Origin of the sequence: Rickettsiales endosymbiont of Trichoplax sp. H2, assembly GCF_009690945.1 — a bacterium.
Taxonomy (GTDB): Bacteria; Pseudomonadota; Alphaproteobacteria; order Rickettsiales; family Midichloriaceae; genus Aquirickettsia; species Aquirickettsia rohweri.
This window is the reverse complement of the sequence record NZ_NPHZ01000005.1, coordinates 1-57,671: the sequence shown is the minus strand read 5'-3', so window position 1 is coordinate 57,671 and position 57,671 is coordinate 1. Positions and strand designations below refer to the sequence as shown.

Genomic DNA, 57,671 nt, shown 5'->3' with positions numbered 1-57,671 from the left:
TGTCCTTTTTCGTCAAAGCTGTAGTTGCAGCATTAAAAGAAATTCCAGCTGTTAATGCTGAAATTGATGGAGACTATTTAGTTTATAAAAATTATTATAACATTGGTGTAGCAGTAGGAACAGAACAAGGGCTTGTAGTTCCAGTTGTAAAAAATGCTGATAAAATGAGTCATGCTGAGATTGAAAAAAATATTGTATCTTTAGGTAAGAAAGCAAGAGATGGTAAGCTTGCAATGAGTGATATGCAAGGTGGAACATTTAGTATTACAAATGGTGGAATTTATGGCTCATTGTTATCTACTCCGATAATTAATCCACCTCAATCAGGAATACTTGGAATGCATAACATTGTGGAAAGACCAATGGCAATTTCTGGTGATGTTGTAATTCGTCCAATGATGTATATTGCACTTTCTTATGATCATAGAATAATAGATGGAAGTGAGGCAGTTACATTTTTAAGAAGAGTAAAAGAAATGGTTGAGACTCCAGAGAAACTTTTATTTAATTTGTAAAATATTAATGGGTTATAGATTATGGAAAAATACGATATTTTAGTGATTGGCGGTGGTCCTGGTGGATATGTTGCAGCAATAAAAGCTGCTCAACTTGGTAAAAAAGTTGCCTGTGTAGATAATAAAGAATTTTTAGGAGGAACATGCTTAAATGTTGGTTGTATTCCATCTAAATCACTACTCAATATAACTCATAAGTATCATGATGCTAAGCATAATTTTGCATCAAGAGGAATAGAGTGCAAAGATATTAGTTTTTCTTTAGAAAAAATAATGGAAACTAAGTACTCAACTTTATCAGGATTAGGGCAGGGTATAGCTGGATTATTTAAAAAAAATAAAATTGATTACTTTAATGGAATTGGAGAATTTGAAACTAATAATAGGATTTTAATTAATTCAAATAATGGTGATAATATAACAATAGAAGCTGAAAATATTATAATTGCAACAGGTTCAGTTCCGATTACATTGCCTGATATAGAAATTGATGAAGAAAAAATAGTAACTTCTGATGGGGCTTTATCTCTTGAAAAAGTTCCAAATAAGATGATTGTGATAGGAGCTGGAGTTATTGGTCTTGAGTTGGGATCAGTATGGTCTAGGCTTGGTGCGAGTGTTGAAGTGGTAGAATTTGCTGATGATATATTGCCAGGTTTTGATCTTGATGTAAGAAAAGAAGCAAAAAAAATATTTGAAAAGCAAGGTTTAAGTTTTAAGCTTACATCTAAAGTAACATCTGCTCAAGTTATAGAGGATAAAGTTGAAGTTAATATTTCTTCAGTCTCAAGTGATGATTCAGAAAAAATGGATTGTGATGTTGTGCTGGTTGCTGTTGGTAGGAAGCCAAATACTAAATCATTAAATTTAGACAAAGTAGGTATAAAATTGGATGATAGAGGAAGGGTAATTGTTGACGGACAATTTAAAACAAATATCCCAAATATTTATGCTATTGGTGATGTTATTGCAGGGCCAATGCTTGCGCATAAAGCTTCAGATGAAGGTGTTGTTGTGGCTGAAATTATTGATGGACAGCATGGGCATATTGATTACAATACTATACCAAGTGTTGTTTATACTCATCCAGAAATCGCTTCTGTTGGCAAAACAGAAGATGAATTAAAAAAAGATCAAATAGATTATAAGGTTGGTAAATTTCCATTTCTTGCAAATAGCAGGGCAAGAACTTCTTTAGAAACAGATGGTTTTGTGAAAGTTTTAGCTTGTAAAGAGAGTGATCAAGTTTTAGGAGTGCATATTATAGGTGATGCTGCGGGAGAATTAATTGCTGAAGCAGCGGTTGCAATGGAATTTAAAGCTGCATCAGAAGATTTAGCAAGGATTTGCAATCCACATCCAACTCTAAACGAGGCAATTAAGGAAGCAGCGCTTGCTACTTATTTTAAACCAATTCATTTATAGTTTTAAAATTGAAAATTTTTTTAACCAATACTATCAACGGAGTAAAGCAAGAGTTTATTCCTATAGATAGGGGAAATATTAAAATGTATGTATGTGGTCCTACAGTATATGACAGGCCACATATTGGTAATGCAAGGTCTTCTGTGGTATTTGATGTTTTATTCAGATTATTAAAACATGTATATAATAAAGTTACATATGTAAGAAATATTACTGATGTTGATGATAAAATTATTGATTCTGCAAACAAAAATAATGAGAGCATTGAATCATTAACTACAAAGATTACAAAATATTTCCATGAAGATTTAGATAAACTTAATTGTTTATTACCAACTTACGAACCTAAAGCTACTGAAAATATATCTGAGATGATAAATATGATAGAAAGGCTTATAGAGCTTGGGCATGCATATGTTAAAGAAGATCATGTATATTTTAATGTTGATAGTTATAATAATTATGGGGAACTTTCTAAAAGAAAACTTGCTGATCAAGATATAGGTGCGAGAATAGAAGTTTCAAATTTGAAAAAAAATCCATTAGATTTTGTACTGTGGAAGCCCAAAAAAGAACACGAGAAGATGTTTTTTGCAAGTCCTTGGGGTGATGGTAGACCTGGGTGGCACATAGAATGTTCAGTAATGAGTAAGAAATATTTAGGGGATAATTTTGATATCCATGGAGGTGGTATTGATTTAGTTTTTCCTCACCATGAAAATGAAATTGCTCAAAGTGTGTGTGAATCAAAAAGCAACAAATTTGCAAATTATTGGGTGCATAATGGATTTTTAACGGTTAATAGTGAAAAGATGAGTAAAAGCCTTAAAAATTTTACCACTGTTAAAGAGCTATTGGATAAAAGGGTTGGAGGTGCTGAATTGAGATATTTTTATCTTACTGCAAATTATAGAAAGCCACTTGATTTTAATGAAAAAGCATTACTTGATTCTAAGAAAAGCATAAATAAGTTTCAAAGATGTATCCAAAAATTTAATATTAAATTTGATGAAATATCAGGTGATTTGCCTGAGGAGTTCTTGAAGTATATATCTGATGATCTAAACACCCCACTTGCGCTGTCATTTATACATCAATTAGCAAACAAGGCATTAGATGGCAATGAGAGTAGTGCTAATTATGTATATAAGTGCTGTAAATTTTTAGGTTTGGATATTAGGCAAAAAGAAGAAGAGAATCAGATTGCACAGGAAATAATAGAGCTTGCAGAAAAAAGAAAGCAGCTGAAAATTGACAAAAATTGGCAAGAGTCTGATAAAATCCGGATGGAAATAGAAAAATTAGGTTATAATATCATTGATACCAAAGATGGTTATAAAATTAAACTTGTAAATTAAGGTTTTGTTATTTATAATAACCTTAAATTTAAATAATAAAACTTGGGGTTGTTATGTCTGTGTCATTTGAAATTATTAAAAATAATGATGAATCAAAAAATTTGCTAAATCAGATTTTTAGTTCCGCAAATAGTCCTAAATCTTGTGCAATCTATGGAAATGGCAAGCATTGTGAAAAAGGTGTGGAAGGAAAATTAAAGCTTTGGGGTAATAGGGGAGATAACAGTAATGAAAGTGAATGTAAATTAGCTAGGGTTCTTACAATTGATGATGAGCCAGCAGCTTTATTTAATATTGGTATGACTGGATCACCTCCAACTGTATCTGATAGAACAGTGTATAATTATACTAATGTTTCATTTATTGATAATTTTTTAAATCAAGTAGAAAATTTATTATCTAATATTTCTTCTTATTATTTTACTAAAAACAATGTTTATGAATTTTCTGGTATATTTATTGTAGATAAATTTTTAGGTAAAACAAAGACTATCTCTGATTCTATAGGTAATATGGCTAATATTTGTAAAGCTGACGATGGTTTTACTAAAGCTTTTTTAACTATTAAAAAGGATCACCCATATCAAAAGGATATATTTGTAGGTTTTGGTGGAAAAGAATTAACTTGTGATAATTATGTTGAGCTTTTAGGAGAAAACTCATTCCATCCTGAAAGATTTAAATGTGAAGATGGGCAATTTAAAGAGTGCTTGTCTTGGGGAAGTGAAAAAGTACAGCACTATGGTTGGCATGAATCTGATAAATGTATAGATTTTATTGAAAAGACAGCATTTGTTTTTGACATGAATGAAGGACACTTTGATTTTGGAAAGGGTGAGTTATAAATATATTTATAATACCTAAATTTAATATAATTATTCTTAATAATTTACCTGAGAAATATATGGTTTGATTTATTTGATAAGCTAATAATCCATTTCTCTCAAATTCCAAATTTCCTCAAGAGAATGCTTTTTATTAAGGCCTTTTTCATTCATCCATGAAATAAGATAATTGCGATGTAGTTCTATCTTTTTTTACCTATATCTGAGGGTTTTAATTTATATGATTTAACTGTTTCTGCTTTTGGTTTTTTTAAATGTCCTGGAAATGTAATATCTAGATAATCTTTATCATTACTAATAATACAATGGGCTTCTGGAAAATATTCTATTTTCAGATATTTTAAAAGGCTTTCTATAGATTTATTTGAATATTTATCTATCTTGCAAATAAACATTTTAAGTATTATATTTTGATTGTTTTCAAGAGCTAAAGCATTTAATAAGGCATGTTTTGTTGAACAAGTCCCTCTATATTCTGAGAATATACTAGATAGTTTGCCCTATCATTATTTCGACCATATGGCATAGATTTAACCCAATCAATGGCACTATGGAAAGATTTTACTCCAAGGTTTAAAAAATTCTTAGATACTTTACCATTATTATGTATTGAAAAATTTGAAAAAATATAATTCATAATTTTGAGTAATAAAATTTATATCTATTTAACAGCGTTAATGGCAGTACGTATTTTATTAAATGTAAGTATCTCACTTAAAATTATTCCTGTTTTATTTTTTGGGCCATACATGATATACATTGGTATACCATATCTATTATGATCTTTTAAATATTGATATATATGATCATTTTTTAAAGTATAATCAGCTTTAAAAAGTTTGACTTTATTATTTTTGAATATTTTATAAATATATGTATTGTCTAAAACTAATAATTCGTTAATCTTACATGTAGCGCACCAATCTGCAGTTATTTGCACAAAAACGATATTGTTATTAGCAACCTCAGTTCTTATTAATTCATAATTAAAATCATTCCATTTATCTTTAATTAGTAGTTCATTATTTTTAATAGTTTTATCATAATTTGCTATGAAATTTATAAAAAATACAGAACTGGTAAGAGTTAAAGTTACTATGAGTAATTTACTATTAAATTTATTAATAAAATTTAATAAAGACATTGAAACTTTTTTTAGAATAATGAGAAACCCTATAAATAGAATTAATGAAGTGAAATTGATCTGGTTATTTAATACATATAAAAGCCATACTACATTTAAGATAAAAATAATGGCTAAAAATTTCTTGAATTTTGATAACCATTTCCCAGGTTTAGGGATGAATTCTAATAAATTAGGAGATATTAATATTAATATATAGGGGGTGGACATGCCAATCGCTATAAAAAAATAATTTATTAGTATATAAATATTATTTTGAGTTAGTGAGTATGTTACTGCAGTAGAAAGAAATGGAGCTGTGCATGATGTTGATAACACTGCTATAAATAATCCATTGAAATAATTAGAGAATAGTTCTTTATTAATTTTTAAATTAGAGATTTTTGTTAAAAATTTATGAGATAATTGAAATTCAAAATCACCCCATAAATTGCTAGCCATGATAAGTAAAATTAATATGAGTGACATTATAAAATAAGGATTTTGAAAATGTATTCCCCATCCTATTGTTAATCCTATATGTTTTAATATTATTGTTATAATTGCCAAAAGTATAAAAAAGCTTATTATGCCAAAAATATAATAAATAATATTAATTTTAACCTTGTGATTTGAGGTGCTTCTTAGTTTTACAAAACTTATTATTTTTAAACTCATGATTGAGATAACACAGGGCATAAAATTTAAAATCAAGCCTCCAATTAAAGAAATGACAATATAAAATAAAATTTGCTGAAAGTTTGTTGTATTATTTGAATAGCCAAAATTAGTTGAGAAATAATCTTTAAGATGAAAAATTTCTGTTTTATAAATACATGTGCTATTGCATAGAGAATATTTAATTTTGAGATACAGTTTATTTAAATCATCTGCATTATCAATATAAGTGCTTACTTTTATTAAAGTATGGTTTTTATAAAAGTTACTAATAAATTTTTTTCCATTTATTATTTTTATTTCACTTATTGAAGGTGGATATTCAATATTGCTAGTTAATTCATGTAATTTGTTTTTTAATAACTTTAAGTTTAATGGGATTCCAAAATCTGAATCTTTATTACTATAAAGATTCCACCCATTTTTTATATTTAACAATATATCAAATTTTAACTCATGACCGTTATATATAATGTTTTTTATATCTAAATTTAACTCTTTTGATTCATTTGCTATGACTTTATGTTGTAAAATTATAAAAAATATAAAAAAAATAATTTTTTTCAACATAAATTAAGATCAAAAGTAAAGAAATATATAATATTTTATAAAAAAACAAAAATTTTAAAAGACTTTTATATTATTTTTTGTTATAGTGCGCATGTAACAAAATTGTTACTGCCTTGTTTGCTTGTATGATAAGGATTGTAAAAGGATTATACACCTCTATGTTATTAGTCATTTTTATTCCCATTATTATAGTTATAATCCTTTTACATTTGAATAATAATAGTAAAAGAAATGTTTTTACAACTAATTTTTTAAAAAATCTGATTATTTAATGAGTAGCTAAATTAGCTAATATTTTTATCATAAGGCGGTAAATATAATGCTAATAAAACCAGTATAAAGTACTTCAATATATATAATCATATCTAGACTTTATACAGGTTGTGTTCCTTTTATATTAATAATTAGTGATTTACTTTATTTTTTAATAACTCACCTGGTGAGAATCTTACATATTTTTTAGCTGGTACTGTTACAATTTCTCCACTTCTTGGAGTTTTAACCTTCCTTTTAGGAAGCCTTTGAATTTTAAAAGTCCCAAAGCCAACAAATCTTAAAATATCTTCTTCTTGCAAAGCATCTCCTACACATCCAAAAACTGCGTCTACAACTTTAGAAGCATATACTTTAGAACATCCTAATTTCTTAGATAGTATATTTATAAACTCACTTTTATTCATTCTTACCTCAAAATCAAATTAGTACATATAATATTGGTAACATGTAAAACTTTTTAAGTAAACATTATATACCCGTTAAATGTTGGTTAACTATTATTTATTTCAAGGTTATATATTTATTATTTAGTTATAAGTTAAAATTCTTCTAAATTTGACGTCCATTAGCTAATGATGTTCTCATATGAGTCTTTACTTTATCTAAAAAAGCCCTAGAAGTTAATATAGTGTCGTCTATTTTTATACCACCAGTTGCATAACCCATTTTAGTGCTTGAAGAATTGTCATAAAAAAGTTGTGATAAACTTTCTGGACGAGTTCCAGAACTCCAATATCCAAGAATACTAGTTTGTTTATAATCTCCAATTAATGTATCTAAATTTTGAGGGCTTGATAATTTAGTTTTTTCGGTTTCACTTAATTCTGGAATTACTGAATCTCTAAGAGTATTAATAATTTTTTGAGTATCTTTTTTTCTTGAAGAAGACATATCTGGTCCAAATAATTTTTCTCCTAGTTTTTGGCCAACAGCATTAGATAAATCAGATATTTTTTCTAAATTGGAAATGGATTTCATTTTATTTGCATCGGATTGTACAAATTCATTTAATGAACCCGTGGTTGGTATATATATACCACTAGTGACTACTTTTCCAGCTGTTGTATATTTTGTTATATCGTAGTATTGACTTTTTAAGGATTGAATTAATAGTTTACACTCCTCACTTTGGTTTAGCTTAATGCTGTCATCAATGGTACAAATTTGTGCATATAAATTTTCTTTTTCTTCATCTGATAATCTGTCAAAAACACTTGCTATATGATCCCTTATTATCAAGAAATCTTTACCTCTATTTTGACCTTCTCCAAATAATTCTTTTCCAACTTCATCGGCTATTAAGTTTTTCATATTTTCATATTTTATAGCTTTTGCTAAATTTAAATCTGATAATTCATTATCAGTAAAAGCACTAGTATAAAGAATATTTAATATTGCTAGTGGATTTTGAGTTAAATCTGAATAATGTTTAACAGTATTTGGATTTATTGCAAATTGATCTAAATTAGCGTAATTTTCCTCAAAAAGACCGTATAAAAATTGCTTTTCACTCTCTTCTAAAGAATTTATTTCTGTTGATAATTTAGTGTTAAGTTTTTCAATAAATAAGTTAATTTGAATATAATCTTTAACAACTAATTTGCCATCATTAATTAGCTTGTTGACAATAATTTTAGATATTTTTTTAGTAATAATTGATTTTCTATTTTCTTGTTGTGCTTCTTCAATTTCATTTAATTTAGCTAATGTAAAATCTGTTTCTATACTTTCAAGTTGCATAGTTTTTTTTAATAATTCTGGATTAATGTTTGTACCTTTTAAATTAGTATTTTTAATTATTGTACCTTGTAAGCTTGCGATACCAGAGAGATCAATCCCTTCTAAATCTAGATTTGATAAATCTCTTTCACTTAAATCACCTATAATTTTAGCCCCCACTAAGTTGATTTTATCTTTAAGTTCAGGATTTTTTCTAATTGCAGCAATTAATGAATCAAACGTAGAAGGGTCAATTGTAGCTCCTTCAAAGTCTATTTTGATCTCATTTCTAACACCATACTTTTTAACAAGGTCGATATTACTAAAATTTACATTTGTTAATGTTGAATTTTTAAAACTTATTATATACTCAGGTCTGGTTGTTCCTTTAGCATTATAACGGGCAGGAAGATATAATTTTTCCAAATTATAAGTGCTGAAAGCTGAATTACTAAAGTCTACATCTTGTAAATTAGCATCTTCAAAATTTACTCCATATTTAAACATTGAGTTTGCAAAAGATGTTGATTTAATTTCTGTTCTTTGAAAATTTGCTCTAGACAACTGTGATGATGTGAAGCTAAATCCATGAATTTTTTTTGCTTTTGCAAAGTCAATTTCATCTAATTCAATTCCATCTAATTTTTTTGTGGCACCTAAATTTTGTATTGTAGTGTCATTACTGCTTGTTAATAACTCAGTTAATGAATTTTTGGTTGTATTAGAATTTATTATATTTTAATAGAATCAGATAATGTTTGATTGATAGATGCAGAGGAAAAATATTCGCTAATAGGAGCTATAGATAATAAGTTTTTCAATGTTGAAGAGCCCCTGTAAATATAGCTAAATATATCTACAGCTTTATAACCATTGCCTGAGTATCTATCTAACATAACACTTATATTATCTTTATTTCTTAAAATGCCTGATTCAATTAAATTAGTAACGAATGTATCTACAGCTACTTCTCCTAAATACTGAGTTTTCATAGCTCTAAGTGCAGGAATTTTTTCGGTTAATAATTTTGCAAATTTACCTACTTCCTCCTTATTGTTTTCTAATAAAGTAAGTAATCTATCATTTTGTAATATAAGTTTTGTTAATTTTATGTAATCATTTTTTGTTAAATCTGCAAATTTGTTTATATTATTTTCTGTCATATATTGATTTGCAATATCAAAAATTTGCTTAGTTACTTCCATAAGTTCTGTAAATTTAGCTGGATTGTCTAAAACACCAAGTCCTGAATCTAAAATTTCTCCTAATTCTGCATCAGTAATTCCATTATTAGTTTGAATATTTCTTATAAGGTCAATTTCTTTAAAGAGGGATGTTATTAAATTTTTATAAACTTCTTTATTTGTTGTTAAATAATTTCTTAATTCTTCGTTTGAGCTGGCTATTTCTATAAATTTTTGAGTTAATTCTATATATTCTCCCCTGTTTAGATGTTCTAGTAGTTTTTGTGTATCTTCAGGGGTTTTAACAAGTATTGAAATAATATCAAGTACTGGATTGGTAGCACCTAAATCCTGACATAAATTTTTTAAAAATGGTATACTATTAACTATGCCTTTAGTTAAATTGCTTGCCATCTCAGGGTTATCTATAAATTTTTGTTGAAGTTCAGGGTTTGAATTTAAAAAATTTAGTATATCTTCAGTCCATTCAAAAATAAATTTGCTTCTAATAGATTCTGTTACATTAGCTACTTTAGCTATACCATCATCCTCACTTAATACTAATGGTGCTAAATCTAATATTGCGTCTGTTATCCCAAATTCAGTTAACATATCACGTAAGCTACCTGAATCTCCTATATAATCTTTAGCAAATTCAATTACTTTACTTCCTTTTGTTTTTAAAATGGTTTTTAGATTTGGGTTTGCTGCTTCTATAACATTATTAAGATCTTGATCTGGCAGAGAATCTACCATTCTTAAAATATTTTGAGTCAATCTCAAGTAATCTGTAGCTAGTCCATAAGAATTTTGAAGAGCCTCTTCTCGAAGTTTTTCAACACTTTTAGGTGAATCCTTCTCCTGATGAAATCTTATATAATCATCAACATAAAGTTGTTGATATAGTGGTTCTTGAACATCAACTACATATGCTGCTTGTTCTTTTAAAATATCTTCAATATAACTATCAAAATTTTCAATTGCTCCATTTTCTCTAATGTGGTCCCTAATATTAGTACTCATTTGACTAATTTTTGAATCTAGTGTTAATTCATGTTGTTTTTGAAAAATTTCTTGCGCACTTTTTAAAGATAATTCAAGGTTGTCAGGTAATAATGTATTGATTTGATCCTGATTAAGCCCTAAAATCTGCAATTCTCTTGTTAATTGCGTTTTTAATGTATCTGAAATCTCTTGTTTAGTTGGAGATATACCTAGTGATTTAACTGCTTTTTTTAGCTTATAATTTGAATCTCCTAATCTAATGTCAAAATTAGCTTTAAGAAGTTTTACTAAGCTAAGTTCATCTTTAATTTTATCAGTAATTTGACTTCTTTCATATTTAATAAAATTTCTAATAAAACCTTCTCTATCAAATGAATTTAAACTGAATTTAAAATAATTATTCACTAATTCTGTTTTTAATTTCTCTCTAGAATCTTTATCAGCAAGTAAATCAAGAGTTGCATTTGCTAATTGTTTAGTGGTTTGATCTGTCAAAATTAAATCATTTAGGATACCTTTAACAGTCTCTTTATTTTGGCCAATTTTTTCTAGTAAACTTGTTTTCTCTAAAAGGAGTTTTTGCATTTCAGGAGTAGAAGCGTTTTGAGCTACTTTATAGAGGCTCCAGGTCATTGGTCTAAATGAGAAGGTTTTTATACCAAATGGTCTAGTTAAACAAGCAAGTGAGAATTTAATTGCTTCTGCAGCAACGATAGTTGTTATCCCAATTAATGCTGCTGGCAACCCAATAAAAACTCCTACTATAGTTCCTACTATAGGTTTGCTCCATGAAGGTAAATTTGAAAATGTTTTATAAGCTGATTTTGCAAATCTTGGTATTGAGAAAATTGGAAAATTATTTAAAAAACTATTAAAACTTTTTATGTAACTTTCATATTGTTTGAAATTTTTACTTCTTTGCTTCATTATTTCTGTGTTATCAATAGGCATAGTCAAGCAACCTCCTCACCTTATTATTTATATGTTAGATTTGATTATTCTTATATAGAATTAGATATAATGCAATAATATTCGAAGTAATTGTAGGAAAAAATGCAGCAAGAAACACTGAAACGCTCCCAGATGATCCTAGTGCATATATGAAGTTTGTTAAAAAATATATTATAAAGCCTACGGTTAGTCCATATAGAAAAGTTAAATTATATTTTTTTCTATTATTTACTCGATTAGAAAAGAAAAAACTTATTAATGACATGCTGACTATATAAATTGGAGACATTAACTCTTTTAAGAAAAATAATAAGTATTTATTTATTGATAATCCTGATTCCTTTGTTATTTTTATAAAATTTAATAATTCAAAAAATGATATTGTATCTATGGTAGTAAAATTTTCTAATATTTGTGATATAGAAATTTTTATGGGTAAGATTAATTCTTTTTCTTTTAATATTTTAAAATTTTTATCTATGATCGTTGCATTTTGTATGATTATACTTTGACTTTTAAAAGCAATTAACTTTGAAAAAATTTGTTTTTCTAATTCACCATCTTCATTTATAAAAAAAATTTTAACATCATTCATAGTATTTGATATTTGAGAAACCCTTAAAGCATTAATTATTAAATTTTGATTATTAAATTTATTTTTTAACCATATTCCTGATTTAGATATAGAAATTAAACTTTTTTCTTTTTTAAATTTATTTGCTTCATAATTTTGATACTTTTTTAATAACATTGTTCCAATAGGATTTATTATTGTGATATTTATGATTCCAAAAATTAATACAGCAGATATAACAGGCAAGATAATATTAAAATTTGATATACCAATGCTCTTTGCAGCTATTAATTCATTATTTTTATTTTTAGAATTATAATGCAACAATGATGATATTAATATTATCATTGGTATAGTTTGGCTTAAACTACTGTAATTCTTCATTAAAGCTAATCTTATAACTAATGTAAATTTTAGTGAATATTTTGTTGTAATTCTAGAAATCTCTAAAATATCAAAAATAAGTATAATTAAAAAAAAGCCTATAAAAGTAAAAAAAAGAATTTTTGAATAACCGAAAAATATGTTCTTATAATAGGTTTTTGACAATTGGTTATGAAATAATTAATTAAATATGTTTATAATAGAAAATTTCATAAAAATGTAAAATGTTTAATTTTTAAATTTATATTGCAACTATTGGTATTTTTGATACATAATCAATATTCAATATTTTTATATAGGAAAGTTAATTATTTTATCTTGTTTTAATATATGGTATATAAGTTACCTAGATTAATATTAATAAGTTGAATTATGGAATTTTCATTTAACAAGCTTAGGCACATAAACGATCAAATATCTGTTGTTTTTTTGTCTGATAAAAATAAATTACCAAAGTTTCTTGAGTCAAACTTTAAAAATATAACTCAAGTATTAAAAACCTTTGAAAATTTTAGTGGTAAATATAATGAAATGTTTTTTACTCCTGTTCAGATAGATGGTTCAATAAAGAAAGTTTTATTTTGTGGAATAGGTGAAGTAGAAAAGTTAGATAGTGTAAAAATTCAAAAACTTGGTGGTAATATTGCCAATAAACTGAATTCTTTAAAAGCTGAGACTGCTGAAATTTTTATAGACAATGATGAATTAAATAATCAACAAGATTTTTTTCTTTTAAATATTTGTGAAGGAATAAAACTTAAAAATTATACATTTGATAAATATTATGTTGATAAAAAAGAAAAGCATAAGATTTATTTACAAAATATTAATGTTTATGCCGATAATTTAAGTGTTAAGAAAAAGTTTAATGAAAGAGAAAAGATTATTGACTCAACTCATTTTGTAAGAGATCTAGTTTCAGAACCTGGAAATGCATTGAATCCAGAAAATTTTGTATTGGCGTGTAAAGAATTAGAAAATTTAGGAATTAAAGTTAAGATTTTAGATAAAAATCAACTAAAAAAATTAGGAATGAATGCTATTCTTGCAGTGGGGCAAGGGAGTTGCTCTGGAACATATGCAGTAGTAATGGAGTGGAATGGCTTAAATTCATCAAAAACTAAAGATAGGCCAATAGCTTTTATTGGTAAAGGTGTAACTTTTGATACAGGGGGTATTAATTTAAAACCATCGGGTCCATCAATAACATTGATGAAATATGATATGGGTGGTGCTGCCGTAGTAACGGGATTAATTAAATCTCTAGCTGAGCGAAAGGCAAAAATAAATGCTATAGGTGTTATAGGGCTTGCTGAAAATATGCCTTCAGGACATGCACAAAGACCAGGAGATGTAATTACTTCTATGTCTGGACAAACTATTGAAGTTGATAATACCGATGCAGAGGGCAGATTATTGTTAGCTGATATTATGTGGTATGCACAAGAGAAGTTTAAGCCTAAAGTTATGATTGATTTAGCTACTTTGACTGGTGCTATTGTTGTTGCTTTAGGCCATCATTGTGCAGGTCTTTTTTCTAATAATGATAAATTATCTAAACAATTGTTTGATGCTGGAGAGGAAGTGGGAGAGAAAGTTTGGAGGCTTCCATTAGATGAATTTTACGATGAATTGATTAATTCAAAAATTGCTGATATTAGAAATGTAAGTCGTGGTGGAGCAGGAAGTATAACTGCTGCTCAATTTTTAAAAAGATTCGTTAAAAATGATTGTGATTGGGCTCATATTGATATTGCGGGTGTAAATTGGCTTGATGATGGAGGAGATTTATCTCCTAAAGGAGCTACAGGTTTTGGAGTAAGATTGCTAAATGAGTTTTTAATAAAAAATTATGAAAAAAAATAAATTAGGATAAAATATTATGAGTGAAAAAATTGTTGAACTTCCTGAAAAGTATAAACCTTCAGAAAATGAAGAGTATATGAATGATTATCAATTAGAGTATTTTAGGAGGAAGCTTATAGCTTGGAAACAATCTTTAACAAAAGAGTCTAAAGAAACGATTGATCACTTAAAAAGTGAAAAACTCAATGAGCCTGACACTAATGATAGGGCATCTATTGAATCTGATGTAAATTTTGAATTAAGAACAAGAGATCGTTATAGAAAATTAATAGATAAAATTAATGCTGCTTTATTAAGAATTAAAAATGGTAGCTATGGTTTTTGTGTAAAAAGTTTTGATCCAATAGGTTTGAAAAGACTTGAAGCAAGGCCTATTGCTACATTAAGTATTAGAGCTCAAGAAGAGCATGAAAGAGCTGAAAAGATATATAACGATGAATAATTTAATTAATTTATTATTAAAAATATATGATAAATTCCAAACTTTAATAATTTTTGCTTGATTTTTATATCATATGTAAGTAATTATGATTTATCGTGTTTTGGTAGGGCGATTAGCTCAGCTGGTAGAGCATCTCGTTTACACCGAGGAGGTCGGCAGTTCGACTCTGTCATCGCCCACCATTTTCTCCATATTAATATGGGGATGTAGCTCAGTTGGTTAGAGCGCCGGCCTGTCACGCCGGAGGTCGCGAGTTCGAGCCTCGTCATCCCCGCCACATTATAGCATAGTCGCAAAAGATCTATATTTATCTAGATGCCTAAGATAGATTAAAATTCTATTATTTTTTTTAAAAATTTTGGTAGTTTAAAATTTTTTAAAATATATTCATCAATTGTAAATAACATAGGTTTTATAACTGTAAAACTTAATATTATTACACACCAAAGAACTGGGAATTCCCAACCACCACCTCTATTGGCCCAAATAAAACCTAATGAAAAATGATGTCCTAAGAAAGTTGCTATTAGTAAATATAAAGCTAAGCCAGCTGAGCTCAATCTTAGAAAGATTCCGCAACTAAAAGCTAAACTTCCTAAAAACTCAATTATACCAGCGAAATAAACAAAAAAAAGTGGCTGTGGAACTCCTAGAGATGTAAAAGCTAATACATCAATATTTCTTACAACATTACCTGCAAATAATTTTTCACAAAAATGTGGTATTAGATCATATCCAACATATATTCTTATAAATACTAATTGAAAAAGCATAATTTTTTCTTTCAAGAGAGTTGTATCTTTTAATTTTTTGAGTTTTTCTTGGCAATATAAAATGAAAATAATAAATTGAATACAGATAATGAATAAGTATAGATAAAATATAAAATTTAAATTTGATAGATTGGCAAGTCTTAAGCTAATTATCGCAAGAAAAGAACTAAATAAAAAAGATGGTGTGAAATATTTTTTTTGTCCAAATAAAGCTAAGATTGTAAGTAGGCTAAATAATAGTAAAAATATTGTTCTTTGATATCCTATATTGTTATATATTAAAATATAAAATTGGATAAAAATAGTGATTAAAGAAGCTAAGATATTAAAATTACTTAAAAATTTAATGTTTTTATTATTCATTACAGTACCCACTAACATTTAATTTAGATTTAGACTATCTTTTTATAATTATTTTTGTCAAGTAATGGAAGAATATCATTTATAGTAATTAAATGATAAAAATTATTTTTTAATATTTAAAATCAAAATATTGCTTTCATTCATTTATTTTGATCTATAAGGTTTTTTTAATAAATAGTGAAATAAAGCTATATTAGAAGCAATTCATTATTATTTTAAATGAAAAAACTTGAACTATATTTTTATTTCGGATATATATATTATTTTGAAAATCAATAATTGTTTATGAATTTAAAATCTATTAAATTTGGTGGTACTTCAATGGGTAATGCTACCTCAATTATAGAGTGTGCAAAAATTGTAAAAAGTAAAATTAAGGATTACAATATTGTTGTTACAGTTTCAGCAGTAGCTGGTATTACCGATAAATTAATAGAAATAATAAGATTTGCAAGAAATGGCAAACCTAGATTAGTTAAATCAAAGGTAATAGAAATTTGTAATATTCACAAACAGATTTTAAAAAATTTACTATTAAATGATGAGTATGTTGATAATTTATGGGAACATAAATTTGAACCAATAATAAATAAGCTTGAAGCTATAAGTTATGGTACTAGTTTAGTAGGTGATTTAACAGATAAAACTGTTGCGAGAATTTGTGCATTTGGTGAAAAATTATCATCTCTTTTGATGGTTTTAGCTCTTGAAAAGTTAAATATTAAATCTCAAAGAATTGAATCAGAAAGAATTATAAAAACGGATAATAATTATTTAAAGGCAAAGGTTAATTTTCAGGCAACTAACTTATCTACAAAGAAAATATTAAAGCAGATTTATAGCAAAAATATTGTTCCTGTAGTAACTGGATTTATTGGCAAAGACACTCATGGTAACATAACTTTGTTAGGCAGGGGCGGTAGTGATTATACAGCATCAATCTTAGCTATGGTTTTAAATGCAAGTGAGATTGAAATTTGGACAGATGTAAATGGAATTATGACAGCTGACCCTAGAATTGTTAAGGATGCTTTTTCTTGGTCTAGTTTAGACATGAATGTTATGTCTGAAATGGCTTATAGTGGTGCTAAAGTAATACATCCAGACACAATAGCACTAGCCGTTGAAAAAAACATACCTGTATACGTTTATAATACTTTTGATAGATCGTTTAAAGGGACTAAAATTACTAAAAAAGCTCCTTACGCAAAAGGAATTGTTGCAAGTCTAAACAACACAATTATAACATTAGAGAATACAAGCATTATTAATGGAGTTGGTTTTGTAAAAAGAGTAACAGAAATAGTTGCAGAGCATAATATACCTATTGATGTTTGTGCAACTTCTGAAATTTCATTTACTTTTTCTATTAAAACAGAAGATTACTCAAAAAAGCTTTTGAAAATATTAGAAAGTTTTGCATTTGTAAAAGTTAAAGATAAGGTTGCAAAATTATGTTTTATTGGTAATGAAATTACATATGATAAGAAAATTCTTGCTGGAATATTTAATGTATGTATGGAAAATGATACTAAAATATACACAATCAGTGTAAGTGCTTCTGGTAATAATATTACTATCATTATTGATGAAAGTAAGACAGATCTTATTTTAAAATGTCTACATAAAAAATTTTTAAAAAAGGAAGAATGTTGCCAATAGACTATTTTGTCAAAAATCAAAAACTTATATCTAATATAATAACTGAAGTTGGTACCCCTGTTTTTATAACAGATAAATCAATTTTAAATAAAAAAGTTAAAAATATTAGAAAAGCTTTTGATAACAATTGTTTACTTTATTATGCACTGAAAGCTAATTTTAACCCTATGATTATTCGGTTATTAAAAGATGCTGGTATAGATGGTGTTGAAACTATTTCTCCATTTGAAATAGATCTTGCAAAAAAATGTGGATTTCAAGGTAATCAAATCTTATTTACTGGGAATAATTGTGATAATTATGAACTGGATTACGCAAATAAGCATAATGTAGTGGTAAATATAGGTTCTATTTCTGAATTACAATGTTATGCTGAAAAATATAATGGCTCAGAGGTTTCTATTAGAATTAATCCTGGATTTGGAGATGGTGAATTTAAACAAATAATAACTGGAGGAGAGGATTCTAAATTTGGCATTTACCATTCTCAAATGGAAGAAGCTTTAAATATAATAAAGTTTAATAATTTAAAACTTATTGGTCTGCATTGTCATTTGGGGTCTGGTTTATATAATACAATGAATTTTGCTCCAATGGTAGATTTTATGTTTAAACTAGGTAATCAAATAGAAAACTTAAGGTTTATTGATCTAGGTGGTGGCTTTGGTGTTAGATATAAGCCATCAGATGAAGAAGTTGATTTGTCTGAGTTTGCGTTAGTTGTTGATAAATATTATAAAAAATATCAAAATTTACAAAAAAATAATATAAAAATAGTTTTTGAACCAGGTAAATATTTAGTAGCTGAATCTACTTTTTTATTGACTAAAATTACAAATATAAGATTGCAAGGTAACAAAAAGATTGTATGTGTAAATACTGGTTTTAACCATATTATTAGGCCTGCATTATATTCTTCATATCATCATGTGATAAATTTATCTAATACGGGTGATCTAGAAGAAGAGGTGCAGTTGGTTGGTAATATTTGCGAATCTACAGATATAATTAATAACAATATTCAAGTTATAAAACCTGAAGAGGGTAATATTTTGGCAATTCTTACTGCAGGTGCTTACTGTTCATCTATGAGTAGCTTATATAATTTAAGGCCATATGCTTCAGAGGTATTAATTGATGATATAAATTTCAAAATTACAAGAAGAAGAATGGATTTTGAAGATACTTTCAATTCAATGGGCTTTAATTATTAAGATTTTTAAAAATGAGCGTTGTACATATTACTGCTAAATCATCTCACTATGATAAAGAGGCAGAAAATTATGATCGCTTTAATGAAGAGAACTCCAAGATAGTTAACCAATGCATAGAAAAAATACTTAAAGAATTTAAAGTAAAAAGTATACTTGATTTAAGTTGTGGTACAGGTTCACAGGTTATTTGGCTTGCTAAAAAGAAATTCAATATTATTGGATATGATATAAACTGTAAAATGCTAGAAATTGCAAAAGGAAAGGCTATAAAGGAACAATTAGATATTAAATTCATCAAAGGAGATATGCGTGCTAGTAAAATTGGTAAGTTTGATGCAGTTATTACAATATTTAATTCTATTGGGCATCTTACTAAAGAAGATTTTATAAAAGCTATAAAAAATATCTATTCAAATCTTAATGATGGTGGATTATATATTTTTGACATTTTTAATTTAAATTATTTACTGAAAGATAATAATATCACTAAATTAACAATTGATTGGTTGAAAAGGTGTGGTGATATTATAGTACGTGAAATTCAATATAATACTATAAATTCAGATGGAATATTAGCTTCTTATGATATTTACCATAAACAAAAATTAAAAAATAACCCAAGTATTTCTCATAGCTTCCAAACATTACAAGTTTATACGGCCAAACAATTAAAAATAATATTAGAAAAAAATGGCTTTGAGTTATTGAAGCAGTATAATATCAGTGGTGAAAGCTTTGATGAAAATAAAACAGAACGTATGTTGACTATAGCACGAAAAAAATAAAATTTTATTATGAGTATAATAGATTCAATATCATCACATTCACTGTGGTTAAAACTTAATAAAAAGTTTAAGATTATTGCAATTTCACCAGCATCTTATCCATATTGTGAATATAAAGATATACAGTCAATTGCAGGAATTAACCTTTATAATAATAAACTACTTTTGAATAAAGATGTTCATCCATTTCATTCTAATAGTGATGAAAAAAGATTTGAAGATTTAAATAAAGCTTTAAATATTCAAGATGAAAATGTAATTATATGGTGTATTAATGGGGGATATGGTTCAGCAAAATTAATAAATTATTTACAGAGACAATCTAAGCCAAAGTGTGAAAAAATTTTTATAGGGTATAGTGATATAACAGCATTGCATTTATTTTTTTCTCAAAAATGGAGTTGGAAAACTATTCATGGACCTTGTTTAGGGGAATTGTTTAAAGAAGATAAAGATATAAACAATTTTTTAAATTTATTTGATTGTCTTTTAAGAAAAGATTTTACAAATAGAAAATTTGTTAAATGCATAAAACCATTAAATCTTGCTGCAGAAAAATTTAAGGATCAAATAGATTTATTTAAATTTACAGGTGGTAATCTTGCTTTAATTCAAACAAGTTTAGGGACCAGTTGGCAAATTGATATCAAAAATAAAGTGTTGTTTTTAGAAGATATAGGTGAAGCTGGGTATAAAATTGATAGAATGCTAAATCATATTAGCTCTGTATTGAATATTAGAACTGTTAAAGCTATTATTTTTGGTGAATTTATAAATAGTGATGAATTTATAAATTTTACAATAAATAATTTTGTTAATTTAAACTCATCTATTCCAATTTATAAGACTGATAAATTAGGGCATGGTAAAAATAACTTACCAATTATATACAATTAAAAATTTACTTTAAGTCAGTTTTTCACAAGCTGTTTTTATTCTTGAACATGCCTCAATTAGATTTTCATTAGATATTGCATATGAAACTCTAAAGTGGTTTTCAGATCCAAAAGCAATGCCAGGTACTACTGCAACTAATACTTCTTCTAATAAATATTCTCCAAAATCAGTACAATTATTTATTTGTTTACCACTTGGAGTTTTGCTGCCTATTAAATTTTGGCAGTTTGGAAAGACATAAAATGCTCCATCTGGTTCCTTTATTTTTATTCCCTTTATTTTGCTTAATTTTTCTAATACCAAATCAAGCCTATCTTTAAATACAATTTTATTTTTTTCAATAAACTCATAACTATTTTCGCTTAGCGCTTCAACAGATGCATATTGACTAATTGAACATGGATTTGAAGTACTTTGTGACTGAATTTTTGCTACTGCTTTAATAGCTTCTTTACTGCCTGCTGCATAACCTATTCTCCAACCTGTCATTGAATATGCTTTAGATACTCCATTAACTACAAATGTTCTATTTTGCATTTCTTCATTAATATTAGCAATATTTTGAAATTGATTGTTTTGATATCTAATATGTTCATAAATATCATCAGAAATTATATAAATATTAGGATAATCTTTTAGTACATTTGCAAGCTCAGATAATTCATTTTCAGAATAGCAAGAGCCAGTTGGATTGCTTGGGGAATTTAATATTAGTAATTTAGTTTGATTAGTTATGTGATTTTTTAAAACTTTTGGAGTTAGTTTAAAATTATCAACAATTGATGTTGTTGCAATTACTGGTTTACCACCATTAATCAAAACCATGTCTGGATAAGATACCCAATATGGAGAAGGTATTATTACTTCATTCCCGGGATTAATTGTTGCAGAAATTATATTAAAAATAACATGTTTGGCGCCACAGCCCACAGTGATATTATTTAATTCATAGTTTAATCTATTTTCTTTATTAAACTTTTTAACTATAGCTTCTTTTAATTCTGGAATTCCATCAACAGGAGTATATTTAGTTTTACCTGATTTAATAGCGTCATAAGCTGCTTGCTTAACATTCTCAGGAGTATCAAAATCTGGTTCTCCAGCTCCAAGACCAATAATATCTTTTCCTTCTGCTTTTAAAGCTTTAGCTTTAGCTGTAACTGCTAAAGTAGGGGAAGGTTTAATTAATTCTAATCGTTTTGAAATTAAGTTTGTATTCATTTTACCCATTAAAATTTTTGCACTAATTATACTCTACAAAAATTTTAAAACAATAAAATAAAGATTTAAAAAAATATATTGATTTACAAAATTAATAATGATTCGATATAATTTTAAAATCAAAAAAGGAGTGGGATATGACAAACACACATAATCAAGTATTAGCAGATAATGGATCAAATCTAAAAAAAACAGGTGTATTTACTAATCTTTTATACAATATCAGAAATCAAAACTTTGGTGATAACAATTACTTGAACTACAAAAATGCTGCTTGGAAAAGTGGTCATCACTATGCTGAAATTGCTTCACAGCAAAGTGGTGATACTTGGTATTTTCAAGAAGCAGAGGAAAATATAGGAACAGTTCCTCTATACAATATCAGAAATCAAAACCTTGGTGATAACAATTACTTGAACTACAAAAATGAAGCTTGGGAAGATGGCAAGCATTACGCTGAGATTTGCCCTAAAATGCAGGGTTCTTCTTGGTGGCTTAGTACATCAGAGACGACAGAAAAAATCAATACCCCGTCAGGCAATCAAAAAGCATTACCTCTATATACTTTACGAGTTAAAACACAAGGTTATGATAAAGGAGCTAATGATATAAGCTCACCTAATTTTTTGAACTACAAAAATGAAGCTTGGGAAGATGGCAAACATTACGCTGAAATTGCACCGCTTATGTATGGTTCTTATTGGTTTTTTGAAGTTGATAAATCATCATATACTTTACAAGTTTCAGTTTTAGATATGAAATTAGCTGATGATCAATCTTTAGATACACTATTATCTGGCACAAGTTTAGGAACTCAGACTGTTAATAATATTAATGGTAATTCAGCACTTACAGAAAGTTTAGATTTTACTAAAAGCTTTACAAGCTCAAACTCTTATACATATAGTGTGGATTGTGAACAAAGTATTGCAGTCAAATTCAAAATGAGTGAAGGATTGATTTTTGAAAAAGCAGGAATTGATGTTGATATTGGTCTTAAATTTTCTGAAGATAATTCTTGGACAAAAAGTTCTAGTAAAACAACTGAATTATCTCTGACTGAGTCAGTAACAGTAGACCCTGGCAAATGTTCTAAAGTTACAGGTTATTATAAGATTGTTAAAGCAGATCAGGTTAAATTTACAGCAACAGCTTTAGTTAGTATATCTGGTACTATAATAGATGAACAAAGCAATACAGTCTTTGGGCAAAATGTTCAAAGTACCGAATTTATTGCGCAATATATAACCGAAAATGTCAAAGGTATGACAGTTGTTGATCAGAATTATAGTGATACCAATGTAAAAGTTGAAATGACTGGTCATATGTCTGCTAATATGGCTACAATGAATTCATACACTCAAGAAGTTGCATGAGATGATGCTGATATTCAACATGACGAGCTATAATTCTAATTTATTATTTAATAGTTGAGGATAAGTACTAGATAATAGTAATGAGTTTTCTTACATAATCTTCTTTGATGCATTCCTGGGTTGCAGTATTTTAGCTGCAACCCTTTGTTTTTTAAATGATGATTCTATTTATAACCCGAGCTGAAGATAAGAAGTAAGAAATTTATAGCAAATCTTGTCATCATGAAACACAGCATCTATCCGAGTCATCACGAAAGAGGAATGCAATTCCGACTGTGGTGATCCAGGGATATTGCCTAATTTACATTTTATTGATGCATTTCTGGATTGCCACGAACATAAATATGTTCTCGCAATGACGAAAAAGAAAAATGGTATCATTCGTAATTACAAAGTATAGAATAACACTTTCTTCTTTTGGCATCATTTTTCTTATCAACAGTTTGGGTTAAATTAATATAACAACACTCTCACTATGATGATATTCTGCTTCTCTATCATATTCTATATTTAGAGGATTATTTTGTGAAAAAGATAATACAATTTTTGGTAAATGCATTCCATGAGAGTTTAACATAGGGATGTAACAAGGCGCTTCAATTATTTCATCAACTATTTCTGGCGTTTTAATCGATGTTGAATTTTTTTCAACATCGAATTGATGAATTGGCTTATTAGGTGTTAATATTTCTTCTTCCTCTTGATCTTCTTCTTTGTCATTTTTTTCATCATCAAATATATTAGTAAAAATGTTTTTTAACTTGTTTTGACGTATAAGTGGTAATAATGAAACATCTTTTTGTAGTGATGAATCAATTTCTTTTTTTACTTTTTCTATCATTTTTAAAATTCCTCTTTGCTGAGTCCAATAAAAATATGTGCTCCACATTAAAAATAATTGATACCCAATAAATATTGTTGTTCCTACACCTGATATAAAGTATGATGATTTGTCAGAACTACTTTTTTCATTTTCAGAATTTTTATTATTATTGTCTTCTTTTTTATCTTTGTTATTTTCTTCAATAATTTTTTTATTATTTTTTTTCAGACTAGCATTATAATACTCATAGTTAGATTTTTGTTTGCCTATAGTATATTGAAAGACTGTATTAAATTCTAAAGTATTTAAATCTGTATGTGAATCTGCAGTAGTATGTATAGTAGTACTTATTTTTTTAACAGAACTGTTTATAGGTTCATATTCAAATACTTCTCTATTAACAATCGAACTTATTCCATTTGTCTCTGAATATAACGCATAATCAGTAGACGCTTTTTCTATAAAAGACTGAATCTTTTTTATTGATTCTACTAAACTACAATCTATTTCTTCCGCTTCTTGAGCTGAAGATAAATAACTTTTTAGATTGTAAATCAAATTATACTGATTATCTGAGATTTCTGCATCGTTATCAATTAAATTAGCTGCTTTATTTAAAGTGTTAGCTAATTCATTTCCTAAATAATTTTTTATTATATAATTTACTACTCCTTGATCTAAATCTTGGTTATTGCTTAATATTACTTCTCCCCAGTATGGTATTTGTGGATAATTATTATTGTTAGCATAATCATAATTATTTTGATTATATCTATAAAAATTATCTATATAGCCTTGAAATTGTTCTTGTGAATAAATATTTATCCAAAAATCATTGTGTAAAAAATGATTAAAAATAACTAGTCTAATATATTCATTATTTTGAAATAAGTTGAATGCATAATCAGTAAAATTATTCTCAGCCAAATACTGAAGTAAATCAACTATTTCAGTGCTTTTTAGACTTTCTATATATGAATTATCATCAATTAATTCTTTATATTTTTGTTTTTTTAATAATTGTTGAGTTTCATATGAACTGCTGTTTATATAGTTAATATCTAAGTAATCAATATTATAATCATTAAAATATTTAACCTTCTCTTCACTAAATAATGAACTTATTTTTTCTTTGTTTTTTAAAAGAATAGATTGATATAAATGTATATTATTTTTTAGTTGTTCTTTTTCATTTTCTAATTTGCTAATGTCATTATCTAATCTCTCGCTCTGCTCTTTTTCTTCTTTAGTTGGAGTACTAAAATATCCTGGTTGTAATTTTTTGTTGAAAGATTCTTTATTTTTTTTACATCCCTTAATTCATTTAATTTTTCTTCTGTAACATTATAATAATCTAAATAGTTATCTTTTAGGTGATCATTAATACCTGTGCTCTTTATTATTTTGATATGATCATACTGATATCCGTACTTATTTGAATCAACGAAAGATTTTATATAGGCTGAGAGTTCATTACTATTATAATTATCATTAATGAAACTAGAATTTAATGTGTTATTTTTAAAGTTATCATTACTACTAGATGAATTATCATTTTTTTTAATGCTACTTTTTTTTGATTTTGTTAAATCATTATTATCACTACTATCACTACTATTTTTGCTGGTATTTAAATTTTTTTTATTAGAGCTATACTGATCTTTCATATTTAATCCTAACATTTGCACTACCTATAAGTGTATATATTTTAATAATAATTTCTAGTTAATTCTAATATAAAAAAGCTTTGCTTGATTTTTTCACCAATTAGTTATATTTAATTATAATGAAATTATGGCGGGGTTAGAGCGCAAGTTTGTGGATCTTGAGGTCGCGGATTCGAATTCCGTTACTCGCCCCATCAAATGGTTGTTATGAAGTTAGAAAAATTTAATAATCTTGCTGTAATTAATTCAATAGGAAGAATTTGTAAGGAAGATATTAAATATAATTTTATCGAAGATAAATTTAGAATTATAAACTCTAAGGCTTTTAGGAGACTGGAATATAAAACTCAAGTTTTTATAAATTATACTGGAGATCATTATAGAACAAGGCTTACTCATTCTCTTGAAGTTAGTCAAATAGCTGTTTATATAGCTAAAGAATTAGGCTTAAATTGTGAACTTGCTGAAGTTATTGCCTTGTCTCATGATATTGGACATCCTCCATTTGGTCATGCAGGAGAAGAATCTTTGAATGAAGCAGCTGTTGAATATGGTGGTTTTGACCATAATATTCATGCGATTAAAATTATTTCTATGCTTGAAAAGTATTCATCAAAATATAATGGATTGAATTTAACAATTGACACAATAGATGGAATTTTAAAGCATAATGGGCCAATAACTAATAAAGATAAAATTAATAAATTAAACCAAATTTTAAATAATTACCCTATACAATACAGTAATAATGCGTCATTAGAATCTCAAATTGCTTCAATTGCAGATGATATAGCTTATACAAAGCATGATCTTGATGATGGAATTAGAGCAAAATTTATAAATTTAGAAGAGTTAAAAGGTTTAAAAATTTTTAAAACTAAAGATTTTCAAGTTATTGAAAATGGCAATTATGATAAAGAAATTAATATAAATCAATTCTTAATAAATTTAAGCAGTTTTTTGATTAATGATTTGATTCAACAGACTATTAAAAATGTTAATATCAATAATATTGATAATATAGAAGATATATATGCCTTTGGTGGATTTCTTATAGAGTTTTCTAAAGATACAAAAGAAAATTTTGTGGAATTAAAAAAATTTTTATTTGATAATGTATATAAGAATTATTTAGTAAACAGGATTACTCATAAGACAAAAATAATCATAAAAGATTTATTCAATCATTTCATGAATAATCCTAAAACATTACCAAAATCATGGCAGACTTCTGATATTTTTATTTGTAAAAAATCATTATTAGAAAAAGTGATTAATTACATTGCTGGAATGACGGATAGATATGCTGTGGAAGAGCATAAGAAGATATTTGATTTGTATCATTATTAATTCCTTACAAAATTAATAATTTATGATATATTTTATAAAATTTTAGAAACCTAGATAGCATCATGATTGTCGTAATTTCAAAAAACAAGAATAAAGTAATAGAAAAGAAAGAAATTAAGGCTAATGACCCAATACCAAAAGATACTATTTGGATAGATTTAATAAATCCAGAACCTAAGGAAGAAAAGTATATAGAAAAAATATTGAATATTGAAGCTCCAACAGAAGAAGAAATGGATAAATTTGAGGTTATTAGTCCATTTTATATGGAGAAAGATGCAGACTATATGACTGTCACTATTATGGATAAGGCGTGTGAGGATTATCCTGATAGTGCAGCAATAACATTTATCTTAACAAAAAAATATCTTATAACCACCAGGTATGATAAGCCTAAGTCATTTGATTATATGAACTCTTGGATTATTAGGAATAAATCAAAAACTTTTACTCCTGAATATGTGCTGACAACAATTATAGATTTTGTTGTTAATTGCTGTGCAGATATTTTAGAAGAAGTTGGAAACGAAATTGATAATTTATTAAAGGTTGTATTTGAAAAGCCTATTGATAAAAAAAAGAATTCTTCAGAATTTTATAATGATATTATCAGAAGAATAGGGCATACTGGAACTATAATATCAAAAAATAGGGAAAGTTTGGTTAGCTTAAATAGAATGATAATTTATTTTTCTCAGATTGATAATGCAAAATATATGAATAAAAAAGATTCAAGATTAAGGATAAAGCATATTTCTAGAGAAGTTAGCTCTCTAAGTGAGTATGCAAATTTTTTATCTCAGAGAAATAATTTTTTATTGGATGCAACTCTTGGCATGATATCTGTAGAGCAAAACATTATCATAAAAGTATTTACAGTAGCAGCTGCAATATTTATGCCACCAACATTAATAGCAAGTATATATGGTATGAATTTTAAGTTTATGCCAGAGATTGATTTGGAATTGGGATATCCCATAGCATTAATATTGATTATAATTTCAGCAATTATACCATACTTATATTTTAAGAGAAAAGGTTGGTTATAAATAAATATCGAAAGTACTTATAGTTGCTAACCTAACCCTTACAGTTTTATGATTTTTTAAGTTAAATTTATTATAGAATAAACTCTTTATTACTTAGAACTTTTTTAATAAATTTCCATTTTTTTTCAGTATACATTTCACGATCTTGTTTGTATCGTATTGCTAATTCTTTTTTTAATTTAACATATTCATTAGCTATTTTAGTATTAATTCTAAGAGTATCTCGAAATTTTATTCTTTCTTTCCATAAAGTGCTTTCATATGGTACTAAATGAAGATGATGTGTACGTAAGTTAGGAGATGGTTTGCAGAACCAATGCATTACCTCTTTTTTATATGGAAAATAATTATATCCCTGTTGTATTAATAATTCTATTGCTGGTTTAGAATGTTCTAATGATTTAACACCAAACATTATATCAATAACTGGTTTAGCTGTTAGTCCAGGAACTGAAGTACTACCAATATGCTCTATACTTCCATATAACCATTGTACTATAGTATCCATTAACAAATATTTCTCTTCTTTATATTTTAAAGGCCAATCTGGATTATATTTTGATAATATTATGGGTGCTTCCTTTTTTTGTAAATTAAATTTATCTGCCATGTTTTGAATTTTAATCTCTTAGAATTATGTCAAAATAAAGGATATGCTAATAACTCCTTATAAAAGATTTTGATTTTATATTGTTTGTTATAAAGGCTCAAAGTTCTTATTAAATTTATAGTTTTTATTCTCTAAATTATTATGAAAATTTTTATTTTTTATATGTTTTTCATTATTAGGATATTTATTATATAACCCATTTTTAATTTCTAATTGTTTTAAGTGCGATATTGAATAAGAATAACCGATTAACATAGGTACAAATATCACCCATAAAGAATAATAACCTATATATTTGCTAAAATATATTAAACCAAATGATGTAACTAGAAAAGAAAAAGCTGTTGCAATTCCATATGATGTTGCAATAAGTCTAAAGCGCTTCATCACTGGAAAATAACTAAACCAAGTTGATAATTCCAATGTACCTGATAATGTTATCGCAGGAAAAAAGAAGAGTACTTGTAATAATAATATTATTAATAAATTGGATGTATTGGCAATGAGATACGGTGTAAATACTAATAAAATAGCAAATACACTTAAAAAGAATATGGTAATTTTTATTGGATGGAATTTTTTTGTTAGAAAAGCTACAACTCCTGATAGTATTATAGTTATGAAAGATATTTTTATATTATGTTCTATAATTTCTTCTGTACTTAAGCTAAAATTTTGCTTCATAATTTCGTTAAAATATACATATATTACATAAATTGAAGCTGGTATAATAATAATAGATGCCATGCAATAAACTAAGCTTTTAAAATTTATTTTGTCATTAGATTTATTAGTGTTTTTTAAAGTATTGATTTGTTTATTATTAATTTTACGCTGTAGCTTAATAAAATCAGGAGTTTCTCTTAATCTTATTCTTGCCATTAATCCTATTATAGCTATACCTGCACCAAATAAGAACGCTAATCTCCAATTAAGATTAACTGTAAGTGCAAAAAAAGCTATAATTAATGATAAAAATCCTCCTATTTGACTAAATAAGCCTATGATACCGCAAGCAAAGTGTTTTTTAGGAGATACCATAATTTCTGAAAGGTATAGTGAAGCTCCTATTACTTCTCCAAGAGATGAAAATCCTTGCGACATTCTACAGAGTATAATAATTATACTTGCTGTAATTCCAATTTCTTTATATGTTCCTGTAAAAGCTATTGTAATACATGAAATTGCCATTAAAGAGGTAGTTATCATAATTGTGGATTTTCTACCTATCTTATCTCCTATCCATCCTATTACAAAACCTCCGAAAGGTCTTAATATAAAAGTTGAACAAAAAGCGGCAGCTCCTAAAAGCTTAGCAATTAATGGATTAGATTGTGGAAAAAATAAGTCGTTTAAAAGTACAGACATGTGCACGTATAACATTAGGTCAAAATATTCTAAGAAAGTTCCAATAGAAAGTAGCCCAATTGCTTCTTTTTCCGAGCTTGATAAACTAATACTGTTAGTCATTATATTTAATCTACTTTTCATTTTGTTAAAAAAATAATGTAGAAAATAAATAAGCTAATTTCAATCATTAAATATATAATTTTCCTTTAATTGAAAAATTAATATAAAATTAAATTTTTACCTCTGTAGTAACAATGAATCTATTGCCATCAATATTATAATGTAGTTCTGCAAATGCTGCAGTCCATTTATTATTAGGAATATCTATATTAATTAAGCATTCAGAAATATTGTTACAGTGAAAGTTAATATTTTTAAATTTAAATTTATTATCACATAAGTTGTTAGTGAAAAAAGATAATATTTTTTTTAAAACTAGATTCATATATGAGTATGAAGTTATACATCTAAAATCTCTAGAATTATTATTTATTGAATACCATAATAAAACTTTTTTCAGGTTTAATTGATGAAGTAACATTTATGCTATTTTGTTTAAACTCCCATTTTATATCTGGTAAAATTATGTTTTTAGCCTGAAATTTATAAAATGTAGAAATAGCATCATCTACTTTCTTTTGATTTCCAAGTGCATCAGAAATAGGGTTTCCTGAGAGATAATGCAGTGAATTAGGTAAATACCTAATGTAATTTTGATTACCAGGAAGTTTATTAAAATAGAATTTAGATGAATCTGGGACAAAAAAATCATCACCACTTGAGTTTATAATATATTTTGGAATTGAAAGACGTGATAGATACTTCTTATCATATTCAGGGGATAAGTAACTAAATGGATCTTCAATTTTCATTAATTGTTTAAAGTTTTTAGAATGTATTTTATCTGTAACGCCAGCATTTTTATAATCTCTTAAAGCTTCAGGACAACCATCTTTATATGATTGGCATATGTGAGAAATAGTTTCAGGAACATTTAATATATCAATTACAATAGGGATAATTGCAGATACTCTTGAATCTTCTAATGCAGCTAACCAAATTGCCCAGCCTCTTTTAGAAGCACCTGCTAATATAAATTCTTGAATTTTAATATCATATTTTTTTAAAAATATATCATAAGAAGCATCTATAGCTTTAATGATCGATTTTGCCATAGGTAAATGTCCAGATAGATAAGCATTTTTATAAGGGTTATCCATTACTTTTAAATAGGTGCTAGCTAAAATTTGATCTTCTTTTTGTAATTTTTCATCTATTAATAGAAATTGATTGGGATTATTTCTTAGTTCTATAACTTGTAATTGTGTTTGTTTAGCTATTTCTGCAAAATTAACTTTTTCTTTAGGAAGCTCTTCTTTTCCATCTTTATTATTATACCCTGCATTTACATATAATAAAATTTTATTAAATTTAATATTTGATTTAGGTATATAAATGATTAGTTTATGTTTCCAAATTGTTTGGGTCATGCTATCGGTTTTATTGATAGGCCATTTTTGTGCAGTTAATAGATATATTAATATATCTAGATCATTTGAATTACTCTTTTCAAGAAATTCATAATTATAAGCACCATCATCGTATTTAATAAAATTAGTTAAAACTTCAGACAGATTTTTAGGCTCTACTATATTAAGATTATCGGAAAAAGATAACTGATAATAACCTATAAAAATTGTAAAAAAAATAGCTACTATTTTATGTTTATTTAGCATCATACCAACTCTCTCCGTAAGAAATTTCAACATCAATGGGTATGGACAGTTTAAAAGCATTCATCATAGTATTTTTAATTTTAATGCAACTTTCTTCTACTATATTTTTAGGTATCTCAAATAAAAGTTCATCATGTATTTGTAAAATTAGAAAATCTTGAAGTTTAGAGCTTAAGCTTACCATAGCTTTTTTTATTATTTCTGATGCAGTTCCTTGAATAGGCGCATTAATTGCAGCTCTTTCTGCAAAATTTCTTAAATTATAATTCCTATCATTAATATTTTCAACATAGCATTTTCTTCCCATTAAGGTTTTTACATACCCATGCTTTTTTGCAAATTGAATCGTTGTATCCATATATTCTTTAATACCTGGATATTGTTTGAAGTATGACTCAATATAGCTAAAAGCTTCTTCTCTGCTTATTTGTAAACTATTTGCAAGTCCATAAGCACTTTGACCATATATAATACCAAAATTTATAGCTTTTGCTTTCCTTCTATATTCAGAATTTACTTCTTCAAGCGGTATATTGAAAATTTGACTTGCAGTAATACTATGAATGTCCTTTTTATTTTTAAATGCTTCTTTTAGGCTATTAATATTAGCAATATCTGCTAATATTCTAAGCTCAATTTGCGAATAATCACCAGAAACAATTAAGTGATTTTCTTTTGCAATAAATGCTTTTCTTATTTGATTACCGTCGTTTGTTCTGATTGGTATGTTTTGTAAATTAGGATCATGAGAAGATAATCTAGCAGTTGAAGTAGTAGTTAATGAAAATGTAGTATGAATTCTACCATCAGATTTATTTATTGCTTTTTGAAGTGCATTTATATAAGTGCTAATCAATTTTGAATAGTGCCTCCATTCTAAAATTTTTTCAGCAATTAATATTCCTGATGAAGCATGTTTCTCTAAAGTCTCTGCATCAGTTATATAACTTCCACTTTTTTTAGATTTTTTTCCACCTTCTAATTTTAATTTATCAAATAATATTTCTCCTATTTGTTTCGGGGAACCAATATTAAATTCTTCATCAGATAATTGATAAATCTCTTCTTGCATCAATTTCAGGTTTTTTTCAAATTTTATACCTAAGTTAACTAGTAAATCTTTATCAACCTTTATCCCTTTATTTTCAATTTTGACCAGCAATGAAAGCAGTGGTTTTTCAATAGCTTCATATATTTCAAATTTTCTTTCTTTTGCAAGTTGTGATTTTAAGGTGTCATGCAATAAATAAATGCAAAAAGCATCATAATTCTTATAGCTAATATTGTAATGCTCAATTAAATTTTCTAAGTTAATTTTTTGTTTTCCAGTATGCAAGACGTATGAAAGTAAAGAAATATCATCAAAAGATATAAATTTTATATCTAGATTGTTGCAAATGTGTATTATTGATTTAGTATCAAAGCTAACTTTTTTAATTGATGAATCCTCAAAAATTTTCTTAAGCTTTTGGATTATATTGTTTAGAGAGTTATTATTTTTATCTTCAAATGATAGTAGGTTAAGTTGATTATCTAAATTTATTTTATAGAGATTATCTCCAAAATAACAGAAAAATACATTCTCATGAACATGGAAGTAGAATTTTCCAAATTTCTCAATATCTAATTGCAACTTACATAATTCATCTAAAGAAATTGATTTTGAATTTACAGTTTTGACATTGTTTGTAGAGTTATTTTTAGAATTAATTAATTTTTTTGTATTAAGTGATTTAAATTCATATTTATTAAGAAAATTAGAGAGTTTGTCTTCATCTATATTTGTGAATTTAAGTTCTTCTATATTAAAAGGGACTTTAACTTCATGATCTAAGGTAACAAGTTTTTTGGATAAAAATGCTTCTTTTTTTGAATCATTTAATAAGGCTTGTATTCTAACAGGTTCAACTTTTTCAATATTATCATATGCATTTTCAAGAGTGTTAAATTGGTTTAGCAGTTTAGCTGCAGTTTTTGGACCAACTTTTTTTACTCCAGGTATATTATCAGATGCATCTCCAACTAGTGAAAGATAATCAATCATTTGTGTATGTTTGATTCCATATTTTTCTAAAACTATATCTGAGGTAATATGTTTTTTCTTAAGAGGATCAAAAATTTCAACTTTATCTTGCATTAATTGAATTAGGTCCTTGTCTGAGCTAATAACTCTAACTTTAAAATCATTTTTTAGTGCAAGAGTTGTATATGTTGCAATAATATCATCGGCTTCAAACCCTGGAACTTCAATTGCTTTAATACCAAATGCTTCAATTGCTTCTCGTATTATTGGAAATTGTATTTTTAATGCTTCATCTGGCTCATCTCTATGGGCTTTATATTCAGGATATATATCATTTCTAAATGTGATTTTGCCACTATCTAATGCTATTGCAAGCATTTCGCAATCATTGTCTTCAATTAGTCTTGCAAGCATATTGATAAAACCATAAACAGCTCCAACAGGGATATCCTTAGAAGTTGTGAGTGGTGGTAAAGAATGGAAGGCTCTGAATACGAAGTTATATCCGTCTACAATGCATAATGACATGTTTAATTTATACCAATAATTTGCTTAACTTTGCTTATATTTTTTTCTGCAATAGCTTTGGCTCTTATTGTTCCATCTTTTATAATTTGTTCAAGATATTTTTTATCCTCAAGAATTTCTATGGCCTTTTTATGTATAGGACAAATATTTTTTATTATAATATTAGCTAAAGACTCTTTAAATTCAGAATTTTTAGAAGATTTAAAATTGTTAGTTGCTTCATTTGCATCAATTCCAGTAAAGCAAGAGTAGATATCAATAAGATTTGAAATTTCTGGTCTCTTTTCTGGATCATAGCTAATTCCTTCTATATCATCTGTTTTTGCTTTGCGTATTTTCTTTCTTATTAAATCTTCATCATCTGACATATTTATTCTAGAGAGATCAGAAGGGTCAGATTTGCTCATTTTTTTGGAAGCATCCTTTAAACTCATTATTCTTTTTGCTTTTGAATTTATTAAAACATCAGGAACTGTAAATACTTCGATATTTGCTTTTCTATTAAATGAAATTGCAATGTCTCTGGCAAGTTCTATGTGTTGTTTTTGATCTTCTCCAACAGGAACAATATTTACGTCATAAAGCAATATATCTGCAGCCATAAGGACTGGATATGAATAGAGTCCTAAATTTGCTGTTTCTTTGTTTTTCCCAGCTTTATCTTTAAATTGAGTCATCCTATTAAGCCATCCCATTTGTGTGAAACAACTTAATATCCAAGCTAGTTCTGAATGCTCTGATATTTTTGATTGTTGAAAAATTATTACTTTATCAGGGTCTAGTCCAGCTGCAATATAAAGTGCGATATTATATTTTATATTTTGCTGAAGTTCCTCTGGATTGAAATCTGATGTGAGTGAGTGAAGATCAACTATACAAAATAGGCATTCATATTGATCTTGCATTGCAACCCAGTTTTTAATTGCTCCAAGATAGTTTCCAATTGTAATTTTGCCAGTTGGCTGTATGCCTGAGAAAACTCTTTTTTTAGCGTTCATCAAATATGTTTATTGTCCAAAAGTAAGGCTATGATACTATAATATCACAGCCATTACTAGGGAATATAGCTAATTCCTTATAATTTAATTGCAGTTTCGCTCGTTGCTTATGTGGGGTTACCACACTTAGCTCCTCTCTCAACACACTTCAATTAAAGTTATTTAGCTATAATTATATTGCACACATATCATCATATTGTATAAATGGTGTATCTAGAGTACAAAAATTATTTGATAATTCAATTGCCTCTTGCTGTTGAGGAGCTTCAGTATTAAGAATATAATTATATAGCAAATATTTTGATGCAATCATAAAAAAACCAGTTATTGCCATTTTTTTTCCCATGTTATTCATATATAGGTTTTGATTATAATATCCAGGCATATTTATCTGCATAGGACCAAGATCAGCATCTGGATCAGGTGGAGGTGAAGTTAGAATGTTATATACATATGGAGCCATGTTTTTGCTGTGATCAGAAAAGTATATTATTAGTCCTTCAATTGATAAAACTATTGAAATTGAATCGTAAATTGTAGTTTTAGATTCTTGTTGCTCTGTCATTTACATTTACCTTAAAAAATATTTATATCTATTAGTTATACTTATGAAGTGTTAAGATTGAGTTAAGGTTTTTAGGAGAAACGTTAAGATTACGTTAAATTTTTATATTTGTTATTTACTATTGGTTTGCCACATTCGTTTTACTCATTCGCAATGACGATAGGGAACATGGATTGCCACGCTTCACTGAATTCGTTCGCAATGACTGTTGCTAAATTTGTCATCACGAGGGAATGATGTTGCCATCTACCATCCACAGTCATCACGAGGGAGAGACGAAGTCCCGACTGTGGTGATCCAGTAATGTTATTCACTCAAAATATCAGGGTATAAAATTTATAATTCTTTATTGATATTTCTACTATTATAGCATATAAGTATAGCTTATCAGCATCAAGGGCTATTTATTTGGCATGCCTTTGAAGCGATTTAATAAAATTATTGGAGATAAAATGCCTAAAATGAAAACAAAATCGAGCGCTAAAAAGCGCTTTAAATTGACTGCAAGTGGAAAAGTCAAGGCTCCACAAGCTAATAAACAGCATAATATGAGAAAGCGTAGTAAGCGCCAAATCAGAAATCAAAGAGGTACTGATGTATTGCCAAAGGTTGAGGCAAGAAGAATTCCTGCTTATATGCCATATGCTTAAATTTTAATTTGTGGAGATAAAAAATGTCAAGAGTTAAACGCGGAGTCACAACAAGAGCTCGTCATAAGAAAATTATTAAATTAGCTAAAGGCTATAGAGGCAGGGCGAAAAATTGTTTTAGAGTTGCAATCCAAAGAGTAGAAAAAGGTTTGCAATATGCCTATAGAGATAGAAGAACTAAAAAAAGAGACTTTAGAGCATTATGGATTCAAAGGATCAATGCTGCCACAAGAGCTCATGGTTTAGCATATTCGCAATTTATTAAAGGAATAAAGCTTGCTGGAATTACTTTAAATAGAAAGATGTTATCTGAGCTTGCTATACACAATGCAGATGCATTTAATCAAATATTAAATAAAGCTCAAGAAGCATTAAAGAAAGAAGCAGCAAAATCTGTTTAGTAGTTTTTATTATTAATATTTTTTTATATGTTAAAAGAACTGGACTCTATATATCAAGAATTTAAAAGTTCAATTAAGGTAGTTGAAAATGAAAATGAATTAAATAATATTAGGGTAAAATTTCTTGGTAAAAATGGCATAGTTACTAGTGAAGCTAAGAAGATTGCTTTGGTTTCTCAAGATGAAAAGAAAGAATTTGGAGCTAAAGTAAATAAGCTAAAAGATTATATTCAAAAAGAAATACAAGAAGTAAAAAACTATATAGAAGAAAAAGTTCTTAATGAAAAACTTAAGAATGAGTCAATAGATGTAACTTTGCCTGGAAGAGGATATCAAAGAGGGAAAGTTCATCCCATATCTTATACGATTGATAAAATCAAAAATATATTTTATTCTATGGGATTTCAGCATATAGATGGTCCTGATATTGATAATGAATGGAATAATTTTACAGCACTTAATATACCTGAAAATCACCCTGCAAGGCAAATGCATGATACTTTTTATGTAGAAAAGAAATCTGAGGATAAAGACAATTTACTTTTAAGGACTCATACTTCTACAGTGCAAATAAGGTATATGCTTAAAAATAAACCACCTCTTAAAATTTTCTCAGTAGGAAAAGTTTATAGATCTGATTATGATGCAACTCACACTCCAATGTTTCATCAACTTGAATGCTTAGTTGTTGATGAAAAATCAAATGTAATGGATTTACAAGCATGTCTAAAATGTTTTTTAAGACTATTTTTTGATTCTGATCAAATACCTATGAGATTTAGATCTAGTTATTTTCCATTTACAGAGCCTTCTTTTGAAGTAGACGTAAAATGTGATAGAAGTAAAAAAGGAGAAATCCAAATAGGTAAAGGTGATGATTGGTTAGAAATACTTGGATGTGGAATGGTAAATCAAAAAGTTCTTGAGAATGTTGGTATTGATTCATCAAAATATCAAGGCTTTGCATTTGGAGTTGGTGTTGAAAGATTAGCAATGTTGAAGTATAATATTTCAGATTTAAGAAGCTTTTTTGAAGGAGATATTAGATGGCTCAATCATTATGGATTTTAGAATAAATGCATATTACCATACTTTTATTGATATTTTCGTATTTAATTGGAAGTATACCTTCGGGTTTAATTTTTAGTAAAATTTTAAATAAAGGTGATATAAGAAAATCTGGTTCAGGAAATATCGGTGCAACTAATGCATTAAGAGTAGGAGGCAAATTATTAGGATCACTCACATTAATGTTTGATTTGTTAAAAGGATTAATTGTTGTTATTGTTGCAAAATTATTAGGAATTGAATTTATTGGAATATATGGTTTTGCTTGTATTTTAGGTCATATTTTTCCTATATGGCTAAAATTTAGAGGTGGTAAAGGTGTTGCAACTGTATTTGGTGTGGTTTTAGGTATGCATGTAATTATAGGGGCTGTTATGATGTTATTATGGATTATTGTTTTTAGAGCTTCAAAAATTTCATCTCTTGCTTCTCTTAGTAGTATAACAATATCTATTATAGCTTTATCATTTGGAGAGCATTACATTGATTCTATATTTTTAATATTAAGTTTACTCTTGATTGTTTATAAGCATAAAGATAACATAATCAGACTTTATAATGGTGAGGAAAGTAAAATTTCTTTATAGTTGCTAATTTATAACTGAAAGATATGTCAATACGAGTTTTATCAACCAATACAATTAATAAAATTGCTGCAGGTGAAGTTATTGATAGACCATTATCGGTAATTAAAGAGCTAACTGAAAATTCAATTGATGCAGGTGCAACTGAAATAGTAATTGAGATTAGCAGAGGTGGGAGGAATTTTATTTCAGTAACTGATAATGGAAGAGGTATGAGTAAGAATGAGTTAAATCTTGCACTCGAGAGACATGCTACCTCAAAACTTATGGAGGAGGATATAACAAATATTCAATTTTTAGGTTTTAGAGGTGAGGCTTTACCTTCTATTGCATCAGTAAGTAAAGTTAACATTAAAAGTAGAGCAGCTGATTCTGAAGATGCATGGGAATTACAAATTTATGGAGGAGAAGAATCAGAAATCAAACCAGTTTCTTGCAATATAGGTACTACAATTCAAATTACAGATTTATTTTTTACAACACCAACAAGATTAAAATTCTTGAAATCTGAAGCTAGTGAAACGAGTGCATCTATTGAATTGGTAAATAAGCTTGCTCTATCAAGAGAAAACATTAGTTTTAAATTAGTATCAAATGATAAAGTTATAATAGATACTCCACTTCAAGAAAAATCAATACTCGAGTCTTCTAAAAGAATTGAAGATATACTGGGTAAAAAGTTTGTAGAAAATTCTATAAAATTTAACTTTGAGGAAGACGATATTAAAGTTTATGGATACGCATCTATTCCAACATTTAATGCTGCAACTTCTTTAAATCAGCATTTCTTTATAAATAAAAGATTTGTTAAAGATAAGGTGTTATCAGTTGCTGCAAGAGCTGCTTATCGCAATCTAATTCCTCATAATAGATTTCCTCAAATAGTATTATATCTAGATATCAATCCAAAGCTTGTTGATGTAAATGTCCATCCTACTAAAGCAGAAGTTAGATTTAGAGATGAACAACGCATTAAAGGTATTATAATTAATGCTATAAGAACTGCTATAACAAATTCTGAATTAAAAAATAATAATGAGCTAGCAAAAGAAGCTGTGAGATTTTTTAAGCCTCAAGAACTTTCTTATCCTCAAAATAAAGCATTAAACTTAGATCATGAAAAGTCATCAAGTGAAAAAAGAGATAGACTTGATGATTTGTTAAAAAACCATAAATCTATAATTAATAATGATATTGTTAAAGATTTTTCAGATATTGATTCAAGAGATCAAGAAATCAATGATATAAAAGATAATAAAGAATATCTAAGTAATTTTGTTAAAAGTGAGCTAAAGGAACAGAAGGAACAAAATGAAGAGAATATAGAAAATATTGGTGATGATGAGTTTCCACTTGGATTTGCTAAATGCCAAATTGATAAGACATATATTATTGCAGAAAAAAGTGATTCTTTAATTTTAGTGGATCAACATGCTGCTCACGAAAGATTAACGTTAGAAAGAATAAAATTACAACTTAAAGGAGGGGCTCTTGAGGGCCAAATTTTATTGGTGCCTGAGGTAGTAAATTTAGATAAAGTTTTAACAGAACAAATAATGCAGAAAAAGGAAAATCTTCAAAAATTTAGTTTAGTGATTGAAAGAAATGGAATTTCCCAAGTTACTGTTAGGCAAGTTCCAGTAATACTGCAAAATTTAGATATACCTGGTTTCGTAAAAAATATAGCTGAAAGTATACATTTATTTGATGACATCAGCTTGATTAATGAAAAGATAGAGGAAATTTGGGGTAATATTGCTTGTCACTCTAGTATTAGGGCTGGAAGAGTTTTGAATATTGAAGAAATGAATCAATTGCTTAGAGAGATTGAAAAAACTCCTTTATCCGAACAATGTAATCATGGTAGGCCAACATTTGTAAAACTTGAATTAAAAGATATCAGAAAGATTTTCGAACGGCTATGAGCTAGATAATTATCAGATCATGTTATTGCGAGCAGAAGCATAAGCTGTAGTGCAGAAATTCAGTAAGGTTAACCTGAGCTGCAGATAAGAATTGCTTTGTAAGAGGCAAAAGAAGTATTATATACAAACACTTGAATACAATTTCTTTATCAATATAGTCATTGCGAGAGCATTTTAATGCTCGCGGCAATCCAGGGCTGGAAAGTTATTAACAAATGTAATTAAGGTAACAATTCTGGATCACCACGCCACTAACGTGGCTCGTGATGACTGTCGGAGGTAGGATGCAATATCTCTTCTTCGTGATCTAGGGTTGTTTTTGCATTTATTGATAATTTTCCTGGATTGCCACACTCACTTCGTTCGTTCGCAATGACTATATCGTTTGCTCCTAATTGTACTAAACATCACTGTATGGTTGCTTTCTAGATCTTTATAGAGCAATTCTTATCTGTAGTTCGGGTTATTTACTTGGCTCGTGATTACTAAAGTGAATCTTTTTCGTGTTCCTGTTGTTTTAATTTTTTACTCAATATATTTGTAGAGCTTTGTATGGTATATGCTTGAGTTTCATAAATGAGATATACGGTGCCGCTTAAATGTTTAGCAATTAATTCAATAAATACTCCACCTGATATAAATTTTGCATATTTATCGCCAACATATGGTATTGTACTTGTTATTTTGTAATAATCTTTTTCATTAAGATTGTTGTATAAATAATCAAAGGTATTATCATTTTTATAAAACTCTGCAGTAATAGCATTTGCTACATCATTTTCAAATATCACTGTAAAAGCTTTTAAACCATTAAAATTAAATTGAGCAAGATTAGTTGCAACATATTTTTTGCCATTAGTATGCTCGTCATTTCCAATATATTTTGCCTCATATTTATTTAAAAATTCCTCTAAAGTCATCTTACTAATTGCAATTCCAAATGGTATTGAAGATGGTTTAGTATTTGCTGCTTTTATGAAAAATTCTTCTGCTTTCTTATAATCTTGCTTCACTCCAATGCCATTATTATATCTACGTCCTAAATTATTCATGGCTGTATAATTACCAAGCTCAGCAGCTTTTTCGTAATATTTAAAGGCTTTTGCATAATCTTGTTTAACGCCTCTTCCGAAACTATAATCCAAAGCTAGCTCTAAATAATCTTTATCTTTTTTTTTATTACTAGGTGATTTAGTTTGAGTGGTGTTTGAATTATTATTTTTTTCATCTTTGTCGTTGTCGCATGCAACTAGCGATATTAAAATTATAAATACAAATTCAAAGTTTTGAGTTTTTGCATAAAGTTATTCCTAAACAATTTATCTATATTTGATATATAGTTTATTAGGTGTCAATAAAAATTTAAAACAAACTAATTCGATATAGCAAATATATTTTTGAAATTAAATTATAAATAATTATATAGTTTAGTACCATTTTTCCTGAGCCAAAGACATTGTTCCTTATAATTTGGGTATATTTCTTCCACTAGTTTCCAATATTTTTTGCTATGATTCATTTCTTTTAAATGGCATAACTCATGCACAACTAAGTATTCAACAACCTCTATAGGTGCAAAAATAATTCTCCAGTTGAAACTAAGATTTTTTAAGGAAGAGCAGCTTCCCCATTTAGTTTTTAGATCTTTGATAAAAATTTTCTTATAGCTAAAGTTATGTTTATTTGCGTAAAATTGACATAACTCATTAATCTTATTTGTTATAATGTTAATAAATAATTGCTTTAAGGAATTATTAATGTCTTGTTTCATGCCATAAACTTTAATTATATCGCCTTCAATTTTTGCATACTTCATTAATCTACATTCAGCATGAACAACATCATAATATTTGCCAAAAATAGGGTATTGATTTTTATTTGCTTGATCATTTATATTAGTTATATTTCTTAATTTGTTTTCAATCCATTCTTCTTTGTTAATTAAGAATTTATAACCAACTTTTAAAGGCACCCAAAGTGGTATTACTAACTCAACTTTTTGATTTATAATTTTAATTGCAATATTTTTTGCTTTTTTGCTTTTTCTTATATTGACATTAAATTGCTGAATTAAGTTGTTAATTTTACTCATTTATAAGCTATTTTAAAAATAATGATTTTAACATACTTCCTGAATAATTAAAATCTTACTAACTTTGATGTAATTTACACATCATATATGGTTTATAAGCATGTCTTTTAATATTTTTGATAATTCAACAAGTTTTAAAATTGGTAAATTATTAGGTAATATATTAAATAAGAAAATATTTAAAAATGAAATATTAATTAATACGGAAGGTAAAAGATTAGAAGATATAAACGTTCAAACGGTAAAATATGGTAAAGAGATACCTATTGTATATGGCAAAGTTAAATTGGCTGGAAATATTATATGGGATTCAGGTTTAAAGGAGTTAAAAAAAATAATAACTAAAAGCAGTAATACTTCTAATCAAAAAATTGAATATAATTACACAAAATATGAGTATAATATTTCACTTGCTATAGCATTGTGTGAGGGTGAGATAGATTATATATCAAGGATTTGGATAAATGATATTATTATAGATAAGTCGTTGTATAATATTAGATTTTATAGAGGCACAGAAGATCAAATGCCTGATTCCTTAATTGAGAAAATTGAGGGTAAGGGTTATACAGCTGCATTTAGGGGAATTGCATATGTTGTGTTTGAGGATTTTCCAATATCAAAATTTAAAAACAAAATACCTAAATTTCATTTTGAAGTTATTAAGAATGATAATTCAAAAAATCCTGATAACTTACAAAATTTAATTAACTCAGTTGTTATTATACCAGGTAGTGGTGAATATGTTTATGATACCACAGTTCAGACTAAATCTTATTATAAAAATGAACCTTATGAATATGAAGAAGTTAAGATAAATTGTAATACAGAACATGCTAAAGCAGATTCTTTAGTTTCTTTAGATCAACTAAAATCAACATTACCAAATGTAAAATGGGTTTCTCCTGTTGTAAATTGGTACGCTACTGATATAAATGCAGGAAATTGTAAAATATTATCTGGTGTAGAATTTAAAGATGAAAAGACAAAAATTTCTCCTGATGAATGGCAGGTATCTAATTATAATCGTAACAATGCTCATCTAATTTTACAAAAAAATAATCATCCCATTTATGGTGGCACAATAAATGATAAAAGTATCGCTAGATATTTAGAAGAGCTCAATAATAAGGGTTATTTAATTATGTTTTACCCTATGCTTTTGATGGATAGTTATGAAAAACCATGGAGGGGTAGAATGTATGTAAATGATGCAAAAGATATAGAGAATTTTTTCGATGGAGAGAATGGTTATAATAAATTTATTTTGCATTACGCTAAACTTGTTAAAGGCAAAGTAAAAGCATTTTTAATTGGTTCAGAAATGGTTGAGCTTACAAAGTTTAAAACTAATGATAATAAATTTTTGGTTGTTGATAAACTAATTGATTTGGCAAAACAGGTTAGGGGAATATTAGGTAATGATGTGATGATTTCGTATGCTGCAGATTGGAGTGAATATCACCATACTGATGGTGGATGGTATTTTTTAGATAAGCTATGGGCATCTGAATATATTGATTTTATAGGAATTGATGCATACTTTCCTTTAACAAGTAATGACAAAACTACATATGATATAAATGAGGTAATAGGTGGTTGGGAATCTGGTGAAGGATATGATTATTATATTGATGGCAATGGAAAAAAACAGCCTCTTGGCAAAGAATATGCATGGAAAAATATTAAATGGTGGTGGGAGAATAAACATTATAATCCTGATGGCAGGCAGACAGAATGGATTCCTAAATCAAAGAAGATTTGGTTTACAGAATTAGGGTTTCCATCAATTGATTGTGCTACAAATCAACCTAATGTTTTTTATGATCCAAGTACCGCCGAATCAAATATCCCAAAATATTCTAAGGGACAAGTTGATTTTCAAGCACAAAAATTAGGTTTGCTTGCTACAGAGATGAAGTGGAAAGATTCTGAAATGATTGAAAATAAATTTGTCTGGGCATGGGACGCGAGACCTTATCCATATTTCCCTGATAAGCTTGATGTTTGGGGAGATGGTGATTGTTGGAAAAAAGGACACTGGGTTCAAGGAAAATTTTTTCACACAAATTTAAACTGTATATTGTTTGATATATGTAAAAGATTGAATCTAGATCAAATTGATACTAGTCAAATAAATCATGATGTCATTGGTTTTTGTATTCATGATAATTCAACAGCAAAGGAAGTGATTGATGATCTCAGTACATTATATTCATTTAAGGTGCAAGAACTTGAAGATCAACTAGTATATATTCCAAATAAAAATAGGGAAGTGAATTATATTGATAGTGGTGATATTGTTATAAACCTAGATAAATTAGAAAGTTCGCTTTCAATTATCAAGTTGGGTGATGAGAATATTATATCTAATGTAAAGTTAAATTATATTTTGTTTGATCAAGATTATATTTTAACCAACACAAATGCTAAAAATTATTTGCTAGATAATGATAATCAACTTCAAATTAGTTTGCCAATTATAATAACTCAGTCAGAAGTAGATGAGATGGCTGGAAAGGTTTTAGATGATTTTACAACTAATGATATAATTGTTTCATTAACGTTACCTATTACATATGCATTTCTTAAGGTTAATGATTTAGTTCAAATTGAATATGAAGATCAGATATTAATCTTACAAATATTTTAAATTATAATTGATGAGACTTTTACAATTTCAATAATTTGTGAAAGAGCAGATTAAAAGATTTGGTGATGACTGTTGTCGATTGTCATTGCGAATGAACGCAGTGAGTGTGGCAATTGATGTTCTCTATCGTCATTGCGAGAGCACATAGTGCTCGTGGCAATCCAGAGAAATTATAACAAACGTAAATGTAGCAACAATTCTGGATCACCACGCCCCTAACGGTGCTCGTGATGACAAAAAGAAGTACGAAAGGTGCTCGTGATGACAAAGTGTAATATAGTCATTGCGAGTGAGCGCATTGAGTGGCACAATCCATGTTATCTATCGTCATTGCGAGGATGTGGCAGCATCCGTGGCAATCCAGGGAAGTAAAAAAAATAAAATCTTAACGTAATCTTAACGTTTCTCAGAAAAACCTTAACGTAATCTTAACATTTCATAAGTATACTTCACTTAAGCAAAACAAATTAAATGTGGAGGTTTGACATGAAAAATAACACAAAATATATAAACGATATTAAAGTTGTAGAGAAAATCAACCCAAATATTATACATGATTATAATGAAGCATTTAATGTTAAAGATAATACGATAATATATGAAGAGCAAAAGGAAAAGTTTTTGGCAGATCAAAAAGAAACAAAAGCTAAAGAGAAAATTGCAAAGTTAGAAGCAGAAAATAAGAAGTTAGAAGCTTTTAAAGCTAACAATAAATATGAGTATGTGCAAGTGAAAGTAGATAATCAAAAGAATGATGATTTTGATTTGGAAAAAAATTATTCAGATGTTGGATCTGATATTAGCACAGCGTCTAACTCTAAAAATAACTCTCCAGTAAGAGGTGAATATAACAATAATAGCTATGAATATATACATAACAAAATGAAAACAGAAAACAAAAAACAAAATTATGAATATATTAACAACAGTATTAAAAATAGCAAAATACAAGAAAATAAAATGGAGGAAAATATTACTGAATATCCATGGGGAAAATACATAGACCATAACAAAAGTAATAATCCAACATTTGCTAAAGTTTTAAAAAACTTAGATGAATTAGCTAATAAAGGAGATGGAGCTAAGGTTAATATAAATGGGGTTAAGTTAGAGGGTGATACACTAAAATTAGTTCAAAGCTTTGAAAGTAAATTAGATATAAATAATGAAAAGCTTTGGGCAGGTGCAAGGTTTTTGCTTAGGTTTGATACGCCAGATGGTGCAGATGAATTCTTAGCATCAATAGACACCAGTGCTCTTTATAGAAGAGAAGCTGCAACACATGGCTCAAAATATAAAGGCAAAGAGCTTGTTGAGAAGAAAGAATCTGGAATTTCTGCATTGCTCAAAGGTTTATTCTTTAGAACTCATTATGGCGTGGATATGGCAAATGATAATACTGAGGAAGCTCAAAGTCCTGGTCATTTATACATAAACAAGGAAAACCACACTTTAAAATATTATGCATCTAAAATTCCTTTAGTTGGTTCTTACTTCAAGGCAAATCACTATAGTGAGATACAAATTGGGATTGAAAATCATGCAGCTCCTGGAGTTTTCGGAGTATTTTTAGATAAAACTGGAATTAAAAAAGCAGCTCATTCAACAAGTGGTGAATCTGATGTAATAAACCCAATTGGAGATGCAAAAAATATCTATAAAGTAAAGTTAGATGATCAAGGTAATATAAAAAATCAAGATGGATTAAAAAGTTATTTAGCAAAAGCAGGTGTTAAAGATGCAAATATTACTGATCTCAAAGGTGAATGGAGAGGTTTAGGTGAAAATTCTGGATATCAATATAAACAACAGGATAATTTATATTTCGTTAAAGACCCAAAAGGCAATGTTTTTGTTGCAAATCCAGAAACTTTAAAAAATGGTGAAAATGTAATCTTTGACATTTATGGAAAAGTTATTGATGTTAAAGATACTTCAAAAATTAAACCATTAGCTGAAGATTCATTTACACTTAAAGATACTAGAGATGTGCTTCATGGTGCAATAGTTATGCCACAAGCATATAGTTTAACTAAATCTATTGCAAAAGAAGTTGTTGATCCTTTTCCAAAAGCATTTGGTTTCAATTATAACATTAGTGAATATATTTCTGAAGAAGATAAACAATTAGCAAGCAATATCGATGAAGTTGCTATTAGTATTGGAAATAGAGTTTCTGATATTTTCAATTATGGATTTAACACTTTGACTGGCAAACCTATTGAATTTATTAAAGCTGTAGATGTTTGTCTTGGAGGATATCCTTCAAATATTCTAAGTATGCCATATGAATATATGATTAAACCGATGGCACAAGATGGGTTAAATGCAACCTTCAATGCTTTAAATTTCTACTTTGATGGATGGTCAATATTTGTAAATCCAGCTATAAACAGTGTCACAGGTGTTGTTGATAACCAAGTAGAACAATATGCTCCAACTAATGAATCAAGCTCAGCATATACTTATGGGTATAACTCATTTTATGCTGGTTATTCATTCGGAAAGCATTATATGCTGCACGCTAATAATACTGGTTTACATAAAACAACTTTTTCTTCTGAGAAATTTGCTGGAGCAGTAGGCAAAACAGTTGGAGATGTGAACAGGCAGAACAACATTGAAGAAGAGGTGAAAGATGAAGATGTAGGGGTTATTACTTATGCTACAGATGCTGGGGTTATTTATGGCCTTACAGGTAATAGTACAACGCCAACAGAGAAAAAATGGCTTCCTGTGAAGTTGGCAACTTCTCTAGTTTCATATTCATTAAAAGCTTCTGCCTTCTATAATGCTCACAATGCAATTAAATATTTAGACAATAAGTTTGGAGTTAGCTCAGGAACTGCTAAAGCATTAGATTATCTTAATACATTTAGTTACTTAAGTGCTGAAGGAGTAAATGTGCGTTATGTTGCTAATAAAGGTGAGCAAGGAGGTGAAAAAAATACTAAAGAAGAAAATAAAAAAACTGAAAGTGAGAGCACGCTTAATAATAATTACTTAAAACTATTTGGTTATTATATTAATAATTTTAAAGCTGAAGATAAGGAATTTAAATATGATGATTTGCAAAATATCATAGATAATGAGAATGACAATCAAATAAATACTAAAGAAATAATAGATACTAATGAGCAAAAAGTTAACAATAGCACTCAAAACGATACTCTAGAAGTTAGTAATGGAAAGGAAATAATAAATATAAATGAGCAAAAAGTTGACAGTGGCACTCAAGACGATACTATAGAAGTTGGTAATGAATATGAGGATTTAATTATTATGGTAAATGACAGTACTACTTTAATCTATAGCGAACTAGATGATCCATGTGATATAGATGACATTTTATGTGAAATAAAAGATGATATATATGCAAACAGCACACTTTGGACTTAAAAAATTGCCTAGGAGTATCACTAAATTTTTTCTTTTGATATTTCTAGGTTTTAGTATAGCTGATGCTAAGGAAGATAATTTATATTTAAGGTTTGATGCAGGGAGGATAAAGCAATCGAACAATATAAATAGTACTCAACATTTTTATAAAGTTTCTGGGAATAAAAAGCTTAAAAGAGATTTTATATATATTTTTGGCTTAGGGTATAGGATAAATAAATATCTCAGAACAGATTTAACTTTTAGTAAAGCAGATAATTTAAATTATATCTCATCTGTTAAATCTCCAAAAGCATTTAATACATATTTTCAAAATTTTGAAATACAGTCTACTTTATTAAATTTCTATTATGATTTTCCCTTTGATAAAATAATTTCACCATATATTGGCATTGGAATAGGGTATTCTAAAATTAGTCCAAATATCGGTATTCATAAATTGAAGACAAATAGCGGGAGGGAAGGTTTAAATAAGGTTTATAATAAAATTAGTAATAGTTTTTCCTATGCTTTGCTTGGTGGCTTAACAATTAAAGCTAATGAAAAATTTGAATTTGACTTTAATTATAAGTTTCAAGATTTTGGCAACAGTAATGGTATTTATAAGATAGAAGATTTCAGTGGTAATATAATGTCTAGAAACCCAGAAAGTTTTAAAATTAAAGCTAATATAGTAACACTTAGTGTTAGATATAATTTTTAATGTAATAGTATTTTTTACCACCACAGTTGGGACTGATGTACTTCCTGCATGATGAAAATATGTAGCATAGACATTGCGAGTGAGCGCAGTGAGTATGTAAATCCAGAGAAATTGTAATAAACGTAAGTGTTGCAACAATTCTGGATCACCACAGTCGAGCTAAAGCTCTCCTTCGTGATGACTGTGGGTGGTAGATGGCAACATCACTCCCTTGTGATGACTGTTGAAAGTGTAGAATCCTTCCTCGTGATAATGACTACTGAAATTTTTAATGCAGATTTTTTGATCTAATATAATCTATCAAAGATATTACATTACTTCTTTTATCATTGTTTTCTTTTTTACTATCTTTTTTATCTAAATTTATCAAATTATTATTTTCCAACAATCTATCATGTTCGCTTACATCATTAGTATATTCTTGCTTAAATTCAAGTTCAAATGATTCAGAAGGGTCTGCAAAACATGTTATTGCTTTATAAGGAATACTTAAATGTGAATATTTATTATTAAAACTCAAACTAACTTCAAAATGATCTTCAAAAATACGAAGATTTTTAAAATCATATTGTAATATAATTGTAATTTCATTAGGATATTGAGCTTTTAAAATTTTAGGCATCTCAACTCCTTCAAAATCAGTTGAAAAATTTATGTAGAAGTGGTTATTACCAGTAAAACCATTTTTTTCAACTTCTTTTAGTGCCATCTTAATAATATAGTACATTGATTCATTTATCAGATGTGTATAATTTATTGAAGAATTTTTTTTATCAACCATTTAACTAAATATTAATCGTAGAATTTTCAAAATATTATAGCACTAAAAATACATTTATAAATAGTTAATAATTAAAAAAGTACATTTACACAACTTAAAATTGAATATATGATTTTGAAGTATAATAAAATTTTAAGAGGTTAATATGTATAATAAAGATAATAATTCAAAAAGAAGCAATAGTTCTAATAAAAATGAATTAAATTTACAAAACGAAGAAGATTTAAATAAAGTAAGTAATCGTAGTGAAAATGGAAGTGATACAATAAAAAATGATTCAAATAGAGCAAGCGATAATGATGAAAGTAAAAATGAGAAAATAGAAGAGAACAGTACAAAAAAGAAAGAAATTAAATCAATTGAAGAAGTAGATGAAAAAAAACAGGAGCTTATTGAAGGGTTAAATAAATATTTAAGTTCAAGTAATTTAAAGAAGTGTTTAGAAGGAATTGAGCTAAAGACTAAGACTCAGTTTATTAATAAATATAAAGAGTATATTGATAGGTTTCAAAATTCTGATAATTATGAAGATAATAAAAAGATAGATACAAAAGAGAAGCTTGGATGTAAAATTTTAAATTGTTGTATAGAAATATTAAAAAAACATAAAAATACTAAGAACAGTGAAGAGATTAAAAACAGTGAAGAATATAAAAATATTAAAGAAGCCATAACATCAATATATGATGATATTTATAAAGACATAGATGATGATATCAATTTTTCTTTTAATGATAATGACATATCTCAAATTGATATTAATACAAATGAGTTATCTCAAACGAGAGTTAATAACAATGATTTTGAAAATATACCTGCTTTAGATTTTTCAGTACTTAATAATGAAGTAACTAATAGAAATCAAATAAATGAAGAAAATAAAGAAGATGAAAATGAAAAATCGGTTAAAAAAATGGATGAGAAAGAAGGTTATGGCGCAGTATTATACAATTATTACAAACACACAAAAGACCAATTAGCTACAAAAGTAAATGAGTATTTTAAGTCAAAAAGTAACAAAGATAAGAATGATGAATTAGATAATAGTGATAATAAAGAGCTCTATAACAAATTTATGAGTATGAAAGATAATAATGAGTTTGTTGAATCAAAAGGTGGTACAGTTGAAGAAATTTCTAATAATTATAATCTAGAAACTAATCAAAATGTATTTACAAATACTCAACAAAACAATGAAGAAGTTGTTCAGTCGTCAAATGATTATAGTTATTATAAATATGCTATTTGTGTATTAACGGGAGCTTGTATAGTTATGCAAGCATTAAGCTATATGTCTGATCATCATGACTACCATGGATTTGGTTCATCAGGATTTTAATTGATGGTGCGGTCGAAAAGACTCGAACTTTCAATCCCATGTGATGGGAACAACGACCTCAACGTTGCGTGTCTACCAATTCCACCACGACCGCAGCTTTGAGGTATGCTACGAAAAATATATATAAATTTCAACTAAATTTTTTATGATATATAATTGTTCTAAATAATAATCACGAGGGAAATATATTACATCTTATAACCCAAAGTCATCACGAAGGAGGAATGTAATTCCGACTGTGGTGATCAAGAATTGTTGCTATTTACACCAGAATTCGTCATCACTAGGGAGAGGTGGAATTTAGACTGTGGTGATCCATAGGTATTGCTGCATTTATGTTTTCTTGATGTATTACTGGATTGCCGCACTCACTTCGTTCGTTCGCAATGACGAAGTAAGGAAGATGGATTGCCACACTACGGCTACGCCTTCATTCGCAATGACTATTTTATATTTTTATCTAAATAATTGACAGTAAGTTATTGCTATATTACTCTCAACCTATGAAAAAAAGATAACAAAAATTATGAATAATAAGATTTACTCGGGGCTAGCTAGAAGAATAATTGCTACAATGATAGATGGTATAGTTCTAATTATACCACATTTATTATTTTTTAGCTTTGAAGCAAGTGGTGGATATAGTTTTGGTTCATCCTTGATTCATATTGTTATAAATGTTGTTTACATAGTTTATTTTGAATCTTCAAAATATCAGGGTACTATAGGAAAAATTTTGATGGATATTAAAATAGTTGATATAAATGGTCAAACTATATCTTTTTCAAAATCAATTTTAAGATATCTTGGATTTTGTTTATTAAGTATTATAGGTGGTATGTTTATCAATTTTTTCACAATACTTTTTACAAAAGAAAAAGTTGCTGTTCAAGATATGCTTTTTGAAACTAGGGTTTTAATGAGATAAATTTATCTTATTAACTCTATTTAAATGCCTACTTTTTTGAAATTTAGAATTTAAAAATGTTTTTATAATACCTTTAGCTTTTTCAAAAGATATATAGCGAGCTCCTAAAACTAAAACATTTGCATCATTATGTTCTCTTGCAAGTTTAGCATACTCTGTATTAATGCATAATGCTGCACGAATATGCTTATTTCTATTTGCACAAATTGACATGCCTATGCCTGTGCCACAAATTAATATACCTATATTAATTTTGTTTTGCTCAATAGCATTAATAACTTTTTTTGCATAATCAGGATAATCGACTGAATCATCTGTATCAGATCCAAAATTTATAATATTTTTAAAGTTTAATTCTTTTTCTAGAAATATTATAATATTATTTTTTAGCTTATATCCTGCATGATCATTTGCGATTCCTATAATCATATATCAATTGACACCCCAAATATTAATTTTTCTTATCCAGCCATTATATTTTTCAATTCTAACTTTACACCATTCAGATTCGCATTTTATTACACGAGCTAGTGTCCCAAATTCTACTTTTATTATTGGAGGAGAATTTTCATCAGGAGCTTTAAAAATTAATGATTTATTTTTTAATAATTCTTTTTCTAAATCTTTTTTAATAGAAATTTTATTATTATTTATTATTACATAGTTAACTCCACTCAATAAACTTTGATGTATCCATCCTTGAGTATTATCAATATCTGTTACTTTTCTCCAATTATCAAATTCTGCAATAATTTTAAATGGTTGATTAATGCATTGGTATATGTAAGAGGTTTGATATTTTTTGCCAGGACCAACTCTCATTTTAACTTCAGTTGATTTTAAAGTTACATATCTAGGTATAGGCAATCCTGTTACAATGCCAGTTTCAAATGAGTTTGAATTTATTGTGAAAACTAAAAAAATAATCCATATATTTATTAATATTAATTTATACATTTTTAAATTTTTCTATTAAAAGTTTTTGAACATTTTGTGAAACTAGTTTTTTTGTATTTCCACCTAATTTTGTAACCTCCTTAACAAATGTTGATGATATAAAGTGCACATTTTCAGTTGCTGGTAAAAATACAGTTTCAATTTTATTTTCTAAGGTTTTATTAACAAATGACATTTGAAACTCATATTCAAAATCAGCAACTGCTCGGAGTCCTCTTATTATAATATGTGCACTTTCTTTTTTTACAAATTCAACTAATAAACCATTAAAAGACTTAACAACAATATTTTTCGTATAAAGTTTATCTAATTCATATTTTATCATATCTACTCTATCATTTGCAGAGAATAAAGGGCTTTTTTGGCTATTTTCTGCAACACCTATAATCAATTTATCAAATAATATTGCAGAGCGCTTAATTATATCTAAGTGACCAAGTGTAATAGGGTCAAATGTTCCTGGATATACTGCTGTTTTTTTATTTGTCATAATTTTCTAAATTATGTGTTGGAAAGTATTTTTCTATCATTTGTTGAAAATGCTTAGGAATTTTTGCTTTTAACATATAATTTTTGTTGTATAAGTTAAAACTTAATAAATATGAATGTAAATGTAAATGATCAGATTTTTGAATTTCTTGTTTTGATTTGAAATTAAAGTGCTTATTATCACCTAATATTGGATAATTTATGCTTTTACTATGAATTCTGATTTGATGTTTTCTTCCTGTTAAAGGAGTGAATTTAACCAATGAAAAAATATTTTTATATTCAGAAATTACTTTAAACTGTGTTTTAGCATCATATTCCTTATCTAATATATTTATTTTAGATTCTATTATTCCTTGTTGAGATTTTGGAATTCCACATAAAACAGATAAATAGGATTTATTAATCTTTTTATCTCTAAATAATTTGCTAATTTTTGCAGCTATATTAGCATTTTTTGCTACAATAAGTAAGCCTGTAGTTTCTTTATCAATCCTATGGACTATATGATACTTAAAACCTGATAGCTTTAAAACTCTATCTATTGATATTTTAACGTTAGATCCATCTTGCACACATAAATCATAAGGCTTATTTAAAGCAATTATGTGTTCATCTTCATGAATTATAGAATTGAATATTTTATTTTTAATATCTTCAAAATTACTTGGTTTAATATCAGAAATTTGTCTTTGATTTTGATATTCAATTATTGGTGTTCTAATTTTTTGGTTATATATAACTTTAGAATTTATTTTAACTCGTTTGCTATCAATTCTAATTTGTCCTTTTCTTGCAAGCTTAGCAACAATGGTAAATGGCATGTTTGGAACATTTCTATGAAACCAACGATCAAGCCTTAAGCCATCATCTTCTTTTTCCACATGAAAAATTTTTATTTCCATTAAGAATTATGTATGTTTTAATTTACGATATATTTACGTGTGTAACCTATACTAGTTAGATTTTTATGTCCAATATTTTAAGAAGTATAATTAATGAAATCGAATTAATACCTGAATTTCAGGTTATTGGAAAGGTTTGCTCTGTAAGAGGTTTATTAATTGAAGTTTTAGGAATTGAATTTGTTGTAAGTATTGGTTCTAAATGTAAGATAATTAATAAAAATAATATAGAGGTATTTGCTGAAATTGTAGGAATTAAAGAAGAAAAAGCATTATTAATGACTTATGAATCTGCTGAAGGAGTTGGAGTTGGAAGTGAAATTCATGTTATTGCACATGACCAATCAATATACCCATCAAAAAATTGGCTGGGTAGAGTTATCAATGCTTTTGGCGAACCAATTGATGAAAAAGGACCACTTATTAATGGAAATATAGCTTATAGATTACACAATTCACCTCCAAAAGCACATCTTAGAAAGAGAGTTGGTGCTAAAATGGATATGGGTATAAGGTCAATTAATACTTTCTTAAGTTGTTGTTATGGGCAAAGAATGGGGATATTTTCTGGATCTGGGGTTGGAAAATCTATGATGATATCAATGCTTACTAAATATGCAGATGCAGATGTGAAAATTATAGGTTTAATAGGAGAAAGAGGAAGAGAAGTTCAGGAGTTTCTTGAAGATTATTTAGGTGAAGAAGGGTTAAGCAAGGCTGTTGTTATAGTTTCAACTTCGGATGAATCTGCATTAAAAAGAAAGCAAGCTGCTTATCTAACAATGGCTCTTTGTGACTATTATAGAGATCAAGGTAAGCAAGTGCTTTGTATGATGGATAATGTCACAAGGTTTGCTATGGCGCAAAGAGAAATTGGTCTTTCTATTGGAGAGCCTCCAACAACAAAAGGATATACACCAAGCGTTTTTTCTGAATTACCAAAGTTATTAGAAAGAGCTGGACCTGGAATAAAAGGAGAGGGTGATGTAACAGCTTTCTTTAGCGTGCTAGTTGAAGGAGATGATCATAATGAGCCTATAGCTGATGCTGTTAGAGGAATTTTAGATGGACATATTGTACTTAGTAGAAAAATTGCAGGTCGTGGTATCTATCCAGCGATTGATGTTTTGAATAGTATTTCTAGGACTATGCCAAAGTGTAATACTGAATATGAAAATAAAGTTGTAAATAGAGCAAGAAGTTTGATTTCTCAATATACAGATATGGAAGATATGATTAGAATTGGTGCATATAAATCTGGCTCTGATCCACAAGTTGATGAAGCAATTAAATATATTGATGCAATTAATAAATTCATATCCCAAAACTATGATGAGAAAGATAATTTAAGGGATTCGTATTCTAAATTAGTAAAAGCAATAGATTTTGATGAGAAAGTTGATAATGGTGAGAAAACTAATTTGATCAAATAATGACTTTAAATACATTTATTTATAAATTTATTATTTTATTTATTATTTCATTAATCCAAACATATGCTTTTGAAAATAATAAAAAAGAGAAAAAGTTAGAATATCATTCTATTAGGTGTGGGAAAGAAATTCAAAAATTATTTACTAAAAAAGATCTTGATGGAATATTGAAATTAGCTCCACATTTATTTAGAAAATCATATCTTAAAAATAAAACTTTTGATGATTTATTTGATCAAAAATTTGTCAATTCAATTATAAATAGTGAAGTTAGTTCTGAACCTGTAGGATGGCGAGGGTATATGTTAGATCATGGTAGTATATGGTATGATTATAATGATAAATGTAAAATTATTGCTATTAATGGTGAAACTAATGAAAAATTTAATGTGCCATACGTAAAGGGATGGGAAGTTAATAATAAAATTATCTGTCCTAGATGTTTAAATTATCCAAATGTATATACTACTCAAGAGATAAAAATGATTGAAAAGAAAATAACTAATAACAAATTATATAATAAGAAATATAATAACAAATTTAAAAAATGCATGATATCTTGTAATTCACTAAATAATAATAGTGCTGCTGTAGAAAAAGATTATTTAGAATATTATTTAATAAGAACAATTGATCCTTTTATTTGTAATAAATTAACTCCTTCAATAAAATCAAAATGTTTAGAGTCCTACCTAATCTATAATTGCCAAGGTGGTCGAACTATAGGATGTCTTGGTGGATATTCAATTTACGGATTGTTTTACATTGATAAAATTAACGAGTATGTTATATCTGAAGTTAAATATTTTGGACAAGATTATGGTGACATGGATACTAAAATTGTGGGCAAATTTGAAATATTAGATGAAATTGATTATATGGAGCAAAAATGGCTATCTAAAGATAAATAAATTAAAAATAATTTAATTTTATAAAAGTAACTTATCAATAGAAGATACAAAATTCTTATATTATAAGTTTCATTCAATAGTTATTTAACACATATCTATATACACTTATGCCAAAGTTAAAAATTAATAACAAAGAAATTGAAGTGCCTGAAGGCTTTACAGTTATTCAAGCACGTGAAAAAGCTGGAGTTGAAATACCAATAATATTAATCTTCATAACAAACATGAGCTATAAGTGAAGAGCATAGGTATGCCTAAAACTATTCGCATTGCCAAAATATAGTAAAATAAGCAGCTTAAGTATTTATGCAATAAAGTTTTACTAGCATCCTAAAACCAATTTTTAACCTATCCTGCAGTTTGCAACACTGACTACCAAAGTCCTTTAAAGTTCGTTATGGTATACATTATGATATTCACCATCTTGATTCATATTGAATTCATGTATCATAAGTATACAAGAAATATTTTCTTGTATACTATCTATTATAGAGGTAGCTCCTCTATAGGAGATGGAAGGAGATATTCCGATTTTGAATGAAGACTTA

General features: G+C 27.5%; 51 protein-coding genes and 3 tRNA genes (1 of these 54 running past the window's edge). 28 read left to right on the top strand and 26 right to left on the bottom strand.

The window, feature by feature from the left end; genetic code table 11:
• The 4 genes in view from odhB to h2es_RS05740 are tightly spaced (at most 53 nt apart) and all read left to right on the top strand, a layout consistent with a single transcriptional unit that may run on beyond the window.
• On the top strand, positions 1–515 hold the end of the coding sequence (gene odhB, locus h2es_RS05755; protein ID WP_154512225.1) for a 2-oxoglutarate dehydrogenase complex dihydrolipoyllysine-residue succinyltransferase. Its footprint begins 688 nt before the window's first position; 515 of the gene's 1,203 nt are visible here — the last part of the coding sequence; its start codon lies off the left edge, out of view; it ends in the stop codon at positions 513–515.
• 21 nt (positions 516–536) lie between these two features.
• Positions 537–1,940, top strand: coding sequence for a dihydrolipoyl dehydrogenase (gene lpdA / locus h2es_RS05750; RefSeq protein ID WP_154512223.1), 1,404 nt, complete (start codon positions 537–539; stop codon positions 1,938–1,940).
• Between the two features lie 8 nt (positions 1,941–1,948).
• On the top strand, positions 1,949–3,298 hold the full coding sequence (gene cysS / locus h2es_RS05745) for a cysteine--tRNA ligase (protein WP_154512221.1): 1,350 nt from the start codon (positions 1,949–1,951) through the stop codon (positions 3,296–3,298).
• Positions 3,299–3,351: 53 nt separating this feature from the next.
• Positions 3,352–4,143, top strand: a complete 792-nt coding sequence (locus tag h2es_RS05740; protein WP_154512219.1) for a hypothetical protein — start codon at positions 3,352–3,354, stop codon at positions 4,141–4,143.
• Positions 4,144–4,325: 182 nt separating this feature from the next.
• Here the strand turns inward: h2es_RS05740 and h2es_RS05735 are convergent, their stop codons facing one another.
• From h2es_RS05735 to h2es_RS05705, 7 genes are all read right to left on the bottom strand, one after another.
• Positions 4,326–4,538 (bottom strand): hypothetical protein, encoded by a 213-nt coding sequence (locus h2es_RS05735; protein ID WP_154512217.1) that lies wholly within the window; start codon positions 4,536–4,538, stop codon positions 4,326–4,328.
• Between the two features lie 41 nt (positions 4,539–4,579).
• Positions 4,580–4,780: a hypothetical protein gene (locus h2es_RS05730; protein WP_154512215.1), complete on the bottom strand. Its 201-nt coding sequence runs from the start codon at positions 4,778–4,780 to the stop codon at positions 4,580–4,582.
• A 24-nt stretch (positions 4,781–4,804) separates the two neighbouring features.
• The gene (locus h2es_RS05725) at positions 4,805–6,514 is read right to left on the bottom strand and encodes a protein-disulfide reductase DsbD family protein (protein WP_154512213.1); all 1,710 of its coding nucleotides are present in this window, start codon (positions 6,512–6,514) and stop codon (positions 4,805–4,807) included.
• 404 nt (positions 6,515–6,918) lie between these two features.
• The gene (locus tag h2es_RS05720; RefSeq protein ID WP_126044237.1) at positions 6,919–7,194 is read right to left on the bottom strand and encodes an HU family DNA-binding protein; all 276 of its coding nucleotides are present in this window, start codon (positions 7,192–7,194) and stop codon (positions 6,919–6,921) included.
• A gap of 145 nt (positions 7,195–7,339) precedes the next feature.
• On the bottom strand, positions 7,340–9,073 hold the full coding sequence (locus tag h2es_RS05715; protein WP_154512211.1) for a pentapeptide repeat-containing protein: 1,734 nt from the start codon (positions 9,071–9,073) through the stop codon (positions 7,340–7,342).
• Between the two features lie 167 nt (positions 9,074–9,240).
• Complete coding sequence (locus h2es_RS05710) at positions 9,241–11,649, bottom strand: hypothetical protein (RefSeq protein WP_154512209.1); 2,409 nt, start codon at positions 11,647–11,649, stop codon at positions 9,241–9,243.
• Between the two features lie 34 nt (positions 11,650–11,683).
• Complete coding sequence (locus h2es_RS05705) at positions 11,684–12,772, bottom strand: LptF/LptG family permease (protein WP_154512207.1); 1,089 nt, start codon at positions 12,770–12,772, stop codon at positions 11,684–11,686.
• A gap of 207 nt (positions 12,773–12,979) precedes the next feature.
• On the opposite strand from h2es_RS05705, the gene h2es_RS05700 reads away from it, so the two are divergent.
• The 4 genes from h2es_RS05700 to h2es_RS05685 all read left to right on the top strand — a co-directional run bounded on the left by h2es_RS05700 (position 12,980) and on the right by h2es_RS05685 (position 15,192).
• A complete protein-coding gene (locus tag h2es_RS05700) occupies positions 12,980–14,473 on the top strand; it encodes a leucyl aminopeptidase (RefSeq protein WP_154512205.1) in 1,494 nt (497 codons plus the stop codon).
• A gap of 16 nt (positions 14,474–14,489) precedes the next feature.
• Positions 14,490–14,915, top strand: a complete 426-nt coding sequence (gene dksA, locus h2es_RS05695) for an RNA polymerase-binding protein DksA (RefSeq protein WP_126044232.1) — start codon at positions 14,490–14,492, stop codon at positions 14,913–14,915.
• 106 nt (positions 14,916–15,021) lie between these two features.
• Positions 15,022–15,097, top strand: a tRNA-Val gene (locus tag h2es_RS05690).
• A gap of 18 nt (positions 15,098–15,115) precedes the next feature.
• Positions 15,116–15,192 (top strand) — tRNA-Asp (locus h2es_RS05685).
• 52 nt (positions 15,193–15,244) lie between these two features.
• Here the strand turns inward: h2es_RS05685 and h2es_RS05680 are convergent.
• Positions 15,245–16,051, bottom strand: a complete 807-nt coding sequence (locus tag h2es_RS05680) for a DoxX family protein (RefSeq protein ID WP_195909986.1) — start codon at positions 16,049–16,051, stop codon at positions 15,245–15,247.
• A 285-nt stretch (positions 16,052–16,336) separates the two neighbouring features.
• Between h2es_RS05680 and h2es_RS05675 the strand changes: the two genes are divergently transcribed.
• Genes h2es_RS05675 through h2es_RS05660 form a run of 4 tightly spaced genes read left to right on the top strand, consistent with a single transcriptional unit; the run spans position 16,337 to position 20,609 of the window.
• On the top strand, positions 16,337–17,713 hold the full coding sequence (locus h2es_RS05675; protein ID WP_154512200.1) for an aspartate kinase: 1,377 nt from the start codon (positions 16,337–16,339) through the stop codon (positions 17,711–17,713).
• Entirely contained in the window at positions 17,701–18,927 is a 1,227-nt protein-coding gene (lysA, locus tag h2es_RS05670) for a diaminopimelate decarboxylase (protein ID WP_154512198.1), read from the top strand. The genes h2es_RS05675 and lysA overlap by 13 nt, the downstream gene beginning before the upstream one ends.
• A gap of 11 nt (positions 18,928–18,938) precedes the next feature.
• Positions 18,939–19,712: a class I SAM-dependent methyltransferase gene (locus h2es_RS05665; protein WP_154512196.1), complete on the top strand. Its 774-nt coding sequence runs from the start codon at positions 18,939–18,941 to the stop codon at positions 19,710–19,712.
• Between the two features lie 9 nt (positions 19,713–19,721).
• A complete protein-coding gene (locus tag h2es_RS05660; RefSeq protein WP_154512194.1) occupies positions 19,722–20,609 on the top strand; it encodes an LD-carboxypeptidase in 888 nt (295 codons plus the stop codon).
• A gap of 9 nt (positions 20,610–20,618) precedes the next feature.
• On the opposite strand, the gene h2es_RS05655 is transcribed toward h2es_RS05660, so the two are convergent.
• The gene (locus tag h2es_RS05655; RefSeq protein WP_154512193.1) at positions 20,619–21,830 is read right to left on the bottom strand and encodes a pyridoxal phosphate-dependent aminotransferase; all 1,212 of its coding nucleotides are present in this window, start codon (positions 21,828–21,830) and stop codon (positions 20,619–20,621) included.
• A 137-nt stretch (positions 21,831–21,967) separates the two neighbouring features.
• Between h2es_RS05655 and h2es_RS05650 the strand changes: the two genes are divergently transcribed.
• Positions 21,968–23,206 (top strand): hypothetical protein, encoded by a 1,239-nt coding sequence (locus h2es_RS05650; RefSeq protein ID WP_154512191.1) that lies wholly within the window; start codon positions 21,968–21,970, stop codon positions 23,204–23,206.
• Between the two features lie 448 nt (positions 23,207–23,654).
• Here h2es_RS05650 and h2es_RS05645 read toward each other — a convergent pair whose 3' ends face one another.
• Positions 23,655–24,956, bottom strand: a complete 1,302-nt coding sequence (locus h2es_RS05645) for a hypothetical protein (RefSeq protein ID WP_154512189.1) — start codon at positions 24,954–24,956, stop codon at positions 23,655–23,657.
• Positions 24,957–25,246: 290 nt separating this feature from the next.
• Complete coding sequence (locus h2es_RS05640) at positions 25,247–25,711, bottom strand: hypothetical protein (protein ID WP_154512187.1); 465 nt, start codon at positions 25,709–25,711, stop codon at positions 25,247–25,249.
• 192 nt (positions 25,712–25,903) lie between these two features.
• On the opposite strand from h2es_RS05640, the gene dgt reads away from it, so the two are divergent.
• The gene (dgt, locus tag h2es_RS05635; RefSeq protein ID WP_195909985.1) at positions 25,904–27,046 is read left to right on the top strand and encodes a dGTP triphosphohydrolase; all 1,143 of its coding nucleotides are present in this window, start codon (positions 25,904–25,906) and stop codon (positions 27,044–27,046) included.
• 62 nt (positions 27,047–27,108) lie between these two features.
• Positions 27,109–28,095, top strand: coding sequence for a magnesium transporter CorA family protein (locus h2es_RS05630; protein WP_154512183.1), 987 nt, complete (start codon positions 27,109–27,111; stop codon positions 28,093–28,095).
• Between the two features lie 70 nt (positions 28,096–28,165).
• Here h2es_RS05630 and h2es_RS05625 read toward each other — a convergent pair whose 3' ends face one another.
• From h2es_RS05625 to h2es_RS05595, 7 genes are all read right to left on the bottom strand, one after another.
• Positions 28,166–28,705, bottom strand: coding sequence for a GrpB family protein (locus tag h2es_RS05625; RefSeq protein ID WP_154512181.1), 540 nt, complete (start codon positions 28,703–28,705; stop codon positions 28,166–28,168).
• A gap of 87 nt (positions 28,706–28,792) precedes the next feature.
• Entirely contained in the window at positions 28,793–30,196 is a 1,404-nt protein-coding gene (locus h2es_RS05620; RefSeq protein WP_154512179.1) for an MFS transporter, read from the bottom strand.
• Between the two features lie 88 nt (positions 30,197–30,284).
• Complete coding sequence (locus tag h2es_RS05615; RefSeq protein WP_154512177.1) at positions 30,285–30,500, bottom strand: hypothetical protein; 216 nt, start codon at positions 30,498–30,500, stop codon at positions 30,285–30,287.
• Positions 30,501–30,540: 40 nt separating this feature from the next.
• Complete coding sequence (locus h2es_RS05610) at positions 30,541–31,794, bottom strand: PhoPQ-activated protein PqaA family protein (protein WP_195909983.1); 1,254 nt, start codon at positions 31,792–31,794, stop codon at positions 30,541–30,543.
• Positions 31,781–34,342, bottom strand: a complete 2,562-nt coding sequence (polA, locus tag h2es_RS05605) for a DNA polymerase I (RefSeq protein ID WP_154512173.1) — start codon at positions 34,340–34,342, stop codon at positions 31,781–31,783. The genes h2es_RS05610 and polA overlap by 14 nt, the downstream gene beginning before the upstream one ends.
• A gap of 2 nt (positions 34,343–34,344) precedes the next feature.
• A complete protein-coding gene (gene trpS / locus h2es_RS05600) occupies positions 34,345–35,340 on the bottom strand; it encodes a tryptophan--tRNA ligase (protein ID WP_154512171.1) in 996 nt (331 codons plus the stop codon).
• A 172-nt stretch (positions 35,341–35,512) separates the two neighbouring features.
• Positions 35,513–35,905, bottom strand: coding sequence for a hypothetical protein (locus h2es_RS05595; RefSeq protein WP_154512169.1), 393 nt, complete (start codon positions 35,903–35,905; stop codon positions 35,513–35,515).
• A 452-nt stretch (positions 35,906–36,357) separates the two neighbouring features.
• Between h2es_RS05595 and rpmI the strand changes: the two genes are divergently transcribed.
• The 5 genes from rpmI to mutL are packed head-to-tail and all read left to right on the top strand — an operon-like array spanning position 36,358 to position 40,533.
• Complete coding sequence (gene rpmI / locus h2es_RS05590; RefSeq protein WP_154512289.1) at positions 36,358–36,555, top strand: 50S ribosomal protein L35; 198 nt, start codon at positions 36,358–36,360, stop codon at positions 36,553–36,555.
• Positions 36,556–36,578: 23 nt separating this feature from the next.
• Positions 36,579–36,956 carry a 50S ribosomal protein L20 gene (gene rplT / locus h2es_RS05585; RefSeq protein WP_154512167.1) on the top strand — a complete coding sequence of 126 codons (378 nt, stop codon included), beginning with the start codon at positions 36,579–36,581 and terminating at the stop codon, positions 36,954–36,956.
• Between the two features lie 27 nt (positions 36,957–36,983).
• On the top strand, positions 36,984–38,027 hold the full coding sequence (gene pheS / locus h2es_RS05580) for a phenylalanine--tRNA ligase subunit alpha (RefSeq protein WP_154512165.1): 1,044 nt from the start codon (positions 36,984–36,986) through the stop codon (positions 38,025–38,027).
• 5 nt (positions 38,028–38,032) lie between these two features.
• Positions 38,033–38,611 (top strand): glycerol-3-phosphate 1-O-acyltransferase PlsY, encoded by a 579-nt coding sequence (plsY, locus tag h2es_RS05575; RefSeq protein ID WP_154512163.1) that lies wholly within the window; start codon positions 38,033–38,035, stop codon positions 38,609–38,611.
• 23 nt (positions 38,612–38,634) lie between these two features.
• A complete protein-coding gene (mutL, locus tag h2es_RS05570; RefSeq protein ID WP_154512161.1) occupies positions 38,635–40,533 on the top strand; it encodes a DNA mismatch repair endonuclease MutL in 1,899 nt (632 codons plus the stop codon).
• A 485-nt stretch (positions 40,534–41,018) separates the two neighbouring features.
• Here the strand turns inward: mutL and h2es_RS05565 are convergent, their stop codons facing one another.
• Together h2es_RS05565 and h2es_RS05560 are read right to left on the bottom strand one after the other, a co-directional pair.
• Positions 41,019–41,678 (bottom strand): tetratricopeptide repeat protein, encoded by a 660-nt coding sequence (locus h2es_RS05565; protein ID WP_154512159.1) that lies wholly within the window; start codon positions 41,676–41,678, stop codon positions 41,019–41,021.
• A gap of 263 nt (positions 41,679–41,941) precedes the next feature.
• A complete protein-coding gene (locus tag h2es_RS05560; RefSeq protein WP_154512157.1) occupies positions 41,942–42,625 on the bottom strand; it encodes a M48 family metallopeptidase in 684 nt (227 codons plus the stop codon).
• 100 nt (positions 42,626–42,725) lie between these two features.
• Between h2es_RS05560 and h2es_RS05555 the strand changes: the two genes are divergently transcribed.
• From h2es_RS05555 to h2es_RS05545, 3 genes are all read left to right on the top strand, one after another.
• Positions 42,726–45,278 carry a baseplate megatron protein TIM-barrel domain-containing protein gene (locus tag h2es_RS05555; protein ID WP_154512155.1) on the top strand — a complete coding sequence of 851 codons (2,553 nt, stop codon included), beginning with the start codon at positions 42,726–42,728 and terminating at the stop codon, positions 45,276–45,278.
• Between the two features lie 486 nt (positions 45,279–45,764).
• Positions 45,765–48,677, top strand: coding sequence for a hypothetical protein (locus h2es_RS05550; protein ID WP_154512153.1), 2,913 nt, complete (start codon positions 45,765–45,767; stop codon positions 48,675–48,677).
• Entirely contained in the window at positions 48,652–49,380 is a 729-nt protein-coding gene (locus tag h2es_RS05545; protein WP_195909982.1) for an outer membrane protein, read from the top strand. The genes h2es_RS05550 and h2es_RS05545 overlap by 26 nt, the downstream gene beginning before the upstream one ends.
• A gap of 268 nt (positions 49,381–49,648) precedes the next feature.
• On the opposite strand, the gene h2es_RS05540 is transcribed toward h2es_RS05545, so the two are convergent.
• Entirely contained in the window at positions 49,649–50,161 is a 513-nt protein-coding gene (locus h2es_RS05540; RefSeq protein ID WP_154512149.1) for a ClpXP protease specificity-enhancing factor SspB, read from the bottom strand.
• Between the two features lie 145 nt (positions 50,162–50,306).
• Here h2es_RS05540 and h2es_RS05535 point away from each other — a divergent pair, with 145 nt between their 5' ends.
• Positions 50,307–51,500 (top strand): hypothetical protein, encoded by a 1,194-nt coding sequence (locus h2es_RS05535; protein ID WP_154512147.1) that lies wholly within the window; start codon positions 50,307–50,309, stop codon positions 51,498–51,500.
• Between the two features lie 4 nt (positions 51,501–51,504).
• Here h2es_RS05535 and h2es_RS05530 read toward each other — a convergent pair.
• Positions 51,505–51,594, bottom strand: a tRNA-Leu gene (locus h2es_RS05530).
• A gap of 432 nt (positions 51,595–52,026) precedes the next feature.
• Here h2es_RS05530 and h2es_RS05525 point away from each other — a divergent pair.
• Positions 52,027–52,428 carry an RDD family protein gene (locus tag h2es_RS05525; protein WP_154512145.1) on the top strand — a complete coding sequence of 134 codons (402 nt, stop codon included), beginning with the start codon at positions 52,027–52,029 and terminating at the stop codon, positions 52,426–52,428.
• Here h2es_RS05525 and rpiB read toward each other — a convergent pair.
• Genes rpiB through h2es_RS05505 form a run of 4 tightly spaced genes read right to left on the bottom strand, consistent with a single transcriptional unit; the run spans position 52,417 to position 54,779 of the window.
• Positions 52,417–52,857 (bottom strand): ribose 5-phosphate isomerase B, encoded by a 441-nt coding sequence (gene rpiB / locus h2es_RS05520; protein ID WP_154512143.1) that lies wholly within the window; start codon positions 52,855–52,857, stop codon positions 52,417–52,419. The two genes, h2es_RS05525 and rpiB, sit on opposite strands and share 12 nt — an antisense overlap.
• Before the next feature lie 3 nt (positions 52,858–52,860).
• Positions 52,861–53,385, bottom strand: a complete 525-nt coding sequence (locus h2es_RS05515) for an SH3 domain-containing protein (protein ID WP_154512141.1) — start codon at positions 53,383–53,385, stop codon at positions 52,861–52,863.
• Positions 53,378–53,878, bottom strand: coding sequence for a pantetheine-phosphate adenylyltransferase (coaD, locus tag h2es_RS05510; RefSeq protein WP_410528611.1), 501 nt, complete (start codon positions 53,876–53,878; stop codon positions 53,378–53,380). The genes h2es_RS05515 and coaD overlap by 8 nt, the downstream gene beginning before the upstream one ends.
• The gene (locus h2es_RS05505) at positions 53,865–54,779 is read right to left on the bottom strand and encodes an RluA family pseudouridine synthase (RefSeq protein WP_154512137.1); all 915 of its coding nucleotides are present in this window, start codon (positions 54,777–54,779) and stop codon (positions 53,865–53,867) included. Before h2es_RS05505 ends, coaD begins: the two co-directional genes overlap by 14 nt.
• Positions 54,780–54,844: 65 nt before the next feature.
• Here h2es_RS05505 and fliI point away from each other — a divergent pair, with 65 nt between their 5' ends.
• From fliI to h2es_RS07825, 3 genes are all read left to right on the top strand, one after another.
• On the top strand, positions 54,845–56,212 hold the full coding sequence (fliI, locus tag h2es_RS05500) for a flagellar protein export ATPase FliI (RefSeq protein WP_154512135.1): 1,368 nt from the start codon (positions 54,845–54,847) through the stop codon (positions 56,210–56,212).
• Positions 56,212–57,123 (top strand): hypothetical protein, encoded by a 912-nt coding sequence (locus h2es_RS05495; protein WP_154512133.1) that lies wholly within the window; start codon positions 56,212–56,214, stop codon positions 57,121–57,123. The genes fliI and h2es_RS05495 overlap by 1 nt, the downstream gene beginning before the upstream one ends.
• 107 nt (positions 57,124–57,230) lie before the next feature.
• Positions 57,231–57,362, top strand: coding sequence for a hypothetical protein (locus tag h2es_RS07825; RefSeq protein WP_268258913.1), 132 nt, complete (start codon positions 57,231–57,233; stop codon positions 57,360–57,362).
• Positions 57,363–57,671: the final 309 nt, after the last annotated feature.

Bases quoted from the DNA above. Each gene is read 5' to 3' on its own strand.
- h2es_RS05615 (WP_154512177.1), bottom strand. From the start codon at position 30,500: ATGAATCTAGTTTTAAAAAAAATATTATCTTTTTTCACTAACAACTTA.
- lysA (WP_154512198.1), top strand. From the start codon at position 17,701: ATGTTGCCAATAGACTATTTTGTCAAAAATCAAAAACTTATATCTAAT.
- h2es_RS05720 (WP_126044237.1), bottom strand. From the start codon at position 7,194: ATGAATAAAAGTGAGTTTATAAATATACTATCTAAGAAATTAGGATGT.
- trpS (WP_154512171.1), bottom strand. From the start codon at position 35,340: ATGAACGCTAAAAAAAGAGTTTTCTCAGGCATACAGCCAACTGGCAAA.
- rpmI (WP_154512289.1), top strand. From the start codon at position 36,358: ATGCCTAAAATGAAAACAAAATCGAGCGCTAAAAAGCGCTTTAAATTG.
- h2es_RS05730 (WP_154512215.1), bottom strand. From the start codon at position 4,780: ATGAATTATATTTTTTCAAATTTTTCAATACATAATAATGGTAAAGTA.
- h2es_RS05620 (WP_154512179.1), bottom strand. From the start codon at position 30,196: ATGAAAAGTAGATTAAATATAATGACTAACAGTATTAGTTTATCAAGC.
- h2es_RS05650 (WP_154512191.1), top strand. From the start codon at position 21,968: ATGACAAACACACATAATCAAGTATTAGCAGATAATGGATCAAATCTA.
- h2es_RS05665 (WP_154512196.1), top strand. From the start codon at position 18,939: ATGAGCGTTGTACATATTACTGCTAAATCATCTCACTATGATAAAGAG.
- h2es_RS05550 (WP_154512153.1), top strand. From the start codon at position 45,765: ATGAAAAATAACACAAAATATATAAACGATATTAAAGTTGTAGAGAAA.
- h2es_RS05700 (WP_154512205.1), top strand. From the start codon at position 12,980: ATGGAATTTTCATTTAACAAGCTTAGGCACATAAACGATCAAATATCT.
- plsY (WP_154512163.1), top strand. From the start codon at position 38,033: ATGCATATTACCATACTTTTATTGATATTTTCGTATTTAATTGGAAGT.
- h2es_RS05515 (WP_154512141.1), bottom strand. From the start codon at position 53,385: ATGTATAAATTAATATTAATAAATATATGGATTATTTTTTTAGTTTTC.
- h2es_RS05535 (WP_154512147.1), top strand. From the start codon at position 50,307: ATGTATAATAAAGATAATAATTCAAAAAGAAGCAATAGTTCTAATAAA.
- h2es_RS05680 (WP_195909986.1), bottom strand. From the start codon at position 16,051: ATGAATAATAAAAACATTAAATTTTTAAGTAATTTTAATATCTTAGCT.
- polA (WP_154512173.1), bottom strand. From the start codon at position 34,342: ATGTCATTATGCATTGTAGACGGATATAACTTCGTATTCAGAGCCTTC.
- pheS (WP_154512165.1), top strand. From the start codon at position 36,984: ATGTTAAAAGAACTGGACTCTATATATCAAGAATTTAAAAGTTCAATT.
- fliI (WP_154512135.1), top strand. From the start codon at position 54,845: ATGTCCAATATTTTAAGAAGTATAATTAATGAAATCGAATTAATACCT.
- h2es_RS05545 (WP_195909982.1), top strand. From the start codon at position 48,652: ATGCAAACAGCACACTTTGGACTTAAAAAATTGCCTAGGAGTATCACT.
- h2es_RS05710 (WP_154512209.1), bottom strand. From the start codon at position 11,649: ATGCCTATTGATAACACAGAAATAATGAAGCAAAGAAGTAAAAATTTC.
- h2es_RS05660 (WP_154512194.1), top strand. From the start codon at position 19,722: ATGAGTATAATAGATTCAATATCATCACATTCACTGTGGTTAAAACTT.
- rplT (WP_154512167.1), top strand. From the start codon at position 36,579: ATGTCAAGAGTTAAACGCGGAGTCACAACAAGAGCTCGTCATAAGAAA.
- h2es_RS05625 (WP_154512181.1), bottom strand. From the start codon at position 28,705: ATGGCAGATAAATTTAATTTACAAAAAAAGGAAGCACCCATAATATTA.
- h2es_RS05595 (WP_154512169.1), bottom strand. From the start codon at position 35,905: ATGACAGAGCAACAAGAATCTAAAACTACAATTTACGATTCAATTTCA.
- h2es_RS05505 (WP_154512137.1), bottom strand. From the start codon at position 54,779: ATGGAAATAAAAATTTTTCATGTGGAAAAAGAAGATGATGGCTTAAGG.
- h2es_RS05740 (WP_154512219.1), top strand. From the start codon at position 3,352: ATGTCTGTGTCATTTGAAATTATTAAAAATAATGATGAATCAAAAAAT.
- h2es_RS07825 (WP_268258913.1), top strand. From the start codon at position 57,231: ATGCCAAAGTTAAAAATTAATAACAAAGAAATTGAAGTGCCTGAAGGC.
- h2es_RS05725 (WP_154512213.1), bottom strand. From the start codon at position 6,514: ATGTTGAAAAAAATTATTTTTTTTATATTTTTTATAATTTTACAACAT.
- h2es_RS05735 (WP_154512217.1), bottom strand. From the start codon at position 4,538: ATGTTTATTTGCAAGATAGATAAATATTCAAATAAATCTATAGAAAGC.
- h2es_RS05540 (WP_154512149.1), bottom strand. From the start codon at position 50,161: ATGGTTGATAAAAAAAATTCTTCAATAAATTATACACATCTGATAAAT.
- h2es_RS05675 (WP_154512200.1), top strand. From the start codon at position 16,337: ATGAATTTAAAATCTATTAAATTTGGTGGTACTTCAATGGGTAATGCT.
- h2es_RS05640 (WP_154512187.1), bottom strand. From the start codon at position 25,711: ATGTTAGGATTAAATATGAAAGATCAGTATAGCTCTAATAAAAAAAAT.
- h2es_RS05555 (WP_154512155.1), top strand. From the start codon at position 42,726: ATGTCTTTTAATATTTTTGATAATTCAACAAGTTTTAAAATTGGTAAA.
- dksA (WP_126044232.1), top strand. From the start codon at position 14,490: ATGAGTGAAAAAATTGTTGAACTTCCTGAAAAGTATAAACCTTCAGAA.
- rpiB (WP_154512143.1), bottom strand. From the start codon at position 52,857: ATGATTATAGGAATCGCAAATGATCATGCAGGATATAAGCTAAAAAAT.
- h2es_RS05560 (WP_154512157.1), bottom strand. From the start codon at position 42,625: ATGAGTAAAATTAACAACTTAATTCAGCAATTTAATGTCAATATAAGA.
- mutL (WP_154512161.1), top strand. From the start codon at position 38,635: ATGTCAATACGAGTTTTATCAACCAATACAATTAATAAAATTGCTGCA.
- h2es_RS05610 (WP_195909983.1), bottom strand. From the start codon at position 31,794: ATGATGCTAAATAAACATAAAATAGTAGCTATTTTTTTTACAATTTTT.
- h2es_RS05495 (WP_154512133.1), top strand. From the start codon at position 56,212: ATGACTTTAAATACATTTATTTATAAATTTATTATTTTATTTATTATT.
- lpdA (WP_154512223.1), top strand. From the start codon at position 537: ATGGAAAAATACGATATTTTAGTGATTGGCGGTGGTCCTGGTGGATAT.
- h2es_RS05630 (WP_154512183.1), top strand. From the start codon at position 27,109: ATGATTGTCGTAATTTCAAAAAACAAGAATAAAGTAATAGAAAAGAAA.
- h2es_RS05655 (WP_154512193.1), bottom strand. From the start codon at position 21,830: ATGAATACAAACTTAATTTCAAAACGATTAGAATTAATTAAACCTTCC.
- dgt (WP_195909985.1), top strand. From the start codon at position 25,904: ATGAAGTTAGAAAAATTTAATAATCTTGCTGTAATTAATTCAATAGGA.
- h2es_RS05525 (WP_154512145.1), top strand. From the start codon at position 52,027: ATGAATAATAAGATTTACTCGGGGCTAGCTAGAAGAATAATTGCTACA.